Consider the following 57,671-nt stretch of genomic DNA (forward strand, 5'->3'; position numbering starts at 1 on the left):
GCCAATGTTCTACAGGCCACTACAGCACCGATTAGCGGTGTAGCGGCAGGGGAGTTTAAACAGCAGGAGGCGATGGATTTCCGTGCCCAAAGTGCTGGCTTTAGCAGTGCCAATATGACGCCAAACCAGTCCAGCTTTGCACCATCCTCTGCGCCTGCTTATGCGCCGGAACGTCCTGCCGAGCATCAATTGCGTGAGCAGATGGCAAACTACGCTCAAGTTGTTGCGCCAAGTTCACAGGGCGGCTCGCTAGAAAATATTGAAACACAAGACGAACAAATTCCGCCATTGGGCTATGCGATTGCGCAATTAAAAGGCATTTATATTCTGGCTGAAAATGCACAGGGAATGGTTGTTGTTGATATGCACGCCGCTCACGAAAGGGTGGTGTATGAGCGGATGAAGATTTCTTTTGCCGCCGAAGGCATTAAAGCTCAGCCCTTGTTGGTACCGCAAAGTTTAGCGGTAAGCCAAAAAGAAGCCGATTTTGCTGAGCAGTTTAGTGATAACTTTAGCTCATTGGGCTTTGTGATCGAAAGAGCGGGCCCAGAGACTTTGTTGGTTCGCCAGGTTCCGATGATGTTGCACAAGGCTGATGTGGAAACCCTGGTGCGAGATGTGCTGTCTGATTTAATTGAGTACGGCGATAGTCGTCGTATCACCGAGCACGCCAATGAAATTATGGCGACTATGGCCTGCCATGGATCTGTGCGAGCGAATCGCAAACTTAGCATTGCAGAAATGAATGCTTTGTTAAGGGATATGGAGGCCACCGAGCGCAGCGGCCAATGTAATCACGGGCGTCCAACCTGGTCGATGCTAAGCCTGGACGAAATGGATAAGCTCTTTATGCGGGGACAGTAAGGGAATCGTTTTCCCTTTGTTGTCTCTGGGCATTTAACAGTTCAATAAGTTCTTTCTGTGTAAGGGGTTTGGCGAATAGATAGCCTTGACCATAATCACAGCCATTTTGATTTAGGAACTGATGTTGCTCTGGGTTTTCGATGCCCTCTGCAACAACCTTCAGTTGCAATTTGTGAGCCATGGCGATTATCGCCGCCGTAATTTCCATATCGCTCTGGCTGCTAGGAATGTCCATAACAAAGGAACGGTCGACTTTTAGGATATCTACTGGCAGTGATTTCAAGTAGCTTAGGGAAGAGTAGCCGGTACCAAAATCATCTATCGATAGGGTAACCCCTAAATCACGTAGCTTTTGCAAAAGCTCAAAGCTCTCTTCCATATTGCCCATTACCATGGATTCGGTAATTTCCAGCTCAAGATGCTCGGTCGGGAGCCCAGTGGCTGCTAAGGTTTTTTCTACTGATCTTAAAAAGCCTGGGTCGGTAAATTGTCGAGCCGAAATATTTACCGCCACCTTAATGGGGGGTAAGCCAGCCTGTAGCCAGCCGGCAACTAAACGGCAGCTTTCTTTTAGAATCCATTCGCCCACGGGAACAATTAAGCCGGTCTCTTCTAGTGTGTCGATAAACTGATCAGGGTATTGCATGCCCTTGCTTGGGTGGTTCCAGCGGATAAGGGTTTCCATGCCGCATATCTCACTGTTGTGGATATGCACTTGGGGCTGGAAATACAATACAAATTCTCGATTGGCCAGAGCGCTACGCAATTCGTTTTCAAGTGACAGCTGGCGGGCCGCTCGCAGGGTAAGCTCTTTGCTAAACGGGCAGTATTTATTACGGCCCATGGCTTTCGCCTGATACATTGCTAGGTCAGCGTTTTGAAGAAGCTCTTCAGTGCTGATGCCATCATGAGGGGCAACAACGATTCCAATGCTGGCAGAGATGTTAATCTCGGTTCCAGAAATATGGATCGGCATAATTAAGGTGCTGAGGATATGAGACGCCAATGCGTGAGTCTCGCTGGGGTCTTTTACGGTATCAATTAGAATGCAGAACTCATCACCGCCCAGACGGCCAACAACATCTGCCGCACGCACACAAGATTTTAAACGGTTTGAAACAATACCCAGTAATTTGTCGCCGGCGCTATGGCCAAGCGAATCATTGATGCGTTTAAAATTGTCCAAGTCTAAAAACAATAAAGCGAAACCTGTTTGATTTCGTTTGTAACGTCGTTGGCGCAGTTTGATTTCTTTTAAAAAACAATACCGATTCGCCAGCCCAGTTAGATTATCAAACATGGCTAAGTTTTTAAGCTCGTCAGTGCTTTCTTGTAACTGCATTTGCAGCTGATCCAGCTGGGTGGATAACTCGCCCTCGGCTTCCAGGAGTTGGTCAACTTCATCAGCAAAGAAGCGGCGTGGTTTTTGCTTTTTTAGTAAGCTAGATGCCAGCTCATATTCCCCTTTGATTAAGGTACGCATAATTTTAGTTTGACGGATCATGCGATTAAGCGGGGAGAGCATCATAATGTACAGTGCAATACAACCTATCAATAGCGGGCCAATAATCTGGCTGAGCGACTGCTGCTCGATATCCTGGGTTGCCTGAACGGATTGACTAATGTCGGCTAGGATAACGAAGCTCAAGCGAGCATCCATAAACTGCGGCATCGAAAAGATACTGATGTCGTAAGTTCGATTATTTGAAGATACACTTTGGCTTGTGCCGATGCTGTCGGTGAAGCTGCTTTGATGCGAAAGTCTAATAATATGGGCTAGATTCTTCTGCCTTTGAGTTAAGTGCAAAATAGATTGCGCCCACTCGGGGATGTCAGGATTTTTAATATGCGGGCGTCGACTAATAATACCGATATCGGTTTTGGTAACTCGGCGAAAATCATCCAGCATTTGACTAAGCTGAACATCGATTTGGATCAAGAGCGGGCCGCGGGGGCCAATTAGTGGCACCAGTATGGATTGCAGGCAGTGGCTTTCACAGCTTATCTTTGAGCCCGATTGGGTTCCGTTTAAGGCTTGCTTGATCAAATTGTCTGGCATTCCGGGCGATTGCCCCCAGCTGTTTAATTTCTTGCCGCTGTCAGAATAAAGAGTGATGCCTTCAATTCCCCAGTCTGCTTGCAGATACAGCCAATAGCGAGCAATAACCTGCTCTAAGTTTTGGCCTGGGTTGGATTTCATGGCTTCCGGAATACCGCTGGCGACTTGCTTTAAATGTTGTTCAGACTGGGTGATAAGGCCGTTAAGTAAGCTGATATGTTGTTGATGAATTTCCGCGCGCTCATTGGCGTTAGCTTTGCTCGCTCTTTGATCAATAAAGTAAAAGAAGACGCCACATAAAAATGCCAGTAATAGACTAACGGCAAGAGTGGCTTTCCATCTTAGACTGATAAACATTGTGTACTCTTGCTGGCTTTAGGCATTGGGGCTGTCTTTTTGGCTGTTGCTCAGCCGTCCTAGAGGATTCCGCTAGGGGTGCCGGCGATGCGGCTCCCATTTATTTTCAATCCATTGTTACTGCGACACGTGCAGCGATCTTTGCGCCGCACTCCTAAGCATAGTCTAGTATTAGAATCATTTACTGCATTATTGGCTGCTACGCTTAATGGTAATACCTTTTTGCAGCGCATGACGTTGGAACAGGCGATTATCCCTAAATAACAGACTAAATTATGGGGCGCTGTTCAAAAATGGAAACCTTGTCATGCTTACTTAACGATTATCGGCAGATAAGCCCTAATTATTAAGTTCTATATAGCCAGTTTTTGCACTAAATAGCGCGAAGGTGAGAGAATAATTTAATTCGCAGTTATACTGAATATATGACGTTTACTATATCTTTTGGAGATAGCACCCTGCCACAAGTAGTGTTTTTAATGGGGCCGACGGCCTCTGGCAAAACGGCCCTTGCCTTGGAGATAGCAAAGCAGCTGCCGGTAGAGATTATTAGTGTCGATTCCGCCTTGGTCTATCGCGGAATGGATATTGGTTCGGCTAAACCGAGTGCTGCTGAACTTGCACAAGTTCCGCACCATTTAATTGATATTCGAGATCCTGCCAGCCCGTATAGCGCTGCCGATTTTCGTGTCGATGCCGAAGCTTTGGTTGAGCAGATTATCGCTCGCGGCAAAACCCCTGTTTTGGTGGGTGGCACCATGCTTTATTTTAAGGGCCTTCTTGAGGGCATGGCTGACATGCCAGCGGCAGATCCTACTATTCGTGCAGATATTGAACAGCTGGCACAGCAGCAGGGCTGGCCAGCTGTGCATGCTGAGCTTGAAAAAGTGGACCCTGTAGCCGCTGCGGCCATTCATCCGAATCATTCTCAGCGCCTCAGTCGTGCTTTAGAGGTGTATCGATCCTGCGGCCAGACCATCACCGAGTTGCGCAGGCAACAGCAGGCGGGTGCAGGGGATAGTTTTCAAGACCGTTACCAAGTATTGCAAATGGCCATAGCACCGCACGATCGAGGCTTATTGCATCGGAGAATTGAGCAGCGATATCGACAAATGATCGAGCTGGGCCTATTGGATGAAGTAAGGGCAATGTACCGACGGACTGATTTACATGTCGCCTTGCCATCTGTGCGAGCCGTGGGCTATCGTCAAATCTGGCAGTACCTAGATGGTGAGTTAACCCTGGATGAAGCTGTGGAAAAAGCCATTGTGGCAACCCGTCAGTTGGCGAAAAGGCAATTGACCTGGCTAAGGGGCTGGCCTGAACTAAACTGGGTTTACATAGACAAAGAAGATGGGCAATTGTTACCGGAAGGTGAAATTATCGCCCAAGCAATGGGATTTATTGCCCGAAAGGACATATAATGTTTATGTCAGTTGTAAAAGGCCTCATTTGAGACCTTTATTACGCTTGTTTCTGCCTCTTTTGAGCCGTCCCCAGCGATTTTTGGCTTTGAAGAGTGTTTTTGCAGGAAGTTTTTTGCTTATTTTTAAGGAGAATAACAATGTCAAAGGGGCATAGCCTACAAGACCCTTACCTGAATGTGCTTCGTAAAGAGCGTATTCCAGTGTCCATCTACTTGGTAAACGGTATTAAGTTGCAAGGCCAGGTCGAATCTTTCGATCAGTTTGTGGTTTTGCTAAAAAACACCGTTAGCCAAATGGTTTATAAACATGCAATTTCTACGGTTGTTCCTTCTCGCCCAGTTCGTGTGCCTATGCTGAATCCAGCAGCAGGTGAAGGCGAAGAAGGTTAATCAAAGAGGGTAACCTTGTTTTTTGATCGACCCGATTCAGGTGAGCTGGCGGTTCTGGTTCACCTGGATCTCTCTCGCAGTGATGATTCAGACGACCCGCGTGAATTTGAAGAGCTAGTGCTTTCAGCCGGCGGAGACCCAGTTGCTTTTGTAACTGGCCAGCGTCAAAGTCCCACCTCAAATTTTTTCATTGGTAGTGGCAAGCTTGATGAGCTCAAGCAGCTAGTGCAGCTGCATGGTGCCCAATTGGTTATTTTTAACCATGTGTTGAGCCCCAGCCAAGAGCGTAATCTTGAGCAAGAGCTCGAGTGCCGAGTGCTAGATCGCACCGGATTGATCCTAGATATCTTTGCCCAGCGCGCCCGCACCCACGAAGGTAAATTGCAAGTTGAGTTGGCGCAATTGCGTCATATGTCTACCCGCTTGATTCGAGGTTGGACTCACCTTGAGCGCCAAAAAGGTGGTATCGGCCTGCGTGGCCCGGGTGAAACGCAGCTTGAGTCAGACCGTCGGCTTTTACGTGGCCGTATTACGACCATCGAAAAGCGCTTGGAAAAAGTACGCAAGCAGCGTGACCAGGGGCGCCGCTCTCGCCAGCGCGCAGATTTACCCACCGTATCGTTGGTAGGCTACACCAATGCGGGTAAATCGACCTTATTTAACATCATTACCGAGGCCGGTGTTTATGTAAAGGACCAGCTGTTTGCAACACTTGACCCTACCATGCGCCGTGTTGAGTTGGACGGTGTTGGTGCGGCGGTACTTGCAGATACGGTAGGTTTTGTTTCGCATTTGCCTCACAAGCTGGTAGAAGCATTTAGAGCAACACTCGAAGAGGCGGCCAATGCGGATTTGTTGTTGCATGTTATCGACGCCGCAGCCGAAGAGCGTGATCGTAATATTGAGGCGGTGGCTGAGGTCTTGGATGAAATCGGCGCCGGAGAGATTCCGTCGCTGAAAATCATGAATAAAATTGATTTGATGGGCTTGCCAGCTCGTATAGATCGAGACGATACCGGTCAGCCGGTGGCCGTTTGGCTCTCGGCTCAGAGCGGTGAAGGTGTGGACTTGCTCTTGCAGGCTATTGCTGAGCGAGTCGGCCGCGATATGATCCATCAAACCTACAGCATGGCGGGCATAGATGTAGCGGCCAGTGGGCGTTTGCGCTCTCGCTTTTATGCCAACAACGCGGTGTTGGCAGAAGGCTATAATGACGAGGGCGTCATGCAGCTTGAATTGCGGATGCCGCGTAGTGATTTTTGTCGAATCTTAGCCGCAGAAAATTTAAAAGAAGCCGATGTTGAAATAGCGGCTAATGCTACAGGCTAAGTTTTACTTTGTGCTTTTTGCCGCAATTTAGCGTAGTACTGCGCTATTAAGTTGCGTAAGTTTGCTTGTAAAATGGCGTATCAGCCTTATATTGATGAATAACAATTCACAGGTGGTTTACCGCCTTTTGACTGGAGAAACTCTATGGCCTGGAATGAACCGGGTGGGAACAATAAAGACCCTTGGGGCGGTGGAAACCGCGGCGGTGGCAATAAAAACGATGGCCCGCCGGATTTAGACGAAGTGTTTAAAAAACTCCAGGATCGCCTCGATAGTGTCTTTGGCGGTAATGGCGGTGGTAGCTCTTCCAGTAAGGGAAGTGGCTTGCCATTTATGCTGATCTTTATTGTTCTGGGTGTGTTTTACATAGTTCAGAGCCTCTATCAGATTGATGAGCAGGAACGTGGTGTCGTTTTGTTTTTAGGCAAATATGACCGCACTATGGGGCCGGGATTGAAATTTGCTCCGGCTTTTATTGAGCAGGTTGTGATTGTAAATGTTACGAAACAACGTACTCATGCAGCTCAGTCTTCAATGCTGACGAAAGACGAAAATATCGTTCAGGTTGATTTGTCGGTGCAGTACAACATTGCCGACCCGGAGGCTTACACCCTGCGTGTAAGAAACCCGGACGGCACTTTAGTGCAGGCAACCGATTCCGCCTTGCGCCATGTTGTCGGTTCATCACGCATGGATGATGTGCTAACGGTGGGTCGAGAAAAGATTGCCCAGGACGTGCAGATTCGCCTGCAGGAGTATTTGGACAACTATCAAACCGGTATCTTGGTCAGCAAGGTAAACATGGAGGGCGTTGAGCCGCCACGTGAAGTGCAAGACGCCTTTGATGATGTGATTAAAGCTCGAGAGGACAAAACTCGTACCGAAAACGAAGCTCAGGCTTATGCCAATGGCATTATTCCTGAGGCGCGAGGTAAGGCCCAGCGTATGGTGGAAGAGGCTAATGCCTATCAAGCCGAGGTAGTTAGTCGTGCGAAAGGTGAGGCAGAGCGCTTTACCGATCTTTTAGTAGAGTACAAAAAAGCCCCAGAAGTAACCCGTGAGCGCATGTATCTAGATGCGGTTGAGCAGGTGATGGCGCGTTCATCCAAAGTGATGATCGATGTGGAAGGTGGCAATAACATGCTGTACTTACCTCTGGATAAGATTGCCAAACCAAGTGGTAGTAGCTACCCATCCAGTCAGGTGGTTTCACCAGATGTGGTGCGTGATATTAAGAACCGTGTGATCGACGAGTTGCGTCGTGATGCTGCGGCCAGTCGTCGTAGGGAGGCTCGCTAATGAGTACTAAAACGTTATTTGGCTTACTGCTCATGGGGCTGGCCTTACTGATCGGCTCTAGCAGTTTGTTTATAATTAATGAAACTGAGCGTGCGGTAATGCTGCGTTTCGGAGCTATCGAAAAAGCCGATATAGAGCCAGGCTTAGGTTTCAAAGTGCCTTTTATGAATAATGTTCGTCGCTTTGACGCACGGATACTGACTCTAGATTCACCTCCTGAGCGTATTTTTACCATTGAGAAAAAAGCTTTGATGGTAGACTCTTTTGCTAAGTGGCGCATTGCTGATGTTGGTACTTACTATCAAGCAACCTCAGGTGAGGAGCGTACAGCCGTACGTTTGCTTAGCCAACGCGTAAATGAAGGCCTGCGTAACCAGTTTGGTGGCCGCTCACTACAAGAGGTGGTTAGTGGTGAGCGTGATGAACTGATGGCCGACTTAACCCGCGATCTGAATGAGATTACTCAGAAGGAAATCGGCGTTGAGCTGGTCGATGTGCGAGTGAAGAAAATTGACTTGCCTGAAGATGTTAGTGGCTCGGTATATGACCGTATGACCTCAGAGCGTGAAAAGGAAGCCCGTGATTATCGTGCAAAAGGTCGTGAACAGGCTGAAGTTATCCGCGCTGATGCAGACCGCCAAAAAGCCGTACTTGAGGCCGAAGCTTATCGTGAGTCTGAATTGATTCGTGGTGATGGTGATGCGGAAGCGGCGTCTATTTATGCCGCTGCTTATAATCAAGACCCTGAGTTCTATTCATTTGTGCGCAGCTTGAATGCCTATAAGAACTCCTTTAAGGGTCGTGAAGATATGTTGTTGGTGGATCCAAAGAGCGATTTCTTCCGCTATTTGAACAATTCCCAAGGCAAATCTTCCAAGTAAGCCTTAAATAGACCATTGTCCATGAGGAAATAGCCCAAGGGGCTATTTTCCATGGCAAAGAAAATGGTAAAATCAGAAAAACCGGGCCTTGGTCCGGTTTTTTTGTGTGTGGGCCAAAAACGGCCCTGAGAAGAGTAGGTTCGCAAGTGGTGAGCTGGGCTTGTCCAGCTCCATTAGTGTTTGGAGGGTGATCCCTAACGACGCTGTCACCATCGGCACCACCCGGTCGTACAAGGGCCCGGTGAATGATTCACACATTCGTAAATTCCTAGCTTTTATAAGTTGGGGCGGGATCGTGATAAGCGTCCCGATAAATGTACCTGAATTAATTAAACGTGAAGGATTGTCACCATGAGCACTGGCCCGGCCAATGTCGACCGCTGGTTATTGCCCGATGGCGTGGAAGAGATGCTGCCCGCTGAGGCGGCAAAAATCGAAGCTTTACGCCGCCGTTTGATCGATACCTATCGCAGTTGGGGTTATGACCAAGTTATTCCCCCGCTGATTGAATACACAGATTCGCTACTGATTGGTCTTGGGCATGATCTTGATCTGCTGACCTTTAAAATGACCGATCAGTTAAGTGGCCGCACCTTGGGTATTCGCGCGGATATTACTCCGCAAACTGCCCGTATGGATGCCCACAGTTTTCGTCGTCAGGGGCCAAATCGCCTCTGCTACGCAGGCCATGTTCTGCACACCAAGCCAAAGGGGCCACTGGCCACTCGCTCGCCGATTCAAGCGGGTGTGGAGCTATTTGGTGAGGCAGGTTTAGACGCCGATATTGAAGTGGTTTCCTTAATGTTGGAAACACTCAAATTAGCTGGAATTGAAAAAGCCAATATCGACTTAGGTCATGTTGGTATTTATCGCGCTGTTGCCGAGGCTGCCGGCCTGGATGAGCAAGAGCAACAAACCTTTTTTGACCTGCTGCAACACAAAGCGATCTCAGAACTGGAACAATGGCTGGAAGGTTTATCGCTGTCCGCTGAGTATATTGATTTGCTACAGATGATGCCGCGCCTCGCTGGAGATCAGTCAGTGTTGGCCAAAGCTAGGCAGTGGTTCCAAGGTGTATCTGAAGATGCTTTAGCTGCGCTGGATGAGTTAGAGGCTATTGCGCAAGTTATCGAGCAGCGTTATCCGGATACCCAGATGTACTTCGATCTTTCTGAGGTACGTGGTTATAACTATCACACAGGTTTGGTGTTTGCGGCTTATGCCGATGGCGTTGGTCAGGCGATTGCCAATGGCGGCCGTTATGATCACATTGGTGAAGTGTTTGGCCGTGCGAGGCCCGCGACAGGTTTTGCTGTTGATGTGACTAAGTTGGCGCAGTTGTTGGAATCGAGTCCTGCTGAAGTGAAGGGCATTTACGCCCCAGCCAGTGAAGATCCCGCTCAGTGGCAGGCAATTCAAACATTGCGCAGCCAAGGTGAAAGAGTAGTTTGTGGTTTGGCCGATCAAGTGGCCATCCAAGAAGAGTTGGCCTGTGATCGCCAGCTAGAGTTAATTAATGGCGACTACCAAGTCGTTGAGTGGCGTTAAGCCAGCAAAGCTTTATACAGTTAAGAGCGTGAAAACATGGGCAAGAACGTAGTTATTTTAGGCACCCAGTGGGGCGATGAGGGTAAGGGTAAGATTGTTGATCTACTTACTGATCAAGTTTCCTTGGTGGCTCGCTTTCAGGGTGGTCACAATGCAGGCCACACTTTGGTTATTGAAGGTGAAAAAACCGTATTACACCTGATTCCATCGGGTATTTTGCGCGATGGCGTAACCTGCATGATTGGTAACGGTGTGGTGTTGGCTCCCGATGCTTTGTTAAAAGAAATGGCTGAGCTGGAAGCTAAAGGCGTGCCGGTACGCGAGCGTTTGCGCTTGTCACCATCTTGCCCTTTGATCTTGCCTTACCATGTTTCTTTGGATCAGGCTCGTGAAGCTGCACGCGGCAGCAAAAAAATCGGTACTACTGGTCGTGGTATTGGTCCTGCCTATGAAGACAAAGTAGCTCGTCGCGGTTTGCGTTTGGGTGACTTAATGAATGCTGATCGCTTCGCGACGAAGCTAAAAGAAGTGTTGGAATACCATAACTTCGCGATTGAGCATTACTACAAGGCTGAGCCTTTAGATTACGATAAAGTTTTGGCCGATGCTTTGGCTTGGGGCGAGGAGTTACGTCCATTAGTCGCTGATGTAACCGATATGCTGCACAATGCTCGTGAAGCTGACGAAAACATTTTGTTTGAAGGTGCTCAGGGCTCTTTATTGGATATCGATCATGGTACCTACCCATTTGTAACTTCTTCAAATACCACTGCAGGTGGTACAGCTACTGGTTCTGGCTTTGGTCCACTTTATTTGGATTATGTTTTGGGTATCACTAAGGCCTATACCACGCGTGTTGGCTCTGGTCCTTTCCCTACCGAGCTGTCTTGTGAAGTTGGTAAGCACTTGGGTGTTGTTGGTCATGAATTCGGTGCAACCACTGGTCGTGAGCGACGCACAGGTTGGTTCGATGCGGTAGCGGTTAAACATGCTATTCGTATTAACTCTATCTCTGGTTTGTGCCTAACTAAGCTTGATGTTTTAGATGGCTTAGAGAAGGTGTGCATCTGTACGGGCTACCAAGATAAAGCGGGCAATGCTATTTCTGTACCTTTTGATGCGGAAGGTTGGGAAGAAGTGCAGCCAATCTATGAAGAGATGCCAGGTTGGACTGAGTCTACTGTGGGTGCTCAATCGATTGATGTCTTGCCGCAAGCGGCGCGCGATTATATTGCGCGCTTGGAAGAGCTTGTTGGTGCGCCGGTTGATATCGTTTCAACAGGCCCTGATCGCGTAGAAACCATTATTTTGCGTCAGCCATTTGCGTAATAATTAGTTTGTTCGTGAAGTTCAAAACGCCTGGCTTATGCTGGGCGTTTTTGTTTCTGGGTTGTACAAAGGAGTAGATGTCTGGCCGCTTTTTGCCCCTGTAGAGCCTAATCTGGAACGAGCTCAATCCGTGGATTCGCACCATCCGGCGGTGAAGAGTTTTTGCAGTACTATCGGTTAATCTCCAATGTAGATTTTAGTCCCCGATCATAAGATGAAGAACCGTAGAGCAGCACGGACGCTGCGAAGTCGAGCGCCCTTGGACGGTTTAAGCGCGTTCTACATCTTATGATCGGGGGCTAAAAGCGGTCAGGAATCCGCTCTACCTACAGAGTTTTCGTTGTAAATTAACATTGCCAGCAACGGCGGGAAAAGCAACCAAAATCCTGAGGCGGGCATTAGAGTTACCCCAAGGCAATTAATCACCAATAAGACTATGGCTATCGTCTTGGGTACGGCTTGGCCATGCTTCTCAATGCTCAGCACCAATAGACCAATTACAAACAGCAAACATCCGAACAGTAAAAACCATGTGGCAAGGCTTTGTTCGATATTATTGATACCGTTTATAAAACCTTGCTGCCCAATTTCTTGCAGCTCCTTAGTAAAACTGCTGATGCCAAAGAGTGTGTGCAGTAGCGCAACCACAATAATCCATATGCCTTTCCAGTTTTTCATATTAGCCCTTTATTATTCTGTGTTGGTCTTAGCTTAAGGCCTTTGAGTTTATAATGGTATTTTAAATGCCTTAAGATAGCTCAAATTAGTGATATCACGATTGTGTTAATCTTTCTTGAAGCGAGGCATACTGTCTGCGTAGGTATAAAAAAGAAACTGAACTAAGAAGTAGCGAGCATTGCGATGTACAAAGCTGCCATTTTTCCTGTGTTACTAGCTGTCATAACTCTGGCGGTATTTCCTATACAATTAGCTGCGGCTAATTTACATGCCAGTACGAGCTCTGTTCCTCCATACGTCTACCAAGACGAAGGGGAACTATCCGGTTTGGCTGTTGAAATTATTCGTGAACTAGAACGCCGCCTAGATTTACCCCCTATAGATATTCACATTCAGCCTTGGAAGCGTGCGCTGCGTGATGCGGAAGATGGGCGAAGTAATTTTGTGTTTATGTCTGGGCCAGATAGCGAGCGCGAGCGATGGGGTGACTATATGAGCAGCCCTATCATTGTTGAGCGCTATAAGTTGTATCGTCTTAAAACGAAGGCTATCAGTTTGGCAAGCGATTATCAGCAAGCGAATGCCTATCGTATTGGCACCGAACGAGGCTGCCTTTATGGTCATGGGATTTTAAGAAGAGCAATTGACCAGAAATTTTTTAGCAATACTATCTCCAGTGATACTGAAGCCAATTTGAAAATGCTGCTGACGGGTCGGGTGGATGTGATAGCTGGAGATGAGAGAAGAGTTCTCTGGAATCTAAAGAGGATGGGTATTGAAGATAAAGTTGTTGCGAATAGCTTTATTGATAATGCGCAAGAGCTTGTCCTAGAATGGCCCACTTACATTGTTTTTTCAAAAAAGCGCAAACAAAAAGCTCTGAAAGCTCGTTTCGAAAAGGCTTTGCTAGAATTTAAGCAAAGCCAGTCCTATTTAGAGCTGTTAAAAAAATACCAGTCTAACTGATCGCTTTTATGCTAATCATGAAAGCGAACGGTTTCTCCATTGCTGGCGTGCACCAATACTTCTACGTCTTCAATTTTATCGGCAAGCTGTAGTTCACCAAAACCGGCATGATTGTACAGTGTACGGCTGTTTTTGTTGTTGGGGCGCCTGTGTTTGATGCGCATTTTTCGGCGTTGAGTAAACCAGTTTAAAGGTGACTTTGAGCCGTAGAATAGGCGGTTTAGTCTATCCAGCCAGCTCAATAACTTACCAGGGAAGGCATTCTTAAAGCCACTCGCGGTAGCCTGCAATATACGAGGGCTATTTTTTCTAAAGCGCAAGCTAATGTCATAGGCAAAGGAGTAATGCACATCACCAGAGAGGATAATAAAGTTTGGTGGTGTTTTGCCATGCAAAAATATATTTAGCATGACATTGGCTGCGCCAGGATGTGCCATCCAGTTTTCGGCATCCACTAAAAGTGGCTTGCCAAAGAAGGTAAATATTCGTTGAATGACTTCGATAAGTTTCACCCCAAATACTGGTGCAGGTGAAACCATGATGACCGAGTCTTCGCCAATCAGTTCTTGCTGTAGTTCGCTAAGGCTTTCCCAATCCATTAGTCCTGAAGGTTTTCCTGGGCTGCTTTCTGAGCGCCAGCGATGAGTACGAGTGTCCAGTACGATGACTTTGGGTTTGGTATCTATGCAGTAATGCCATTCTTGCCAGTCTAGAACGGTGTCGATAAGTGATTCATGTTGCTCGATACCATTTTGGGTAAAACAATGGCGAGTATCTTCTCTTAAGTCTTGCAACTTTTCTGGACGGTTTCCCCAGGCTTGGCAAAGCCAGTACGCGATTAGGGTGTTGCCGATAATACGCCGCGACAAGGGGTTGTTGTAAGCAGCTTCTTCCCAGCCTCGGGTTAGGTTCCAGTCGTCGGTGACATCATGGTCGTCAAATATCATATAGCAAGGCAAGCTAGCGAGTACTCGCTGAGCTTTGGGTAGCTCACGAATAAAACCGTCGAGTATTTGTTTTTCCTGGTCATAACGAGCTAAATATTCGGCAGGAATTTTTTCTCTGGCGCTTTGCCAGTTGATCAGAGGCCAAAGATTAGGAGACCAGCAAAGCAGGTACATTGCAATGCTCTCGGCCAATGTGATTAAGTGGTTATGCGCACCGGCCGAAGTGAAAATTGGTTTGCGAGCGCCGCGGAAAAAGCTGTCGGTAACTTCCTGATTACTTTTATCTTGTGGCAGTAATTTCTCTCGCTGGTAGTAACAGTACGGGTGGTCCAGCAGAGCCGATTGGCTATTGGCCATCGCACCTTCCCAGGATTCTGTAAACAGGCCGAGCTGATCGATAAGTTGGTGAATTGCCGCGAGCATTGGGCCGGCCACATCGTCGGCGTAGATTTGATCGCCGCTCATCATTAGTAATGCAGGTCTTTCGTCGCTGCTTTTCATTTCGGCTAAACGATCATCCATGCTGGCGATAGCATCGCGCTGTGGGTGATGGGGCTTGCGACAGGAGCCGTGCCAAATGCGGTCAATTTCGCTCTTCAGGCGAAAGCGGGTGGCTTCATCGCTACTGTATTTTAGCGATGAATTGAATGCTTCGCTCAGAACTGTCAGTTGATAAAAGTAATCCTGCTTAGTGCTCAATGCCACTTTTACACTAAGTAATTGGATAAAGCAGTGTTCACCAAGCTGAATGTGATCACAGTTGTGCTCATCAATGTTAATGCTTTGCTTATCGCCTTTTTCACTTTCAATAATGAGCTGGCCAGTAAGCGGCTGGCTTGTAGCAATCCATAAAGTGAAATTTTCTTGGTCAATATGGCGCAGTATTGGGCCTGCCAGTACATCAGGCAGTGTGGCTGTGTCTTGCATTATTCTTTAGCCCTTTTGGGATAGCATCTGGTTTAAAATCTGACAGTCGTTAACAACTTGTGCCGCGTAGCTTTTTGCCGCGTCGACAATACTTTCCTCATGCCCTTGCAGTTTAGCTTGTACAGCCTGCTCAAATAATTTTGATCTTCGATCACCTCGGCAATGGGCTAATGCCAAAGCTTTTCCGCAAGCTGATGCGTAATCGGTAAAACCACCTTTACAGGCCTTTTTACCTAGGGCGATATCTTCCGGATCAAATCCTAGGCGAGCATGATGGCGAGAGCGTATTAACCAATGGCCATCGCGCCACTCAGTTTCGTCGAGAACCATATCGGGCGAGCGCTGCATTCGGCGCTGGCACATTACCGTTAGGTGGGCAGGGTTCAAACGATTATTTGGGCTTAGATCTGGGAAGTAAAGTATTGGAGCGGCTTCACGCTGCTGTTTAACTTCTACCAGATGACAGAGTTCCAGTTGGTCGGCATTGGCATCTTTTGGACCAACCAAAAGATAGTAGCGATCCATATTGACCGATCCTGTGCCAGCATTAAGGCGTTTTACGATATCTAAGATAAAGTCGTCCACAAAAGGCGACAAATCATAATGAATGCTGTCGTATTCTTCAGGGCTTAATGCTTCAAGGCGATCTGGACGATTAGCAAAGCATAGTGGAGAGGCTTCGAGATCTACAGACTTTGCTATAGCACTTTTACGATAAAAATCCTCTCCCTTGGCAGAGCGTCGCTTGGCTTTGTTAAAGCTCTTAAATAAAAAATGTTGTTCGTCGACTCTATCCAGGCCGTCTTGATAAAGTTTACTATCGGAGCTGAGGCAGCTGTCCACATAGCTGCGTACAAAAGCCAGTGCAGCAAGCTCGGCGCCTTCTTGGCTAACAAAAGCTTTTCCCCTGCCTCCTTCGGCTTCGACTCGCCCTTCGCTAATAGCCTGGCAATGATCGGCACATAGAAACAAACTGCAACTGAATCGAATGAGATCCCAGCTCGCTTGCCCCATGCAGGCATCGTCAAAATCATTGGGGCTAAAAATAATATCGCTACTATGGGAGCCCTCTTCACTGAGAAAGCCAAAATTGGAGCTGTGGCAATCACCCATAATTGTGGTTAAAGGCATGTCCAAAAGGTTTTTTGGGGCCGCTAATCTACCCGAGACAATATCCTGATAAAACAAAGGTGCTGAGCCGCGAAAAAAGATAAAGGGACTGCGGCTCATCTTGTGATGCTTGGGAATGCCTAATTGTTGATCAACCCGCTCAAGACAATCTTGGATTTCTTGTGCTCTGGCTTTTGATTGGGGTCGGTCTTGGCTGTGGCTTGCTGACATGCTTTCTCCGTCTAGAATCACTAACGAATATTTAGACGAGTGTAGCAGGCTAAGGGTTGAAGGGATAAGGTAAGGAAATGCAAATGAGTTGTGTGGCGCAGCTGGGGCGAGAGGGCACAATCTATGGAGTTCGCTTGATCCTGTTATCCAGGCATTCCCCGCTCCTGCGCCGTCCAGGTGCCCACGGGATACCGCTTTTCCGTAAGCATATGCCCGCTCTTGCGCCGTCTATGGCGCCCGCTTGATACTGTCATCCAGACATACCCCGTTCCTGCGCCATCCGGGCGCCCACGGGATACCGCTTTTCCATAAGCATAAAAAAACCGCTAGGCCTTGTGGCTTAGCGGTTCAAAAAAATCTCTAAATATTAGAGAAGAAGCGATGATGAAACTGACTGATAAGTAAGCCTCGCAAGCTTACTTAGTTAAATCCTGTACGGCGATGAAGGCCAACAGGGCTAGATAAATACCGAACGCTGCTTGCAACATGTGTCTAATCTCCTGCTTAGTGGTTTGCGGCGAGTTATTCGCTGCTTTCTTTAAGATGTGTGTAGTCTAGTTATTGGCCTGTTATGTTTCCAATGGTTTAAATTACTGACTATAATGAATTCAATTCATAACAAGATAAAAACGATATAAATAGCGATGGATACACGTCAGCTGGCCAGAATGGACTTAAATCTTCTGGTGGCATTTCAGGTTTTGTTGGAAGAGCGCCATGTTTCAAGGGCGGCCGATCGCCTTTTTATTACTCAGTCGGCGATGAGTAAGACCCTAGGGCGTTTGCGGGACCTCTTCGATGACCCACTCTTTACCCGCAGTTCTCACGGTATGGTGCCAACCCCAAGGGCTCTAGAGTTGCAGTCACAGGTGCAGGGGGTCTTATCCCAGGTGCAGTCGATTACCGCTGGGCAGCAATTCGATCCCAAAACCTATGAGGGGGAGATTTCAATTGCGGTCTCAGAATATGTCGGTGTTGTGCTACTGCCGGCACTTATGCAGCTATTGCAACAAGAAGCACCTTTATTGCGGGTCACGACCTTATCTCGGGTAGAGTTGCAGTTGGATGAGCTTACTGATGGTGGTTTGGACTTCGCCATCCATGTGCGTCGCAGTCACTATCGCCCGGAGTTTAACCTCAAGAATTTAGGGTCCACCAAGCCCGTATTGCTGGTGCGTAAAGGGCACCCTCTATGGCGTCAGCGCAAACCTGACTGGAAGGATATCAGCCAGTACCCTCGTGTTGCTTTGTATATGCCCAATGTAGAGGAAATGGAGCTGATTGATCAGGTGGGTGAGGTGTTCTATCAAATGGAGCATGATATGCGCGAAGTGTTTGAAACCTCCCACCTGTATACAGCTATGGAAGTCGTACGCCGCACCGATTGTATTATGATGGGGCCGCCCTTTCTAACTGACTTCGCGCAATTTGGTGGTGGCTTGATGAGCCTGCCCATCCCTACTCACCAAGAAGTACAAATCAATTATGTCTTGGTGTCTCATAAGCGGACGGAGAATTCGCCATTGCATAGTTGGTTGGCTGAAAAGATTGTTGGTTTATCGCAATTATTCAATGTAGAGCCAGAAGAAGATGACAACCCCTATTCGGCCTTTGGGCGAGCAGGGCAGCGCGGTCGTTGGACAAGGTCTTAACATACAAGGTTTTAACAAAGATGGGCAATATTCTAGAGCAGCTTAAATCTGTTGATGCTACCCCCTTGTTTAGCTGTCTTAGCGAGGCTGGCCCGCTGTCCTTGCGTCAGACCGAGCAGTATCGCTTTCTGGAAGTAGATGGCTTTATGCAAAGCGTGATGGATTTGCAGCAGCCTACAAAGGCTTGTTTGCCTCATGCCCAAGTCATCAATCTAGCGCAGCTTGCTAGGCCAGAATCAATCTTGATGGCAGGTCTTGGTGGTGGCGATTTGCTGCGTCAATTTGCCTTGCCGATAGGGACCAAACAGTTCACTTGTTGTGAAATTTGCCCTGACATTATCGAGGTTTATCAAGTTTATTTTGCTAGCCACTCTCCTGTTGATGGTCTGCAGTTACTGCAAGAAGATATCAATGATTTTATTCCCCAATGTCAACGACAGTTTGATTTAATCATATTGGACGTTTTTGCTGGAGCACGGCAGCCCGAATGTTTGCAGCAGGAGAGCTTTTTTCAAGAGTGTCACAGCTGCTTAAGTGATGATGGACTTCTTGTTGTGAATGTCAAAGTAGAGCAACAGTCGCAGTTGTTGCAGCTAGCTTTGGGCTTAAGGCGAGTCTTCGATAAAAAGATATTAATGGTGCCAGTTCAGCATTGTGACAATGTCATCGTGTTTGCTTTTAAGGGGAGCCCCTTTGCCGAATCTAATGCCGATTTTGTTGTGCAACTGGATGAGCTTAATTCCACCTTGCCCAGCCCGGTGCCTCTCACACTGGGTGAGCTGCAGGCATGCAATGTTCAGCTAGAGGGTGGGGAGCTTGAACTGTGGCATATAAAAAATAATAAGTAGCGAGTGAAATATGTATCAGCGTATAAAAGAGATTGCCAATGATATGCACCATGGTAAGGGGCATTTCAATGAGCTCTTAAGCGAAAAAGAGGGTGCTGAAACAATCCATTTTTATCATGCAACGGGTTATCCCTTTGGCAGTTATGCCGATATGCTGTCGCGCTTGTCTGATGATTATAATATTTTTGGTTTGGCCCATCGTGGTTGCTGGGAGGATCAAGCCGAGCCACAAGCCAACATTGCCTGGCATAATTATGCCGATGATCTTATCGAGTTTTTAGACAAGCAAAAGCGTGGCCCAGTTATTGGTATGGGGCACTCGATTGGTGGCGTTACCACAATGTTTGCAGCAATCAAACGGCCTGATTTGTTTTCCAAAATAGTTTTGATAGATCCAGTATTTGTAGCGCCGCCGCTTTGGTATATGTCGCGCTTGGCGCGCCTGTTCAATAAGCCTGTGCCAATGGCAGCCGTGGCAAAAAAGCGTCCAAATCAATGGGCAAGCCGAGAAGAGGCTGTTGATTTTCATCGCTCTAAGAGAGCATTTAGCCGTTTTACCGAGAAGTCCATGGAGGCCTACGGCCATTTCGGCATAAAGGAAACAGATAAAGGATTTGGTTTGCGTTTTAGTCGTGACTGGGAAGCGCATATATACAGTTCAGTACCTTATATCTGGCGCCAGCTGTCCAAGTTGAAATTACCCGTGCTGGGCTTGCGGGGAGAGTTTTCTGACGTGCTGATGGATAAGTCTTGGGGGCGCTGGCAAAAACTGCGTCCGCAAGATCAGTTGTTTAGCTTGTCGGAAGCTGGCCATATGCTGCCCCACGAAAGGCCATTGGAATGCGCTGAGCATATCAAAGAGTTTCTAAGCAGATAGTTGATTATTAGCGCTTTCTATTGTCGCTACTGATTAAAAAGCTTGACGAAAAACGTTAGACTATCGCCATGATAGAAAGCAAAGCCTCACGACCAGAACTGCCGGGTATTCAGCTTATTCGCAGCAAGCGTAAAAGCTTGGCAATCACCATTGAGGCGGGGCGGGTTATCGTGCGTGCACCGCTTCGACTTCCCAAGTCTGAAATTCAGGCATTTATTTTAAAAAAGCAGGCGTGGATATTACGTACGGTAAAATCCCAGAGTGAGCAGCTTGCTGAAGTTCCTCAGCGCCAGTATATCGATGGTGAATATCTTCCTTGGCGGGGACGCTCCTTGTGTCTTCGATTAAAGCCAAGAAAACGAATTACCGAAAGAATCGGCGATGAGCTATATACCTCAATAGCGGAAAAGAGTCAGATTGAAGAGCGAGTACAGGCTTGGTATCGCAAAGAGTCTAAGCTTGTTTTAACTCAAAAAGTCGAACGCTTGACGGCCGCTCATGGGCTGAAATTTGCTGAAGTAAAAGTCAGAAAGAACAAGCGGCGCTGGGGACATTGCACCTCTAAAGGGGTATTGCAGTTCAATTGGCTGATTATGTTGGCGCCAGAGTCGGTGATTGACTATTTGGTAGCTCATGAAGTGGCTCATTTACGCCATTTTAATCATGGTCCAGAGTTTTGGCGCTTGGTGGCATGTTTTGAGCCAGATTACCAACAGGCTCAAGCTTGGCTGAAAGAAAACGGTCATCTATTGGTGTTGTAAGAGGTGTTGTGGCTTTTTGAGGGTGCGCGAAAGTGCAATAGAACTAAAATCAAAAACGGGGCTCGATAAGCCCCGCTTTTGTTTTGGCTATAAAATATTTTTTATAGCGCGTCGACATCAGCGCGGTTGATCGACTTGCTGTCAGTCATCCACTTGTCCAAAGAGTTAATATCTTCAGGAGATAAGGTACCCGCAGCCTGCTTAAGGCGTAGGTTGTTTAAGATATAAGCGTAGCGAGAGTTGTCGTAGTTACGTTGGGCGGCATACAAGCGCTGCTGTGCTTGCAAAACGTCAACGATATTACGAGTACCCACTTCATAACCTGCCTGCGTGGCTTCCTGTGCGCTCATATTGGAGGTTAATGCTTGCTTCTGCGCTTTAACCTGAGCCACATCAGTCACAACTTGAAGGTGGGCCGAACGAGCTTGTTGAATGGTGTCGCGCTGGGACTTGTTTAACAACTCTTGGGCTTGCATCCAGCTTTGATACGCTTGGCGGCGTTTAGCAGAGGTGCCGCCGCCAGAGTAAATTGGAATGTCCAAAGTTACCGCGAAAGTCGTTCCGTCCACTGTGCGGCTATCAGAAGCCGTGGTGGTGCCCTGGGCAATAATGTCAGTATTGCTGTCGTCATAATCGGTGTATGAGATACGGCCGTTAATGGTCGGGTAGTGACCGGCTTTGGCCGTTTTCGCACCTTGCTTAGCGGACTCAGCGCTCGCCTTGGCAACTTTTAGCGAGTAGTTATTCTTTAGAGCGAAATCAACCCAGTCGGCGCGCGCTGCTGGAGTAGGGTTTACAACCGGTAGCTCGTCAGATAGCGGTGCAATAGCGTCAGCTTTTTTGCCGGTAAGCACTTCTAGGGCTTCAAATTGAATGCCCACATTACCTTGACCTTGCAGGGTACGTGCATTGGCTGAGTCATAAGCGGCTTGAGCTTCATGGACATCAGTAATGGCAGCTAGGCCTACTTCAAAGCGTTGCTTGGTTTGTTCTAGCTGGTGCGAAAGCGCTTTTTGCTCGGCTTTGGCAGTGCTTAAGGTATCTAATGCTTGCAGGACATTTAAGTAGGATTCTACGACGCGAAGAATCAGGGATTGCTGTGCGGCTGCAAATTGATATTCAGCTTGTTTGGTTTGCGCTTTACCTTGTTGGTAGCCATACCAAGCCGCCATATTGAATAGGGGTTGGTTCAGCGTTGCAGTGTAAGCTTCATTTTCACGTTCGATAGCTGTAGTAACGGCAGGGCCGCCAGTGAATAGCGCACCTACGGAGTCCTGTTCGGTCTTAGAGTAACTTGCACGTGCGGTTACATTGGGTAGTAGGTTTGCTCGGCCAATATTTACGGCTTCCTTACCTGCTAAGAAAGCTGCTTCGTCCGCCTTAATTTGATGATCATTTTTCAAAGCTTGCAAATACACTTCCTGCAAGCTGTCAGCGTAACTTCCGCTAGCTGCTACTAGGCCGCTGATGGCGACGATTAGGGTTTTTCTTAACATAGGTTTTGTCCCTGGTATTAAAGCAAAGTGCCTAAAGCACCGATCTGCATATTAGACGATGCTGCGGCGAAAAAGAGCAGGCTGCTTTTGAAATTTAGCCGCTAATTTTAGCCAGTTCACCGCAACTGGTCGACTCGATAGCCTTTAAGGATAGCAAACAAGCCGTAAATAATTGTTAATCGAGCGATTGCAACAATGGATTTTTCTGTTGGCTGCGCCACTGTTGCGGGCTGATTCCCTGCCAGCGCTTAAAGCTGCGAGTGAAAGCGCTTAACTCCGAGTACCCCAATACCGCAGCTACATCGGTAAGGCGATAATGAGGTTCGGAGAGGTAATCTAAACTGAGTTGGTGCCTTACGCCGTCAATCATATCTTGGAAATTGGTATCTTCTTCGTGCAGGCGGCGTTGTAAGGTGCGTTTGCTGTAGCCGATAGCGCGTGCGACGCTTTCCAATTTGCATTGGCAACTTGGCAGCATGATACAGATAACATGCTGGACCTGCTCAATCAGGCTGTCTTTATGGCGGCGCTCTAAATACTGGCGTAATAACTGCGGCAGTGCCCGTGCGGACTCGGCGATTGGCTGCTCAAGTTGGCTGGGCTCAAACGATAGGCCAACAAAATCATGATTAAATGCCACTGGGCACTTGAAAAAGCGGCTGTAGATACTGGCGTGATCACAGCCGTCATGTTGCAAATAGGCCGCCCGCAGTCGCAGTGGTTCACCGTACAAGATTTGCAGCAAATTATAAATTAAGGCCAATGCATGATCTTGCAGAGCTTGGCTTTTGGCAATGGCCTCATACTCACAATGAATAATGAATTGGACGATTTCACCTTGCTGTCTGAGTTCAAGGCGAATCATCTGCACGTTAAACTGCAAATGATCGGCCAGCATCTGTAAGGCTTCGCCAATGGTTTGGCTTTCGGTGGACATGATACCGATTGGGCCGTACACCCCAACCGCTTGGCGGCTGGCCAGCTCTAAGCAAAAGCTTGGGCTCTTAAGGCGTTCGCGGGCCAAGTCCAGCAATCGCACATGGCGATCGAAAGGATTGAGTGTTCCGCTTTGCAGATGCAGGGTTTTGTTATTTTCTGGCAGCTCAAGGCCGGCTTCGCGATACAGTGCTGCAGGGTCGCCGCCCAGTTCGCTGACATATTCGCTGAAACCGTCTAAATACTCACTGTTGATCAAAGGAGCTGACATGGCAAAGTATCTGTGATGAAAAGCCCAATTGTGTTTTTCTGGCGCTAAAAGTCAATACGAATTACGAATCTTAGCAGCACGCGCTTATCATATTGATCTCTGCAAAGACCTAGAATAATCAATAAATAAGGATTCTTTATGAATATTGTCGCTATTTATATGTTGTTTAACCTGCTGCTCTTAGTTTTCAGTAAGGCGCCAGTCGCTATTGCGATGGCCAAGCAGGGCAGTGGTTATGACAATGCTAGCCCTCGTGAGCAGCAAGGAGAGCTGGCTGGCTGGGGTAAGCGAGCTTTGGCAGCCCATCAAAATGCGATAGAAACCATTCCTGTTTTTGGTTTAGCCCTGCTGACGGCTGCTCATTTGGATCTGGAGACTGCACAATTTCACCTATATGCCGGCGGCTTTGTGGCCTCTCGTCTTGTTTACCAAATTTGTTATCTGGCAAATTGGGCAACTCTACGCAGCGTGGCTTGGATAGCAGGCTATGCTTGTTGCATAGCCTTGGTGGTGTTGTCCTTGTAGTGTTGCGTTTGTGTGGCTCCACTGGAGGTACTACATAAGTGCGGTGGAGCGAAACAAGCGTTCCTCGCGGAAAAAGTGCGACATAATGTCGGCCATAACACCGCGCAACCATAAGTGGGGCTGGCTATTAATGCTACGGCGATGTTGAATGATGACCATCTCTAGCGTTGGGTAGCCAAGCTCTATCGGCATGGTCTTATAGGTATATGCTGGGTTGTGAAGTTCTTTGTGATTATCTGCTGTCACTAGCAGGCAGTCGCTTTTGGCGACCACATCCAAGGCCGAAGATAGCGATGAGGTCTCTAAAACGATGTCACGTTGCTGGCCACTCTGGTTTAGGATTTCATCTACTACACCAATATTGGCGTGGGTAATTTGAGCGATATACAAGCGCACATGGGGAAAGGACAGGTAATCTTCAAGGCTAATCTGCTCTTGTGCGGCCAGCGGGTGATCTGCGCGCATGGCGCAAATCACTTCGCCAAAGCCGACACTGGTTTTGACCAGCTCTTCAGGCATTGAGCGGTTGATGTGAATAACAAAGTCGAGCTGGCCTGATGCAAGCTGTTCGGTAAAGTCGGTACTAACCTCAGAAATGGTCAAACTTGCTCTGGGCGAGTGATCTTGTAAGGCTAGACTTAAATCCGGAATAAGCTGATCGAGGATGACTCCGGGGCCTGCAATATTGAAGCGCCCATTGTACGAGTCGGGAATAAACTCCTGGGGGTGCACTAGGTTGCTGATTTGATCGAGTAAATCCGGCAGCTGTTGTTCTAGCTGCTTGGCCCTCGGGGTTGGGATCAAACCATGAGAAGAGCGAGTGAACAGCGGATCGTTTAATTCCTCGCGCAGTTTTTGCAGGGTCTTACTCATAGCGGGCTGCGATACATGCAGTCGTTTGGCGGCATGGGTCACATTACGCTCTTCAAGTAAAACACGCAGAGCGCTTAAAAGGTTTAAATCGGGACGCATTGTTTGTCTTCCTAGATAAGAAATTCCTTGAGGTTATGCTAAATCAGGTGAAAAGCAATTTCAATTATATCTGCAATTTGTTTAAAGTAGATATAGGCTGTAGCCATATATAAAGTGTATTCGCATAAGTAATGACTCAGCTGCCATCATAGCCAGATGTACCCTTGGCGTGAACGATAACGACTACAGAGGCCTAAATATCATGCTTAAGCCCATTCTGAGAGGGGTAGCTTGTGTTCTGTCCCTGGGAGCCAGCTGGACCGCTCTCGCCCAAGATCGTCCCAATATATTGGTGTTTTGGGGTGATGATATTGGAATCACCAATATCAGTGCCTACAGCCATGGTTTGATGGGATATAAAACCCCAAATATCGACCGCATTGCTCGCGAAGGGGTGATGTTTACAGATTATTACGGTGAGCAAAGCTGTACGGCAGGTCGTTCAGCTTTTATCACTGGTCAGAGTCCAATGCGTACCGGCTTGTCTAAGGTGGGGTTGCCAGGTGCTGATAAAGGTATTCGCAAAGAAGATCCAACGCTGGCCTGGATGCTGAAATCCAAAGGTTATATGACCGCACAGTTTGGTAAAAACCATTTGGGTGATCGCGATGAGTTTTTGCCCTCCAACCATGGTTTTGATGAGTTCTTTGGCAATCTATACCACTTGAATGCAGAGGAAGAGCCTGAAGATCCAGATTATCCAAAAGCGCCGGGTTTTCGTAAGCGTTTTGGCCCGCGTGGCGTAGTGCATTCCTATGCAGATGGCCGAGTTGAAGATACTGGCCCGCTAACTCGCAAGCGTATGGAGACTGTCGATCAGGAATTTGTCGATAAGGCTATGGGTTTTGTCGACAAGGCTCATAAGGCCAAGAAGCCATTTTTTGTTTGGGTGAACACCACTGGCATGCATTTTCGTACGCACCCAGCGGCGGATACCAAGGGTAAATCTGGGCAAGGCTTTTACAATGATGTAATGGTGGCTCACGATGAAAAGGTGGGCGCAATGCTAGATCAGCTGGATAAGCTGGGTATTAGCGATAACACCATTGTGATGTATTCCACCGACAACGGTGTGCATTACAACACCTGGCCAGATGCAGGCATTACTCCATTTCGATCTGAGAAAAATACCAATTGGGAAGGTGCCTATCGTGTGCCGGCTATGATTCGCTGGCCGGGTAAAATCAAGCCGCAGGTTTCTAATGAAATTGCCTCGCACTTGGATTGGTTCCCTACCTTGATGGCTGCCGTTGGCGAAAGCGATGTAACCCAACAGTTGCTGAAAGGTAAAACTGTCAGCGGCCGTAAATATAATGTGCACCTGGATGGCTATAACTTGCTGCCCTATCTGCAGGGTAAAGAGAAGAAGTCACCGCGTAATCACTTTATCTATTTGTCGGATACCTCAGATATTGTTGGCTTACGCCGTGAAGATTGGAAGCTGGTTTATGCAGAGCAGCGCGCCAAGCGCTTCGATGTTTGGCGTGAGCAGTTTGAGTTTTTACGTATACCGAAGCTATTTAATCTGCGTCGCGATCCTTATGAGCGTGCCGATGAGCACTCAAATGCTTATAACGAATGGTGGGCGGATAAGGTATTGCCACAGTCTGCAATGGCCTCAACCGTCTTGATTCCGTTTTTACAGTCCTTCAAAAAGTATCCGCCAAGACAGAAGCCGGATACCTTCACCATCGATCAGATCGTAGAGAAGGCGCAAATTTGGGAAAATGTGCAGTATAAGTAAGGCTTATCCCGCATCAAGCCTGTAAATCGACAGATGTTACAGGCAACAAAAAGCCCAGCCCAGTGCTGGGTTTTTTGTTATGCTTTCTTTAGACCTTAAGCGGTCTTTTGACGCTAAGGACTACCAATAGCAATAACTAATAATAGGTTTCCTCATGGATGCTTTGCGTCAACAGTTTGCTGAGCTGCGCAGCAGTTTGCATCAACGTCTAATTGGCCAAGAGGCTCTACTAGATTCGCTTCTTCTCGCGCTATTGTGTAATGGACATATTCTCCTTGAAGGCTATCCGGGGACAGCAAAAACGCGTTTGGTAAAGCTGCTAGGGCAGAGCATTCAAGGTGATATGGGGCGAATACAGTTTACCCCTGATCTTTTACCGGCCGATGTTACCGGAGCCGAAGTGCTGCACCAGGACGCAGGGCAGCAAAGTCTTAGTTTTCAGGCCGGCCCAATTTTTAACAATCTAATTCTCGCTGATGAAATCAATCGAGCGCCGGCCAAAGTACAGTCTGCATTGTTAGAGGCAATGGAAGAGCGGCAGGTCACGGTTGCGGGTAAAAGTTATTCTTTGCCCGCGGTATTTATGGTTGTCGCTACCCAAAATCCCATTGAGCAAGAGGGCACCTATCCACTGCCTGAAGCGCAGTTGGACAGGTTTTTATTAAAAACTTGTGTGTCATATCCTGATGCCCAAGAAGAATTGAATATTATTCGTTTAGTTCGTAGTGAAGAGCAGCAGGCAGAGCCGTTGGCTTGCACGATCAGTGAAGATAATTTGCTGGCGGCTAGGCAAGCCTTTCAAAAAACACATGTGGCGCCGGCGATAGAGCAATATATTGTTAATCTTGTGATGGCAACACGCCAGCCCGAACTGTATCAAGACAGTCGCTTGCCTCAATATATCCAATTAGGTGCAAGTCCAAGGGCCAGTATTGCATTAGATAAATGTTCCCGAGCGAGAGCTTGGCTTGCAGGGCGTGATCATGTATTGCCTGAGGATGTTGCTGCCGTGCTACCGGAAGTTATGGCCCACAGAATTCAGCTTAATTATCGAGCCCAGGCCGAGTCCTATAGCGGTGCAGATGCTTGTGCTGAACTATTGGAGCAGGTTTTGGTGTAACGGTAAGTATTCCATGACAATACTTTTGGGCGGCATGTAATGGCAATCGGAGACGGCAAAAGTCCAGCTTTCAAAAAGCTGCTTGAAGCGGGTATCCAAGTGGATATGGAGGCCTTAATTCATCAATCCGAGCCCAGTAAAAGTTTAATGCCATTGTTTCTGGAGGGTTTGCTTGGGCCTTTACTTGGCCATCGTAGTGGTTCGCGCAAGGGTAGTGGTCTAGATTTCGCCGAGCTCAATCACTATCAGCAAGGTGATGATATACGTCACGTTGATTGGAAGTTGAGTAGTCGCAAGCAGAGTCCTTATGTACGCCATTTCCAAGAAGAAAAAGAGCAGCGTTTTGAACTGCTTGTCGATCAAGGCGCAAGTATGTTGTTTGGCTCTTTGGCTGATAGTAAGGCGGTCACAGCGGCTAAGCTGGCAGCTCAGATTGGCTGGCAGGCTATCCATCAAGGGGACCCTTGTTCTTGTTCTGTAGTTTCCGCCTCCGAAGTTCATTGGGGGCGCTCGAGTCGAAGCCTTCAGTCTTGGTTGCACGCTTTATCCGATCTACAAAAAAACAACCAAAATATTAATCCAAGGGCAGAGGCATCAGATCAATTGCTGTCGTCCAGCTTAGAGGAAATGCTCAATCGTCGTTATCGCGGACGTCATGTTTATATCATTAGCGATTTTATGAGTTTGCTGGTGGAAGAACAGAAAAATCGTTTGACGCAGCAGTTGGAAGCCTTATCTCAGCATAATTCACTTCGTTTAATTTATATTTTTGATGAATTGGAGCGGAGCTTTCCTGAAGCAGGTTTTTTACCGATATCAGATGGGTATCATCACGCTGAAATCAATAGTTCTGACTCGGGTTTGCAACTCGCTTTGCAGCGTACCTTTTCGCAGCGCTTGCAATTCTTATCGCTTATTGCCTCATCTCTACTCAACATTAAGCTGTTGCCTTTTGATTGTGCTTTGCAATATCGAGGAGAGCTCTCGTGAAACAGGACGTCTCTCTAAACGATCCTGAAAATAAACTTCTCGATGCTGAGATGCAGGAAGAACAGCTGGCTGCATCCATTGAGGGGGCAAGGCCGGATTTTTGGTTTCAGGGTTTTGGTAATGACTGGCTAGAACATTTTTACGAGCTGGAATCTGTGGCCGGTGAATTGCCTAGCGGCTTGCAGATGTACGTTCCTAAAACAGAAATCCTATTGCTTGGGCTTACCTTTTTATTAATCGTATTACTGAGGTTTTGGCTGCTAGGAAAATTGCAGGGGCAGTTGGATTATTACCGCTTGGAAGCACAAAGCGAGCTAGAAGATGTGTTTGCCGCTATCGAGAAGGATGAGTTGGATAATACCAATCGTCTGGCTGAAATCCTGCAGCGCTGTTTACTGGTATTCACAGATCGAAAAACATTGAACTCCCTTTCTGAGTCTCAGAGGCTTGAGCTTATTAATCAGCTTTTACCGAGTAATGCTCCTGTATCTTTTAGGCTAGAAGAACAAGAGTTCGCTGCTTTAGAGAGAGCTCGCTTTGAAAAAACGACAAAGCAGCTAGACCAAGAACAACTTAAGGTCTTGCATGGCAAGCTTTTGTATTGGGTGAACAATCATAAAGTAGGTGAGTTGCATGTTGTCCTTTGAGCAGCTCTGGGTTCTGCTGCTATTGCCCTTGCCTTGGTTAATAAGAAAGTTAGCTCCTGCTTACGGTAGCCAACGCCGCTCTCTTCAAGTGCCGTTCTTTAAGGCTTTGCTTAAAGAGCAGGGGCATGTTTTACAAACACAAACTGTTCAGCGGCGACGCAAAATCCAGGTATTTTTGTTGTTGTCGGTATGGCTACTGTTATTGCTGGCCGCGGCCAAGCCTGTGTGGTTGGGCGAACCTGTTGAGCTGCGAGAGCCGGCTCGTGATCTGTTAATCGCTGTTGATTTGTCCGGTTCAATGGCTGAGTTGGATTTTGCCCCAGTAGGAGAGCAGGCCATGTCGCGGCTGCGGGGAGCTAAGCAAGTATTAAGTGCGTTCTCTGAAGCGCGCGAAGGCGATCGGCTGGCCTTGATGGTCTATGGAGACGCTCCTTATTTGCAATTGCCTTTTAGTGAAGATAAGGCGCTTTTTAATACGCTGTTAGAAGAAAGCCGAGTGCGAATGGCAGGGCCTAAGACTATGCTGGGTGACGCTATTGGTTTCGCCTACAAGCATTTTGTGGCAGAGAAGCAAGCTAGCGATGCTAGAGCTGCAGATCGCAGTCGGGTATTGTTGCTGCTAAGTGATGGCAACGATTCTGGCAGTCGAGTGCCACCGAAAGAAGCTGCACGCTTAGCGGCCAGTGCTGGAATTAAAATTTACCCTATTCTATTGGGTAAACTGGATGCCGTCGCGGAACAAGCTGTCGATGAAGAGCAGTTGCAAGGTTTGGCGGATATCACTGGTGGACGCTATTTTCATGCTGAGGATGCTGATGCCTTGACTCGGGTATCTGAGCTGTTGGATCAGCTAGAGCCCAGTCGATTCGCCGTTCATTACTATCAACCGAGCCACAATTTATTTTATTGGCCAGTACTTCTGGCTGTATTGCTGGCCTATCTTGTACATTTTTATTTGGCTAGCCAGGCTTTTAATCAGCGCAGACAGAATGCCTCAGTTTCTAGCTTGGAGGCTGACAATGATTAGTGTCTGGGAATACTGGCAAAGCTTCCACTTCTTACGGCCTTGGGCTTTATGGTTGCTGCTGCCGGCAGTGTTTTTGTATGTGATGGCCTTATTGCAAGCCCGTTTAGCAAGCCGCTGGGGACAGATCATAAAGGCAGAGTACCTAGACATACTCGCTGTGGATAGCCGCCATCATTCTTGGCTAAGCCCGCTAATGTTGATGCTGATGACTTGCAGTTTGGCGGTTCTAGTTGTTGCTGGCCCCAGTTGGCAGCTCAAAGCTAACCCGCTAAAGCAAACTCAAGAAGCAATTTATCTTGTATTGCAACTCAATGAAGAGATGCAAGAAGATGAGCAGCGTTTGCTAACGGCGAAATTAAAAATACGGTCTCTATTGCAAGACAATAAAAATTTACCGGTTGCTCTTATGGTCTTTTCCGGCAGTGCTCATAATGTATTGCCTCTTAGTCGAGATCATCAAGCGATAAACTTGTATCTTGCCGATTTGTCAGCGGACTTAATGCCGGAAGATGGCTACAGACCTGACTTGGCACTGCAGCATGTACAGCAGCAGCTTGATCTGCGGCGATACCCACAAAGCACGGTTGTGGTGATTGGCAATAATGAGAGTCTCGTTGAAGTCAGCCAGTTTTCTGGTTTTAAATCGGAGCTATTAAAAATTTACTGGTCTTATGATGCCCAGGAAGTGCCCGCGTTCTTCTCAGAGTTAAACTTCGAGGCCTTGCAAATGAGCCCCGGTGATAGCGACCTTAGTCACTTTAAATGGTTGCTTAAAAAGCAGCAGCGGAGCTTGGCTTATGGCGAAGAAGATGATTGGCAAGATGCAGGCTATTTTCTATTATGGCCCTTATTAATCTTGGCTTTGCTATGGTTTCGGCGTGGTATGGTGCTCAGTTGGACTTAAGCTATGTATAAAACGAGGCAGCAACAAATCAAGCGAATAAAAATGCTTTTTGACGTAAATCTTATGGCATTTTTATTGTTGTTGCTTGTCTTGCATATAGTATTTGCGCTTAAGCCCGAGGTAAGTCCTAAACAGTGGTGGTGGACAAAGGAGCAGCGTGCGGCTCAGCACTGGCAGCGAGCTGAATATTTGCAGGCGGCTCAGTTATTAGCTGGGACGCGGCCGGCAGCCATTGCTTACTATGCGGCTGAAGACTTTAGCAAAGCTGAGGCGTTGTTCTTGAATGAACACGATGAGCAGGCTTATTTTGCTCTGGCCAATGGCTTGGCTCATCAAGAGCGCTATAGTGATGCAATTATTGCGTATCGTATGGCACTGGCTCTGCAGCCGCTTTGGCCAGAAGCGGAGCACAATTTAAAGCTTATGGAGGTTCTGCAAGAAAAGCCTCGCCAGCGCCGCGATAAAGACCAAGATAGCAAAAGTGATTTCGCCGCTGACGATATTTCTTTTGATCTGGACAAGGACAGCCGTGATCAGCAAGTAGATGATGCCTTAGCTAGTGGTGATCTCAGCGAGACGGCACTGCGGCAGCTTTGGTTGCGCCAACTAAATCGCAAGCCAGTAGACTTCTTGCAAAGAAAATTCGCTTATCAATGGCATCAGCAACAGCTGAAAGAAAATGCAGGGGAAGAACAATGAACCCCCTGATTTTCCCGTGGTCCGTATTCGCTTCGCTATTAATGACCTTAGTTAGTACATTTGTTTTTGCGACAGCTGAACAAGAGCCGCCTCTAGCTTTTGTGCGTATCGCTTTGCTTGATGAGCCTAAAGAAGCTTTGCTTGGGCAAGAGAGACTTTTAAGTGTCAAGTTATACAGTAAAACTTGGCTTCGAAAAGCACCGCGTTATCCGGAAATTGAAATTGATGGTGCTTTAACAGTACGACCATTGTCTTTTGCAAATCATAGCCAAGAGCAAATAAATGGTGTGGAATATATTGTCCAAGAACAGCAATATCGAATATACCCCCAGCGCTTAGGAGCCTTCTATATCCCCCCTGTGGTGCTGAAGTTAACTTTAAGTTTGGCAGGGGAAGAGCATCGCTTATCACTGCAGAGTGATGATCTAATATTTACTGTGAAGGAAACTGCGTCAGCGATCGTGGCTCGTGACTTACAGCTGGAAGAGAATTACCAGCTTTTGCGCCAGGGGGAGTCAATAGATTTGGCAGAAGAGCAGGAGTGGGAGCTACAGTCGGGTGATATCTTAGTTCGTAGCTTGTCGCTGAGGGCAGAAAAGATAAGCGCTGTGCTTTTGCCAAGCCTACATTTATTAAATCGCCACCCCGACAACTCATTGGGGAGTGGTGAGGGGCGCCAGTTTTCTCAGCAAAGCAATGAGCTTGGAGCGCTCTACACCGAGGTCAGCCGCTTAGAGGATTTAGAAAATCGTGGCGAAGTTAGCGCTATTCGTGAAGAGGTATGGCGTTATGAGTTTGGTTCTACAGGTCAGCTGGAGATACCGGCGATAACCTTATCCTACTGGGATAGTGATCTGGCAGAATATCAGTACAGAGAGTTGGCCGCTAAAACGATTCATGTTGGGCAGGTCGCCCCATGGTGGTTGCTCGTTACCCTATTATTTGTATTGTCTATTTCGGTGCTTTTATATTATTCAGCTGCTGTCCTGCCACTACTGAAGAGGTTAAAGCCTCAACATCCAGTAAGTTCGGAGAAAAGCCTATTTAACGAGCTGCTTGGCGCGCTAGATCATAACGCCGCCCAGGAGGTCTCTCGCATAATACCTCAATGGTTACAGCATTATGGTGTCGACTCAGAAGTTTTGGAGCCGTATATTCAGCTAAGAGTATACTTGTCTATGCCCTATGAGTTAAAAGGCGCTGTTTCTGAAAATGATGAACGTGCTGAGCGAACTAAGATAGAGCAAATAGAATTAGAGCAAATTAAAAACGAACTAAGATCTTTGCGTTTAGCTTTGCAAGGGCACAAGAAAAAACAAAAGCTTGATAAAAATATATGTTTACCCCCTTTAAATCCCTACAGCAAAAGCTAGCCGCTGCGCTGCTCATGCTTTTACTGTTGTTGCCAGCTACCCTCTATGGAGCTTGGGTTGGCAGTGAACAGTGTAAAAATTGTCACTCAGAAGCTTATCAAGCTTGGCAGGGCTCCCATCATGATTGGGCGATGAAGCCAGCTAAGCCAGATTATGTATTGGGTAATTTTAACAATAGCCGCTTTGATCACTTTTCTGTGCTGACTGAATTTTATACTCGGGCTGGCGATTATTTTGTAAAAACCCAAAATGCCAAGGGTAAAATGCAAGAGTTTAAGGTGGCCTACACCTTCGGCTTTTATCCTTTACAGCAGTATTTGCTAGAAATGCCCCACGGTAAATTGCAAGCTTTAACGGTTGCTTGGGACTCACGCCCAAGCTCCGAAGGTGGTCAGCGTTGGTTTCATCTTTATCCTAATGAAAAAATTCCTGCAGGCGATCCACTGCATTGGACGGGGGCATACTTTAACTGGAACAGTCGCTGCGCTGAGTGTCACTCGACAAACTTGCAGCGAAACTATGATCCAGTATCCCAAAGCTATAACACTCAATGGTCGGAAGTGAATGTCGCCTGTGAAGCATGCCATGGCCCCGGTCAAGATCACCTCGATTGGGCGAACTCGGGCGCTACAGAAGGCGACAAAAAGATTCGACGTCTGCATGCTAAGGGGCGATGGATTCTAAGTGCGGATGATGTCATCGCGAAGCGAGAACAAGGCCCCCGTGTAGCGGGCGAAATAAGCGAGCAGATTAATGTTTGTGGTAGCTGCCATTCTCGCCGCCGTTTACTACACGAAAAGCGTGAGCCAAAAGCCGCAGAGGATTTTCTTGAGCAGCATGCTTTGCAGACTCTGGTCGAGCCCATGTATCACCGTGACGGTCAAATTCACGATGAAGTCTTTGTACTGGGCTCGTTTATGCAAAGTAAAATGTATCAGCATGGCGTGGAATGTAGTAACTGTCACGGGCCGCACAGCCTAAAATTGCGTGCGCCGGGGAATGCTGTTTGTGCGCAGTGTCATTTGCCCACTGTTTATGATCAGCCAAAGCATCACCATCATAAAGCCCAAAGCGCTGGGGCGCAGTGCGTAAACTGTCATATGCCAGAAACTCATTATATGGTGGTGGATCCCCGTCGAGATCACAGTATTAGAATTCCTCGTCCAGATTTGAGTGAAGAGCTTGGCAGCCCCAATGCTTGCGTGCAATGTCATACGGATCGCGATAACAGCTGGGCCAGCAAACATTTTAAAGATTGGCTGCGATCAACGGGTAAGACCTTGCCAGAGAAACCCGCTTTGGCCGAATCGAATCCACGTAAGCTGTTGTCCCGTATTAGTAAAGAGCCTGCGATTATCGCGGCAAGTATTTTGGAGCGCTTAGCACAGCAACCAAGCAATCAATCGCTATTGGTTGCTCAATCACGATTGCACCATCCAGAACCGATGGTGAGAGAGGCCGCGGTGAACTTTATGGCTGCCTTGCCTCTGCCGCAGCGATTACAAGAATTGCTGGCCAGTTTGGATGAACCAGTAATGGCTGTGCGTTTAGCGATTGCTCGGCAGACTCTGGGTGCCGATACGGAGTCATTGGATGCCTCGCAACATCGAGCCATTAATGGTTTATGGAGTGATTACAAAAACAGCCTGATGTTCCATCAGGATACTGCAGCTGGGCAATTGAATTTGGGGCTTTATTTTTTAGCGCTTAATGATCTTGCTAGAGCTGAGCAAAGTTACCGAAAAGCCATCGAATTAGAGCCCTTGCATCTAGGTGCCCACTTAAATCTCGCTGATTTGTTGCGCCAACAGTCTAAAGCCGAGCAGTCCTTAGCCTTATTGCGCAAGATTAGTCGTGCTTTACCTGATGCCGCCGCCGCACAGCACGCTTTGGGTTTGGCGCTAGTACGAGCGAAACAATACCAGCCCGCCGTGGCGGCTTTGGCACAAGCTGCTGACTTAGAACCAGATAATAGTCGTTACTCGTATGTTTATGCGGTGGCATTGCATTCCACTGGGAAAAGCATCAAAGCTCGTAATGTTTTGCGTGAGATGGCTGCTAAGTCTTTGTTGGATAGCCAGGGGCGCCGATTTTTAGCACAGCTAGAGCAAATTACCCGATAGCAATTAACCGGATGTTGATTAAATCATGGACTCAATAAATGAGAAGTCGCTACTCACCGAAAGCCAGTTTGAGCAAAGCGATGTTGAATATGATCAAAAGGAAGTTGCCTACGGTGGCTTTTTTGAGATGCAAAAGTGGCAGCTGCGTCATCGTATGTTTTCAGGTGAATGGACTGAAAACTTTCAGCGCGAAATCTTTTGTCGAGGCAATGCTGTAGCCGGAATTATTTATGACCCATGGCGCGATGAGATAGCCTTGATTGAGCAATTTAGGGTTGGTGCTCACGCCCATCCTACTGGCCCTTGGTGTTTGGAGGTGGTAGCAGGGATGATGGATAAGGGCGGTGAGAGCCCCGAAGAAGTTATGGCTCGCGAACTGGAGGAAGAGGCTGGCTTGCAAGCTAAGGATATGGAGTTTATTTGCCGTTACTTATCTAGCCCTGGCGGCACCGATGAAGAAGTATTTCTATATGCTTTGTTATGCGATCTTAGCGAGGCTGGGGGTATTCATGGCCTTGATGAAGAGCATGAGGACATTCGTTTGCTGGTTTTTCCAGCGCAAGAGGTGTTTGCTGCTATGCTTAACGGAAGGATGAATAACGCGGCTACCTTGATTGGTTTACAATGGTTGCAGCTAAACCGGGAAAGACTCCGTGGCCAAGCCGCTGTAGTGGAGTGAAATTGCAACTTTAAGTCGAATGTATTTTTATGAAACCGCGTTATAAAGTAGACCTACCAGGACTGCAGGCACTATGTGGCATGAACTATGCTAAATTGCTGCGCTTAATGCCCGCTAGGGACTCGCGTGATTGCTGGGAATACAGCGCCAGTGCTGATGGTGCACATAAAATAAGCATTCGTATTCTAGAGCGAGCTCCATACACCACCACGGTAGTGGTGGAGCAGCAAGGCAATATCCATAGGTGGCTTAGGGAGTTATCGTTGGCGGTCCGAATCTATCATGATGCAGAGATGGCCGAGGTTGTAAATTGGGCGCAGTATCGTCAATTTTTAGGACGTTACCCATACCCCAATGAGCAAATGCATCAAATGGATGAAAAAACCCAGCTAAATCGATTTTTATCGGACTGGCTGGGCCTCTGTCTTGCACAGGGTCACAGTTTGGAATATTCCAACTTCACTAAACTAGGTGAAGGGATATAAAGTGAAATGAGGGTTATTGTGCCAACGGCGGCTATATTAAGTCGTTGTTCAGTCTTAGGTGCTAGATTTGCCCCAAAGAACGCGCCCCCTGGGCGGGTATAATTAAAAGGTGTAGCGGTGATTCTACCCATCAATGCAGAGCGCCCGGTAAGGGTGTTGCAGATTACAGATTGCCACTTAGGGGCTGAGTCTAGCGAGACTCTGCTGGGCTTAAACGTGGAAGCCAGCTTCGTCGATGTGCTGGAGCATGCCCTTGTCCGTGAAGAAACTCCCGATCTGATTTTGGTAACCGGCGATATTGCTGGGGACCCATGTGCCCAGGCCTATCAACGCTTTGTTTACCACCTAGAAAAAGCTTTTCCCGAAGTGCCTTATGTTTGCATACCGGGTAATCACGACGTACCGACGACTATGGCCGCAGTATTTCCTGAGCATTCCATACCTAAAGTGGTCGAGTTGGGTGATTGGCTTATTCTACTGCTGGACTCAACGATTCCAAACAAAGAGCATGGCGATCTCAGTGCGCAAGAATTGGATTTCGTGCAAAAAACTCTAATGCATAACCCTGATAAGCGCGCCATCATTTGTATGCACCATCAGCCGGTAGCGGTTGGCTGTGAGTGGATTGATCAGTATAAGGTTGCCTCTGCCGCGCAATTCAAAGCGCTATTATCCGAGTTCGATAATGTAGAATTGGTCTTGTGGGGCCATGTACATCAGGCCTTTGAGACGGAAGTAGAGGGGGTACGTTATATGGCTAGCCCTTCTACCTGTATACAATTTAAACCAAACTCCGCCGATTTTGCCCTGGATCGCTTAATGCCGGGCTACCGTTGGTTTGAACTAGACAATCGCGGCCAGCTTTCAACTCGTATTGAGCGCATCAATCAACGGGATTACCCCATAGACTACAGCAGCAATGGCTATTAATATCCTTGTTTTGGAACAGCGGCATAAGGCGGCTGTGTTTTAGGATACAAGAATGCCCGCTCTGCTCTACATCCACGGTTTTCTCAGCTCTCCGAATTCCTTTAAAGCCCTACAGGTAAAAGACTGGCTGCAGCAGTATCGTCCGGATATTGCATACCATTGCCCCTTTTTGACGGTCTACCCTGATCAAGTTCAGGCTGAGCTTGATCGTATTGTGGCCGAGGTGAGAGCGCAGGGTGAAGATCTGTACTTGATGGGAAGTTCTATGGGGGGCTTTTGGTGTAGCTATTTGGTAGAAGAATACGGCCTGCCGGCCCTACTTATCAATCCAGCTGTGCGTCCTTCTATGCTGATGCCAGAGTATGTTGGTAAGACATTAAAGAACTACCATACGGACGATAGCTATACCCTTGAAGCTAAGCATATAGAGCAACTGCGTGCTCTATTGCCTGAAGAAATTACTCGCCCAGATAATTACTGGGTGTTACTGCAAACAGAAGATGAAACCTTGGATTACCGCCAAGCGGCGGAACTGTATCGGCATTGCAAGCTCACCATTGAAGAAGGTGGAGATCATGCCTTCCAAGGTTTTGAACGTTTTATCGAGCCGGGCATAGATTTTTTAGCCCAGCATTATCAAAAGGCGTAAACGCTCAACGATAATACAGAAGCAATTAAGGACCCTGTATTTATGGCAAATTATAGTGCCGAGGATATTGAAGTACTCACGGGCTTAGACCCGGTTAAAAAACGCCCGGGCATGTACACCGAAACGACACGCCCCAACCACTTGGCCCAAGAGATTATTGATAACTCTGTGGACGAGGCGCTGGCAGGTCATGCTAGCCAAATCGAAGTGGTATTGCATAAAGATAATGCCATGACGGTAACCGATGATGGTCGTGGTATGCCGGTGGACATTCACCCAGAACAAGGCCGCCCTGGTGTAGAAGTTATCCTTTCTACCTTGCACGCCGGTGGTAAGTTCAGTAATGATAATTACCAGTTCTCAGGTGGTTTGCATGGTGTGGGGGTGAGTGTTGTTAATGCTCTCTCTAAGCAGCTATTGGTGACGATTCGTCGTGGTGGCGAAGTTCATCAAATGGAATTTCGTGATGGTGATAAACATAGCGATCTAGAGGTTATTGATAGCTGTGGTAAACGTAACACCGGTACTGCTGTAAGATTTTTACCCGACCCTCAATATTTTGATTCCAATAAGTTTTCAATCTCGCGTATGCGCCACGTATTGCGCGCAAAAGCGGTGCTATGCCCTGGCTTAAAAGTTGTTTTTAAAAATGAACAAACCGGCGAGAAAGATGAATGGCATTATGAAGACGGCCTACGCGATTATCTAAAGGCAGCAACTCAGGGTTGGGAAGTTTTGCCAGCAGATCCCTTTGTGGGCAGCTTTAGCGGTGACAGTGATGCGGTCGATTGGGCTGTGCAGTGGTTGCCCGAAGGTGGTGAAGTTACCCAAGAAAGCTATGTGAACTTAATTCCAACAGCGCAGGGCGGCACTCACGTGAACGGCCTGCGCTCGGGATTGCTGGATGCGGTGCGCGAGTACTGTGAGTTTCGCAATTTATTGCCGCGCGGCGTCAAACTTGCGCCCGATGATATCTGGAATAACTGCTGTTTTGTTTTAAGCACAAAAATGGGCGATCCACAGTTTTCCGGTCAAACCAAGGAGCGTTTATCGTCGCGTGAAGCGGCGGCCTTTGTTTCCGGTGTGGCAAAAGATGCATTTGGTTTATGGTTAAACCAGCACACTGAAGAGGGCGACAAGCTCGCCGAGTTTTGCATTAGCAATGCTCAAAAGCGTGTACGTTCCTCTAAAAAAGTTGCCCGTAAAAAAGTTACCCAAGGCCCAGCCTTGCCAGGTAAATTGGCGGACTGTTCCAGCGGCGAGCCAGAGCGCGGTGAGTTATTTTTGGTAGAGGGTGATTCGGCGGGTGGTTCAGCCAAGCAAGCCCGAGATCGTGAGTTTCAGGCGATCATGCCCTTACGCGGAAAAATTCTAAATACTTGGGAAGTGGATAGCTCGGAAATTTTAGCTTCCCAAGAAGTTCATGATATCTCAGTTGCCTTGGGTATTGATCCAGGCAGTGAGGATTTATCGAAGCTGCGTTATCACAAGGTTTGTATCCTAGCGGATGCGGACTCAGATGGTTTGCACATTGCCACCTTGCTATGTGCGCTATTCCTGCGCCACTTCCGTCCGATGGTTTCGGCGGGCCATGTCTATGTAGCGATGCCGCCCTTGTACCGTATTGATGTGGGCAAAGACGTTTACTATGCACTCGATGAAGCAGAAAAAGCCGGTATTCTAGAGCGCATTAAAGCAGAGAAAAAGAAAGGTAAGGTAGGCGTGCAGCGCTTTAAAGGCTTGGGTGAAATGAACCCGCTGCAGTTACGTGAAACCACCATGGCGGTTGATACTCGTCGCCTAGTCCAGCTGGTTTTAGAGCCAGGCGATGATACTAATCAGGTAATGGATATGTTACTGGCCAAAAAGCGTGCGGGTGATCGTAAGACTTGGTTGGAGCAGAAGGGTAATTTGGCTGAGGTGTAACGATAAGTTAACTCATTTTCTATTGCACACCGCTGCTAGTTGGTAATGTATATAAATTAAGCTTTGCGCTTGGCGTATGGTAATAATATAAGGTATTTAAATTGAAGTTCTATATTAAGTTTGTCTTCGTAACTGTGGCTATATTTTCAACGGTATCTACAGTTGCGGCAGGGATTAAGATTAGTTCCGTTCATACAACGGAGCAGGATTTGGCAGAATTCAATGATAAGCTTCTGGCTTTACTTGATCCTATATCTGAAAAAGACTTCAGTATCCAGAGCGTCAAAAAGCTGGAATTTAGCCGGCGATCTGGAGTATTGGTTTGTGTAGAATCCAAAAAACAACAATACCCCTATAAGCCGCCTTACGCTTTTTTTAAAAGCGGTTCGGTAATGTATCACTTGGGTGGAGGTGAATTTTGTCATCTGCCAATAGGAGAGCACGCATATACAGAATATCGTCTAAAAAAACCTGGAAACTTAGGCATTAAGGACGGTGATAAGGAAGCTATCGGTAATGGTCAAGTGGTCCTGGAGTTTACTGTGACCTATGAAGGAAAGGCTGAAAACTTGCGGATTATAAGTAATAGTACTAAATCAAAGCGTGCCGAAGAGATCGCTATTGACGCTATATCAAGGAGTGAATATCGAACGCGCGAGGTTGCGGGCCAAAAATCAAGTGTGCACGGTTTGCGCAGGACTTTTACTTTTTAGGTTTTTTGTTACGTACATTTCGATAGTTTAGCTCTGGGACGGCTGTAAATGTTCGGGCGGTCGTAAGACTTGGTTGGAGCAGAAGGGTAATTTGGCTGAGGTGTAAATTACCCTCCCTAGGCCCGACTAACAGTTTGGCCTAGGGAGCTAAGATCACAAACTTTCAGGGAACGATATGAAGCAAGAAATGGCATTAATGTGCATCGCAGGCGCGGGACTGTGCTTGATAACTGCTTGCGTACCAGTCCAGCCTTACAATTCGGAAGGCATGATTAAGGTTTCTTATATTAATTATTCTGGTAATAGTAACTTTGAGCCAATAAATACGCCGAAACCACGCTTTCCTATGAGCCTATACGGCAAAGAAGATGAGGGTGATTGTAAAATGCGCTTCGACGTAACACCCATGGGTAAGCCTGTTAACATAAAGGCAGTCAACTGTAGCCATGTGGGCTTTAAAATGGCATCAATACTTTCGATAAAGGAATTGCGCTATCCATTGCCACACCAGCAAGGTGATCCTGTATTTGTTGAAGGTGTTGAATACAACATTAAGTTTCTAGTACAGTAATAAGTAAGTGGCTAGCTACAGATCGCTATCTGACTTTGCTTTAAAGAAAATTTCTGAAATATAATTCTCCCCACATTCTTCAAACGTAACTGTCCAGCCATGATACTGACATATGCGGCTAATAATCTCCTGCCCATAACCATAGCCTTCGCGATTCTGCTGCTCGGCGATATTGTTGGATGAGCGAATAAATTCATTGTTGGCTTCAATGCTTAGCTGTTTGCAGCCGTGATTTGCGCTGTTTTTAATCAAATTGTGAATGGCAACGCTGAGCATTGCTTGGTGGGCTAATACTCTGCAGTTGGGGGCGATATCCATGTTTGCCGTCATATTCTTTTGCGTCATGATGTTTTCTTGTCTGAGCACGCTATGGCGGATCATGTCTTCTAAGTTGCAGTGTTGCCAATGTTGAGTTGAAGCGGGTTGGTCATGTTCTCGGCCTAATGCTAAGAAGGTATCAACTAAGGTCTCAATATCATTTCCGGCATTACTTATACGTTGTAGGTTACGTGTGTATTTATCTTCATCTAAATCTTTTAGCTGTAAAACCGAGATGGCATTTCGGATGATGGCGGCTGGGGTGCGCATTTCGTGGCTGGCATGGCGGGTGAACGACTTTTCCCTTTCGAGCTGATTGGCGTTTTGCTGTAATAGATGCGCTAGGGCTCGGCTCAAAATCCCCAGCTCATCTTTTCGGTCTTGGCCATGTAAGCTTCGCCCAGGTTGCCAGTGAACACTTGCGTCTTCCGCAAGCTCGACAATCGGTTTGGCTAGAGTGCGAGCAAGAATTGCTGCGATAAAAAAGCTGGCAAATAGAACAATGCTGCCAATGGCAAATAATGTACTTGGTATGGTGTTGTCCAGTTGATGAATGGAGCCGAGCTGGTTTTCATCTAGGACAATAAATATTCGGTCATCGTGCTGTGTTAGCTCGGCCACTGCGATATGATTGTTGTCATCGCTCAATTCATGAATGCCACTTTCTAAAGATAAATATTCTTTGGGAATGGCTCCTTCGCTTTGTCGATAACTTTTGAAATAACTGGTGCTTGGTAATTTACTTGGCCCTTCTAGCAATACTCGATCGAGTTCTCGCTTTAGATAGCTTTGAGCAATATGATCTTCTGTGCCATATATCGATAACTCAATCAGCACGCTGTAAAAAACAACAACGAAGAGTGAGAAGGGCAGCAAATTGGCAAGCACTCGCCAGAAATAGGAATTAATCGGGTATAGCAAGACGGTAGCCCTTTCCGTGAATGGTTTTGATTAGCTGGCTATCAAAAGGCTTGTCGATAGCCATTCGAAGTCGATAAATATGTGTGCGCAAAGTATCACAGTTTGGCGGCTCACCCTGCCAGAGCTCTTTCTCAAGCACCTCTCGGCTAACGGGTGCGGGGGCATATTGAGCTAGGGTTTCCAGTAAACGAAGCTGAATATGGTGCAGCTCTATGGTTTTATCTTGTCGTTTTACCTGCTGTGTTTGCTTGTTGATCTCAATATCACCAAGTTGAACAAGCCTAGCTTTAGTGTTGCTTTTACGCTGCGCGAGTACTTTGAGTCTTGCTGCCAGCTCGGCTGGAGCGAAGGGTTTTACTAGATAGTCATCACAACCCGCTTCGAAGCCAGCCAGTTTGTCTTCTAATGTATCGCGTGCAGTGAGGAAGATAATAGGCGTGCTTAAGCCATGCTGCTCTCTCAATATTTGGCATGCACTCAGGCCGTCCATCTGCGGCATGTTTACATCCATAATCAAGACGTCATAGCTATTGTCCTTACATAGCTCTAGGCATGCTTGACCATTAAAGGCGAAGTCGATCTCGAAACCCACTTCCATTAGATAGTCGGCTAACGACCCTGCCAGCTCAGGATCGTCCTCTACTAGGAGTACGGTAATGCTCATTCGAACACCTCTTGCTAGGAACGGCACATAGAAAATGATGAGCTATGACCATGAAAATTTCAAATGGTTGCGAAAAAGTGTGTTTAATTTCAGTTCACATTCGGATCACATTATCGTTGCTAGGCTTGCCCGCCAAGAGGTGAAGTATGGGCAAGTTTTTCTTATATTTTGGCGCGAGTTCTGCGGCTACATTGATGCATTACATTGTTTTCTATCTGTTACTTGGCCTTCTGTCGGCGGTCTCAGCTAGTGTTGTTGCGTCTATTGCTGGGGCACTTCAAGCATTTGTTTTAAATAGAAAATATGTCTTTAAGTCTCAGTTTAACAAAGGCTTGAGCCTACGGCGTTTTATGTTCGTTGCCAGTTTGTCCTGCCTTGTTAATTTGTTGTTGGTGTGGGTTTTAATAATGGGGCTGTCAGCAGGGCCATGGTTCTCGCAAGTTATCGCAAGTTTAGCGACGTTTGTGCTGGGCTATTTTTTAAATTCGCAATGGTCCTATGGTTAGTTGCCAAAAGAAGGTGTTTATGAATAAACGACATATCGAAGTCACTATCGTTGTGCCTTGTTATAACGAAGAGGCTGTGCTGCCGAGTTTCCATGGGAGAATCATGAACGTGTTGGCCTCTACTGATGGTTGCTGTGAAATTCTGTATATAGACGATGGCAGCCAGGATGAGACCTTTAAATGGATCTCTGAATTTTGCTTACATGAGCAGGTGCGTGGTATTCGATTCAGTCGTAACTTTGGCAAAGAATCGGCAATTCAAGCTGGTATCGATCATGCTAAAGGGCAAGCGATCATTCTTATTGATGCGGATCTTCAAGATCCACCAGAACTAATTCCCGACATGATCTCAGCATGGCGCTCAGGCTATGATGTGGTCAATATGCAGCGCGAGTGTCGCGGCAAAGAGGGTTTGGCAAAAAGGCTTAGTGCCAAGGCCTTTTATCGTCTTATCGCGAAGTTGAATAAGCGTTTGCATTATCCCAATGAGGTGAGCGATTTTCGTTTGATAGGCGCAGAGGTTATTCGCTCCCTGCGTGCTACCTCAGAGCATTCTCGAAGTTTCAAGTCTATGGTGAGTTGGTGTGGTTTTAATAGCATCGAGTTACAGTACAAGCGTGACGAAAGATATGCCGGGGATACCAAGTGGAATCTATGGTCCCTGAGTGATCTTGCGATAGAAAGCATAATGTCGGTATCAAGAAAACCCCTAAGGATTTTCAGCTTTGCCGCAGCGCTACTATTTATTTCTAGCTTGCTTATCAATCTTCTGAGTCTTTGGTTTACTAGTTTTAATGTGGGTATTTTCTCCTTATTGCTGCTCTCTTTCTTGGGCTTGGGCCTGGCTATGATCGGTGAATACCTCGGGGCTACTTATCAAGAGATAAAGGGTCGTCCGGGCTACCTAGTTGCTGATTTTATTGATAGTGAGTTTGTGGAAAATACCTCGGAACTAAATTTCGTTGATCAGCTTTACCCTGTTAAAGATTTACCAAAAGTGTTTGAATTATAATGCCATTCACAAATCTGGGAGCTGATCTATCAGTAAATAATAAAATACATTTATCAGGTTTCTTGAAAAGTGAGAGGTCCGCGCTCTATTTGTTGTTGTTTGTGGTATTGCTATTTCGACTTTGTCTAATGGCCATGTATCCCTTGTTGGACACCAGTGAGGCACGTTATGGTGAAATGGCTAGAAAAATGGTCGAGCTCGGTGATTGGGTGACCCCAATGTTTGACTACGGTGAGCCTTTTTGGGGTAAGCCGCCCTTATCTTTTTGGATGCAGGCATTGTCGATCTCGATGTTTGGTGAATCAGAATGGGCTTTACGCTTGCCTTCCTTTCTTTGTCTCTGCCTTAGCTGTTATTTGTTAATTCGCTGGGGGCTAGAGGAATACTGTGAAAAAAGTGCTGTGCTCGCTGCAATTATCTTAAGCAGTTGTAGTTTAGGTTTTGTTGCCTTTGGTGCAGTGTTAACCGATCCCATGTTATCTGTGTCTTTGTTGTTAGCCCTCTATGGTTTCTGGCGTGCCGTACAATATCAAGATAATATTTTGGCCTTGCTCGGTTTTATCGGTTTAGCCTTAGGCATGCTTGCTAAGGGGCCAATTGCTCTGGTTTTATTTTCTGTTCCTGTATTTCTATTTTTGCTTGTCAATAAGGCTTGGTCGAAGCTGCTTTTATTGCCATGGCTGAGAGGCCTGGCTTTATTTTTTCTAATCACCATGCCTTGGTATTTAATAGCAGAGTGGAAAACACCTGGGTTTTGGGAGTACTTTTTTCTGGGTGAGCATATTTATCGTTTTATGAAGCCGGGCTGGAGTGGAGATCTCTATGGTAATGCCCACCTTCATCCGCGTGGCTATATCTGGTTATACGCTTTAGTATCAAGTCTTCCTTGGTGCCTACTGCCTTTCTTTAAGCTTAGACCTTTTGGAAGATTAGCCGGGCTATTTAAATCTAGCACAACATTATTTCTTGTTTTCTGCACATTAACTCCGCTGATGTTTTTTACCTTGTCCAGAAATATACTGTGGACCTACGTGTTGCCAGCGCTGCCTCTATTGGCTCTATTGCTGGCCGTGATTTTGGTGCGCTTAGCTGTAAAGTTTCGATATTTAATGATTTCGGCCGCAGTCATACCGCTAGCTGTGTCTTTATTGCTGGCTGATGGCCGTAAGTTTGAATCTTGGAAGAATCAAAAGCCTATTATTCAATACTGGCAGGCAGTTAAAGAAGACGACGACTTGCTCTATACCTACCAGCGGCGCATCTACTCGGCGGAATTCTATAGTGGAGGCAAGGCTCGTCAGTTGCCTTCCGAGCTAAGCAGTGTTGTCGGCCAAAGCTTTTACTTAATCGTACGAGAGAGCTACTCCTTTCAAGAGCGTATGCTGCAGCATGCCTGCGAGCTTAAGAACACGCTTAATGGCAGTCGCATTTACTACTGTGAGATGTGAACCGAGGGGCTGATCAAATGAAAGTTAAAATGACGCTCACATTTCATCAGCACAGCATTCAGCCTGTAAAAATTCGATCAGCGCTTCAAAGTGCTCGTATTCGGCTTGGCAATACAGCGTTCTGCCGTCGCGGGTTTGGGAGAGTAGCTGGGCTGAGGCCAAGCTTGCTATATGGTGGGATAGGGTCGAGTTGGGTATCTTCAGCTCTTCCTGCAGCTTGCCTACGGCCATGCCGGGTTGGCCTGCTTTGACCAAGCGCTTATAAATCGATAAGCGAATAGGGTGTCCGAGTTCTTTTAGGGCCTTGGCGGCTATTTCGATATCCATTGTGTCTCTGTACTGCGGTATTTGATATTTCGATATTAGCAGAAATATCTTGACCTGGCCTTCCTTTAAAACTATATTTCGACAATTCCAGAAATATAGTTTTATTATTTTGTAGTTATTAGAGTTTTGTAGTTATTAGAGTTTTGCGGTTATTTCGGTTTAACAGTTATGCCTGCAGATCGTTGTTTCAGCTTGAGAGATATAGGAGGACAAGATGATGACTCAGTCAGCTATCGCGGCGAGTTTGGAAATGTTTGTGTTTTTGGTGGCTGAGCTAACCTTGCTGTTTTTAGTGGTGAGCTATGCTGTGGCTTATTTGCAAACTCGGCTGCCGCCACAGAAAATTCAAGACATTCTGGGCGCCAAGCAAGGCAAAGGCTACTTCTTTGCAGCCTTGCTGGGGTCAATTACCCCGTTTTGTTCCTGTTCGACCATCCCGTTTCTAAAAGGCTTGCTAAGAGCTAAAGCGGGTTTTGGAACCATGATGGTGTTTCTCTTTGCCAGCCCGTTACTCAATCCAATTATTATTGCGCTTTTCTTTGCCACCTTTGGTGCGTCGGTAACATTGTTCTACTTTGTGATGGCGATGGGGGTATCGCTAATTGCCGGTATTGCTCTAGAGGCCATGGGCTTTGAGCGTTACATTAAAGCACAGTCCTATGAAGCTCCTAGTTCAAATAGTTGTTCTCAAACTTGTGGCCAGGAAGTTCAAAAACAAAGCTTATGGCGTGAATTGTGGGAGTCGACTTGGCAAGACTTTAAAACGGTTTTGCCCTATTTGATGGCGGGCATTGCGATTGGCTCGGTGATTTATGGTTTTATGCCCACCGAGTGGGTGGCTAAATTTGCCAGTGCGGAAAATCCATTCGCCATTCCTGTGGCGGCGATTATTGGTATCCCACTGTATATCCGAGCCGAGGCTGTCATTCCATTGAGTGCGGTATTAGTCACTAAAGGGATGGGGTTTGGTGCGATAATGGCCTTGATTATCGGTAGTGCTGGGGCAAGTCTTACCGAGGTGATTTTATTAAAATCCATTTTTAAAAGTCCGCTAATTGTTGCCTTTTTATTGGTTATCGTGAGCATGGCGATTATTTCAGGTTTTCTATATGGAATGATCTTCTGAGGGCCGCTGGAGGCATGAGCAGATTGCCTTGCTAGTTGTTTATGCTGACTATGGAGTCGATTCGGCTTAAACTGCTTAAGGCAGCTCTGATTAATGGAGGTGCCTTAATAGTTAAGAATAATAATTTGCTGGCGACAATGCTCGCCCAGTAATCCTTACTAGGAGCCTCCAATGCATTTCTCCGTTGAATCTTTTCCTCATTTTGTCAGTGAGGATATTTGCTTACAGTTTAACCGTGTCTGGCAGCGATTGGCTGAGCCGGGTTACTGGTGGACAGCACAGCAGCGCAAATTAATTGTTGAGGCTATGCGAGCGGCGAAGCCTAGACCAGTTTACGACCGCCAGCGTGAAGCGGTGTCGAATTTATCTCACGAAGAATCATCTCAAGAATACTTGAGCCCACTGTTGCTCGATACCATCGAGCGCGTTAGCACTGAGTCGGGGCAGTTGGATGGCGAATGGTGTAAATCCGTCTGCGAAAGAGTTGGCGAGGGTGCTTATGTAGAGCTGGTAGCCTTGATTATCTTGGTGTTGCCTATTGATCGCTTTTGCATGGCACTGGGGCGAGATTTGCAGCCTTTGCCTGAGCCCCAAAATGGTGAGCCCTTAAGAGCTTACCCAGAGGATATTGTGGCTAACGGGGCTTGGGTGCGCCAAACAAAATCAGCGGTTGCAAACAAAGAGTTGGTGAATGTTTCACGCGCCTTAAGTATCTGCCCGATTGAAAATGGCCTGCGTCGTGATCTGGTGGATGCTATGTATATGGAGGGCCATAGTTTTTTCGATAAGTTGTGGCACAGAAAATCTTTATCGCGTACTCAGTTGGAAATTGCGGCCACCCGCACCTCTGTGATCAACAGGTGTTTTTATTGCGCCAATGGGCATACCATGATTTTGGATATGGCGGCCAAGGCTAGCGGTGATGCCGTTGATTTGAAATCCCCTCAGGGCCAAGAGGTGAATGACATTGGCGTCGAGCATGGTGAGCTAATTTTAGACTATACCGAGTTCGCAAATCGTGAGCCCGAAAAAGCCTATGAGCAGCACGCCAAACTCATTGAGGTGCTGGGCGAAAGAGCTGCCATGGAATTGGCCGCGGTAGTGGCTATATTTAATGGCTTAAATCGGACTAGCGATCCAACCGGAGTACCAATGGAAGAAACCCTGATGGCCTATGGGCGATTAGGCAATAAAACCGAGAGCCTAGGCTTAGCGGAAATGACAGGTATCAATAATACCGAGCGCCCTTCTTTGCTGCAGAGTATTTGGATTTTAGTGAAGTTTCAGATCCGGCGTATTATGGGTGAGGGGCAATAGGCACTGCTGCTATTGCTCAGCGAGGTATTCTTTCAGCTCTTCAAAAGGTAGGGCGGGGCTAAACAAAAAGCCCTGCAGCTCATGGCAGCCATTACCGCTGAGAAACTCTTTATGGCTGTTTTGCTCTACCCCTTCGGCAACTATTGAAAGTTCGAGGCGTTTAGCCATCTCTATAACACTTAGAATAATTTCCCTGGCGTTTGCGCTTTGATCAATTTCTTGGGTAAAGGACTGATCTATTTTAATACGCTTATAGGGTAGCTGTTTTAAATGGCTTAAGGATGAATAGCCGGTTCCAAAATCGTCAATGGTAAAGCCGATGCCAAAATCGTTGAGCTGACTCATAACTTTCATGGCCGTGTCGATGTCTCGCATCAATGTGCTTTCGGTAACTTCAAACTCTAGGCTCGATGGCGGAAGGCCGAGCTCCATAACAATAAGTTGCACACGGCTGACAAAGTTTTCGGATAAAAATTGTTGGGGTGAAATATTAAGGCCCATTTGAATATCTTCATGGCCCAGTTCGCGCAATTGTTTTAAATGGAAGCAGGCTTTCTTTAAGACCCAGTCGCCAATTACCGAGATCATGCCCGAGTGCTCAGCCACAGGAATAAAACTACTGGGGCTGATCCAGCCAAGTTTTGGGTTCTTCCAGCGCAGTAGGGCCTCAAGGCCATTGCAGCTACAGTCGCGTACGTCGATGCGAGGTTGAAAGTGCAATTCAAATTCCAATCGGTCGATAGCGTGGACCAGAGCTTGCTCCAGCTCATAGCGGGCCTGTACTTCTTGGCCGATGGTTTCCGAATAAAAGCAGTAGCTATCTTTTTCGTCCATGCGAGCTTTGAACAGTGCGGTGGAAGCGTTGCGCATTGCCTCCCCAGCGTCGTGACTGTCTTTCGGCCAGCAACTTATGCCCATATTTGGTGATAGGATTAAGCTCTGGCGGTCTCGGGTAATTGGGCGGCTGAAGCTGGCATCTAAGCGCTCTAGCAAGTCTAGGGTATTTTGCCCTTGTTGATCGTCGCTAACTAAAAAGGCGAAGTCATCACTATTAAGGTGCGCCATAAAATAGCCAGGGCGATTAATTTCACGCAGCTGCTCGGTAATTTGTAGTAGCCCTGCTTTACCCAAGCTCTGATCATAAATGCTGTGACTGGCATCGCTCCAATTAAAGTGGCAGATAATCAAAGCGATATGCTGGCTACTCTGAGCTTGGATAATACTGGCAAGCTCCCGCTCGAGAGCTCCTTGGTTGGGTAGCTCGGTAAGCGGGTTGCGGCTACTTAGTTCGTCCAGTTTATCTTGTAGCTCCTGCTGGGTTTTAGCTTGGTAGTGTAGGCGCCATAAGTTCCACAGTGGCCAGCAAATCATTAGGCAAGCAATGCTAGCGGCCGGGGCAAACCAATATCCGCTAGCTAAAAGCATTGCCGAAAGCGTTAAGCTTGCGCTGATAAAAACTAGGGTAAGTGAGAAACCATAACGCAGCGGCGCCAACATGATAGCGCTGGCACCCAGTAAAATAATCAGAACGCTGATTAACCACTGCTGCCAGGGGTTTAGCTCTTGAAGCACTTTGCCTTGTAATAAACCATTGAGTTGCTGGGCGAGCAGTTCTACGCCAGGCATTCTTTCGTGCTCTCGGTATGACGGGGTAGCAATTCGGTCCCCAATCCCGGTTGCTGTTACACCCACGAATAGATATTTGTTATTCAGTTGATCTAACTTGATTCGCTGACGTAAAACATCGGCATAGGAAAGTCGTGTTGCTTGATCTTGGCGTAAGGTGAATGGAATTAAACCTCGCTTGTTGCGTACCCAGCCAGCAACGATTCTGCCTTCGGTATTGTGGTTTTGCAGTTTGTCGAGTTGTGGTACTGGGTCTTTTGCAAACTGTGCCATGGCCAGGGGCATTGATGGCCAATGGGCATCGCCCATGCCGCCATAGGCATGAAACTTTCGATTTAAGCCGTCAAGATCAAGCTCTACATCCACATGGCCAATGCCGGCCGCGCCAGCGGCAAGGCTTGCCATTGGCAATAACTCGCTAACCCCGGATCCTTGGCTAAGCAAAACAGGAGCAGTGATCAAAAAGGTTTTGCCATTTTTTTCAATCGCCTTGGCTAGCGCTTGGTCAGCACTGGCTTCTTGGGGCTCTGAAAAAATAATATCTAGGCCAATGGCCTTGCTGTCGTATTGGCTGAGGACATTCAATAACTCGGCGTGAATATTTCTGGGCCAAGGCCAGCGGCCAAGCTCCATGATGCTGGCATCATCGATATCGATGATGACAATATCTGTGGACATCTGTGGTGCCTGAACCGGCAATAGTAGATCGTAGCTGAGGGTGTCGAAGCGATTGAGGAGGTTGCTATAGCGCAGCCCGCTGGCCAATATTAAGAGGCCAGCGAGAAGCAGGATTGCAACGCCCAGTGTCTGTCTGTCTCGCCCGGGCATATTACCGCCTGCTTAGATGATCAAAATGGCAATAATACCAAGAATTAGCGCCCAATGGCTGTTATCGGGTAAGCCTTCAATAACTTGTGTGCTACCCCAAGGGCTTTCGTAACCATCGGCTTCAATAGTTTTTACACGCATATAGCGCTGATTACCTGTGTGTGGCTCAAAGGCAAACTGTGGTACATCGGTGGTTTCATCCACAATAATGCGCTTAAAGTTTTTATCCTTGGCTATTTGCACTTTGTAGCGCTGGCCTTCGCCGGTTTTTTCCCAACTGGCCAGCAGCTTGCCATCATCGCCACTCGCAAGGGCGGTCTCGGGCTCTTTTGGTATCGGTTTTACGTTGTAGTGGCGAGTGACGCCAACCGGGCCATGCTCTCCGTCGGTAGTAATACTGGTTAGGCGCCAGTAGAAGTCGCCCAGTTCTGCTACTGCATTGCTATCGAATTGGCGGGCTTCGGTTTCTTCTTTGAGCAGTAAATTGTTGAATTCTGGATCGCTGGCTAGTTCAAGTAAATATCGCTGAGCGTCGCTGGATTCGGTCCATTGCAGAGTTGGCCATTCGGCGCGGTAGCTCTGTTTGTTGTGCGGTTTCAAAGGCAGTGGTGGCTGAGGTCTGGCATCCAGCACGAACTGAGTCATCTTTTCGAGGCCTTCTAAGCCCAGCTCATCGATGCCGCGCACACGCACAAAGTACTCGCCATCGGGCAAGTCTGGTAAAGCCGCTTTGTTGTACTTGCTGACACCTTGCCACAATAAGGTTTCAAAGGCGGCGTTTTCGCTGACTTCTGTTCGATAAGCTTTGGCACCATCGAGTGCATGCCACTCTAGGCGCCAATTGAGCTGTCTGATGGCGCTGGGGATGGCTTTAAATTTAGGTGCTGGTAGCAGCTCTTTCGGTTTGCTGGGGGCTTCGCCCGCTTTTACCTGAGTGCCGAAACCCGCCGGAACCAGCGTCTGGGACTTGCCGCCAGCAACAGCGACTCTGCCTTCCACTACCTCGATATTGGATACCTCGCCGTTGTCATTTGCGACAGCGCGGTAAGCGGTGCCTCTAACCGCACTAATGGCGGACGGGGTGTGGATTTCAAAACGCGAGCCAGGGCCGATAGCGGTGGTGACTTTTGAGCTTAAGCGGCCCTGCAGGAGCTTAATACGTGAATCCACCATACCTGTGCTGCCGTGTGCGCTAAGGTGATCAAATCGCACAATGCTTTGGTCAAAAATGGAAACTATAGAGTTGTCTGCAAAACGGATAGCAACACCGCTGTTTTCGCCAGTACGTATAACATCGCCTAGGTAGATTTCCATGGCTTTGCTGGCATCTAGGCGCTCTTTGCTTTGGGCTCGTTCGATTTCGGCTTGGCCGGTAATCGAGTGAATGCGAGCAGGTACTAAGTTTGATTTAATCCAAGCCATCGGTACGCGGATAACTGAACCTGGCTTCATTCGAGTTGGATCGCTGATATTGTTTATCTTGCGTAATTGCTCAAAGCGGGTGACCTTATCTAGGTGTTTTTTACTAAAGTTCCAAAGGTTGTCGCCATCTACTACGGTGTAAACCCACTCATCAGCGAGTGAAAGGTGTGTAAAGCACAGGCTTAAAAAGCAAAGTGCAAGCTTGTATCGCAGGTGTTTGCGCAACATAGTGTATTCCAGCTAAACCGCTTAAATTGAATTTCTTTTAGGGCGTGATTTATGCGCCAGACCAAGTATTGGCAGCTCTAATTTGATAGGGAATGTTAAATTCCTTAAAAAGACTGCTTCTCCTTGTATTTGGCTGCGTAGTCTACCAAAACTAGGTATAAATCCCATTGAAAGTGCCCTCAGTAAGCCGGCCAAAAGCTTAATTTGAGAAGGAGTACACGCCGGATGATCTCGCGGCCTAGACAATTACTCTGGCGCTTGAGCTGCACTTCCACTGGGCAAAGCCCTGCATTATGGGTTCTCTAAGATGAATATAGGCTGAAAGTGCTAATTTATGTTCCGAGCTGGATTCTTTCTTGCTTCTTTTGGTGCAATTTCGACTTCTCTACCCCTGCTAACTGGCCGCCCATCAAACTTTAGCTAAACTTTGAAAAAAACCAATAAAAAGTACCAAGACTTGATCCTCAATTTAAAGGACTATTAGCTTTCACTAGGCTTAGGTAAAAAGGTCTATTTGTTTGAGTTAGGGTGCGATTAAATTAATTAGAAAAACTTAGGGCGGTTAGCAATGGATGCAGCGACTACAGCAGTAATTCTTGTGGGTTATCAGAATGATTACTTTTCGGCTGAAGGTATTCTTCATTCAGCATTAGAAGATAATAGTCGAGTACAAGAAGTGCTCAACAATACCTTAACTTTACTGGAGGCTTTGAAGCCCAGTTCAGTTCCGTTTATTCATACGCCAATCGTTTTTACCGAAGACTATAGTGAATTGGTGGAGCCGGTTGGTATTTTAAAGATAATCAAAGATACCGGTGCTTTTAAGCGAGGCGCTCCTGGATCGCAAACGGTGCCTGAGTTAATGGCCTTGGGGTCGCGGATGTTAAGTTTGCCTGGAAAGCGGGGCCTGAACTGCTTTTCAAATACTTCTGTGCATGAACACCTTCAGCGAGCAGGCGTAAGCGATGTGTTAATCGCCGGTGCGGTAACCTCTTTATGTATTGATACAGCAGGAAGAGAGGCCGCCGATTTAGGTTATCGAGTACACATCCTAGAGGATTGCATGGTGGCTAGAACCAGTTTCGAGCAGGAATATTTTGCAAAAGAAATCATGCCTCTGTATGCCAATGTTATCGATAGCAAAGCAGTAATCGCGCAACTATGCGCCTAAGCGTTTAGGTGCGCCAAATGTCCAGCAGCAAAAGCACGCTACAAAATGAACTTCTAGCTCAGGCTCAAACTCGTTTGATAGAAGAGCTGCAAAGTTCTCAGCGTCATTACGCACATCTAGTCGATCACCTAAAGGATGTTGTTTTTCACTTAGATGAAAATCTTTCCTGGAGTTTTTTGAACCAGGCCTGGACAGAGCTCGCGGGGCAAAGCGTGGAGCAGAGTCGTGGGCAGTCTGCTCTTAATTATTTTCGAAGCTCAGACGCAGAACCTTTCGAGCAGGCTTTATTGCAATTGCTTAGTGGTGAGTTGGCTGATCTAGAGGCGCAATACTATCTATTGCGATGCGATGGAGACGGCCGTCATGTTGAGGTTTCTTGCCGCGCAATGCGAGATGATACTGGGCGCTTGAGTAGTGTGGTTGGTGTTATACGAGATGTTTCTGAACGCTTAGAGAGCGAGCAGAAGATATATCATATGGCCTATCATGACTCCTTGACAAACTTGGCCAATCGTCGACAACTTATGGAGCGTCTATCGAGTGTCTGTGTGCCTAGCAGCTCTCGCTCAATTGCCTTACTGTACTTAGATCTTGATGATTTTAAAGACGTCAATGATATGTATGGGCACTCTGTTGGAGATGCGGTCTTGCAAGAAATCGCACAGCAAATACCTATAGTTGGCTCTTCTGAAAATTATTTGGCAGCGCGTATTGGTGGTGATGAATTTATTATTTTGTTTGAACAGTTGGCAAGTCATTATCCAACTGCTCGTGCCCATCTATCAGAGGCTGCTAGAGGCTTACTTGAAAGAATCTCGCGTATTAATAAGCATGTGGGCACATTTAATGAAATCAAATGCAGTATTGGTATTACCTTAGTAAATAGTCAGTCCATTTCTGCCGAGGAGTGCTTAAAGCAAGCCGATTTTGCCATGTATCACGCAAAGCGTGCTGGCAAGAATAGAATACAGTTTTATGATGCCGAGCTTGCTAAGCAAGAAAGTCGTAGGCAGCAACTACAAAGAGAGTTATGCGAAGCTGAGCGTTATGGTCAGTTTACCGTGTTTTATCAGCCGCAAGTCGAGGCGGATAAAAATAAAGTACAAAAAGCTGAGGTGCTTCTGCGTTGGCAGCATCCACAGCGTGGTTTGCTAATCCCGAAAGATTTCATCCACGAGCTGGAAAACAGTGATCTTATTAAACCTCTCGGGCAATGGGTGCTGGATCAGTCTCTGGCACAGCTGAGTGCATGGAGAAAAATGGGCTACGAGAGCTTAAGCCTATCGGTTAATGCCAGTGCAGGCCAGTTTCAAAACCCTGAGTTTGCTGACGATGTTCGACGCTCCCTTCAGCGCTTTGATATACCCGGCGAGTGTTTGGAAATTGAAATCACCGAGACAACAGCGTTAAACAATGTCCATAGCGCGATAGCGAAGATGCGTGCCTTAAAAGATATTGGTGTAAAGATAGCCTTAGATGACTTTGGTACGGGCTATTCTTCCCTGTCTTATTTGAAACATTTACCCATCGATACCATTAAGCTGGATCGTAGCTTTGTGCAAGGCCTGCCCGACAACGGTTACGATAGTGCGATCGTGCAATCCACCTTGCTGATGTCTAAGCACCTTAAGCTGAGCTCTGTAGCTGAAGGTGTAGAATCCGAAGAGCAGTGCCAGTTTTTAAAGGCTCTAGGCTGCGAGCTCTACCAAGGCTATTTGTTTAGTCCGGCTATCTCTGCGGATCAATTTGCTGAGTACTTGCTGCAGCGTAGCTAGTCTTTCTTTTCTCTCGCTCTTTCTCCGATTGCTTATTCGCTGATCCGTGTTTGGACGCCTGCCGGGATGGTGGTATGGTGTGCCCAAATTCAGTTCTGTTTCATCTCAGGAGAAACTGCCTTGTTGTTACTAATCACCTTTATGGTGCTGGCTATCGCTATTTCATTCTTGTGTTCGGTCATGGAAGCGGTGCTTTTAAGTATTACCCCAAGCTATATAGGGGTGCTGCGTAAAGAAAATGAAGCATTGGCCAATCGAGTGCAGTCCTTAAAGGACAATATTGATCAGCCGTTGGCTGCGATTCTGACTCTAAATACGGTTGCCCATACGGCGGGTGCTGCAGGTGTGGGGGCACAAGCAGCCGCAGTATTTTCAGATGCGGCAGTCGGAATCGCCTCAGCCATTATGACCTTGCTGGTATTGGTGCTCTCTGAGATTATTCCTAAGACCTTGGGAGCCAGTTATTGGCGCGGACTAACACCCATCGTATCTTTGAGCTTGGTTTTCTTGGTAAAGGTATTTAAGCCATTTGTTTGGATGTCAGATCGCCTGACTCGCCTGATCGGCAAAAAGGAAGATGAAGCCCACTTTATTCGTCAAGAAATTGAAGTAATGGCTGAGCTGGGTTCAGAGGCTGGCGCCTTAAACCAAGATGAAAGCGATACCATTCGAAGCTTATTAAACTTTAGAACCGCTAGCCTAACCGATATTATGACGCCACAGACTGTGCTCTTTAAGGTGCATAAAGATATCACAGTGGATGACTACCTTTCAGAGCATGGCTCAGTACCCTTTTCGCGGGTCTTAGTCTTTGATGAAGATGGTGATGATGTGGTGGGCTATGTCCATAAAAATGACCTGATGTTAGCCTATCACCGCCTTGGGCATGACTATCGCGTGGGTAAACTTATCAAATCTCTTTATACCGTTCCTGAAACTCTAGCGGCCCCTAGCTTGTTTCAAAACTTGCTGCAACGCCGTGAGCATATAGCTTTGATTGTTGATGAGTATGGAGCTGTGCAAGGTATTGTCACCCTAGAAGATTTACTGGAATCTTTGATTGGCGTGGAGATAGTTGATGAGCATGACCGCGTCAGTGATATGCAAGTGAAGGCGCAGCAGTTATGGAAAGAGCGTAGCGAAGCCCACGATAAAATCATTGATGATAGTGGCCTCTCTGATGACTTGGCTAGTGATCAAGATGACGATGGCCAAAATAACAGTGCGCAAGATAACGGCGACCAAGGTAACAATAAAACAGATTAAAACGGGATAATCATGTTTATTCAAACAGAAGAAGAGTTGCGTGAGATATATGGCTTTCCAACTGGGAGGGCCAAGGACAAGCAGCTGCCTAGTTTGGAAAAACATGCAATTAACTTTATCGCTCACTCGCCTTTTATGTTGCTCTCTACGAGTAATGCTGCGGGGAAGTTAGATTGTTCCCCGCGCGGAGGCTCGCCTGGTTTTGTTCATGTTAAAGACGAGAACTGTATTCTGATTCCTGATGCTAAAGGGAATAATCGCATTGATAGTCTGGTGAACATCGTAGAGACGAAGAGGGCGGGTTGTTTATTCCTGATCCCGGGGGTTGATGAAACTCTTAGGGTTAACGGTCGTGCAAGCATCAGTGCCGATCAAAGTTATCTTTCCTATTTTGAAGATCAAGCTAAGCCTGCCATAAGTTGTGTTGTTTTGCAGATTGAAGAGGTCTTTTTGCATT

Annotated in this window: 52 protein-coding genes (2 of these 52 only partly in view); 40 read left to right on the forward strand and 12 right to left on the reverse strand. The window is 47.1% G+C overall.

The genetic code is table 11. The annotated features are described in order from the left end of the window. On the forward strand, positions 1-864 hold the end of the coding sequence (gene mutL, locus Q1A08_RS17790) for a DNA mismatch repair endonuclease MutL (RefSeq protein ID WP_299775399.1). 1,029 nt of this gene lie to the left of the window's left edge; only the last 864 of its 1,893 coding nucleotides appear in the window; its start codon lies off the left edge, out of view; the stop codon is at positions 862-864. On the opposite strand, the gene Q1A08_RS17795 is transcribed toward mutL, so the two are convergent. Beyond that, positions 848-3,280 (reverse strand): EAL domain-containing protein, encoded by a 2,433-nt coding sequence (locus Q1A08_RS17795; protein WP_299775401.1) that lies wholly within the window; start codon positions 3,278-3,280, stop codon positions 848-850. The genes mutL and Q1A08_RS17795 overlap by 17 nt on opposite strands. A gap of 87 nt (positions 3,281-3,367) precedes the next feature. On the opposite strand from Q1A08_RS17795, the gene Q1A08_RS17800 reads away from it, so the two are divergent. The 8 genes from Q1A08_RS17800 (at position 3,368) to Q1A08_RS17835 (ending at position 11,482) form a co-directional block, all read left to right on the forward strand. After that, complete coding sequence (locus tag Q1A08_RS17800) at positions 3,368-3,544, forward strand: hypothetical protein (RefSeq protein WP_299775403.1); 177 nt, start codon at positions 3,368-3,370, stop codon at positions 3,542-3,544. A gap of 161 nt (positions 3,545-3,705) precedes the next feature. Next, the gene (gene miaA / locus Q1A08_RS17805; RefSeq protein ID WP_299775405.1) at positions 3,706-4,704 is read left to right on the forward strand and encodes a tRNA (adenosine(37)-N6)-dimethylallyltransferase MiaA; all 999 of its coding nucleotides are present in this window, start codon (positions 3,706-3,708) and stop codon (positions 4,702-4,704) included. A gap of 140 nt (positions 4,705-4,844) precedes the next feature. Next, entirely contained in the window at positions 4,845-5,096 is a 252-nt protein-coding gene (hfq, locus tag Q1A08_RS17810; RefSeq protein ID WP_166850557.1) for an RNA chaperone Hfq, read from the forward strand. Between the two features lie 15 nt (positions 5,097-5,111). Next, positions 5,112-6,425 carry a ribosome rescue GTPase HflX gene (hflX, locus tag Q1A08_RS17815; protein WP_299775409.1) on the forward strand — a complete coding sequence of 438 codons (1,314 nt, stop codon included), beginning with the start codon at positions 5,112-5,114 and terminating at the stop codon, positions 6,423-6,425. Between the two features lie 144 nt (positions 6,426-6,569). Further along, a complete protein-coding gene (gene hflK, locus Q1A08_RS17820; protein WP_299775411.1) occupies positions 6,570-7,724 on the forward strand; it encodes an FtsH protease activity modulator HflK in 1,155 nt (384 codons plus the stop codon). Next, positions 7,724-8,605, forward strand: a complete 882-nt coding sequence (hflC, locus tag Q1A08_RS17825; RefSeq protein ID WP_299775413.1) for a protease modulator HflC — start codon at positions 7,724-7,726, stop codon at positions 8,603-8,605. Before hflK ends, hflC begins: the two co-directional genes overlap by 1 nt. 351 nt (positions 8,606-8,956) lie before the next feature. Continuing rightward, positions 8,957-10,153, forward strand: a complete 1,197-nt coding sequence (locus Q1A08_RS17830; RefSeq protein ID WP_299775415.1) for an ATP phosphoribosyltransferase regulatory subunit — start codon at positions 8,957-8,959, stop codon at positions 10,151-10,153. 36 nt (positions 10,154-10,189) lie between these two features. Then, positions 10,190-11,482: an adenylosuccinate synthase gene (locus Q1A08_RS17835; RefSeq protein ID WP_299775417.1), complete on the forward strand. Its 1,293-nt coding sequence runs from the start codon at positions 10,190-10,192 to the stop codon at positions 11,480-11,482. Positions 11,483-11,791: 309 nt separating this feature from the next. Here the strand turns inward: Q1A08_RS17835 and Q1A08_RS17840 are convergent, their stop codons facing one another. Next, positions 11,792-12,160, reverse strand: coding sequence for a DUF6463 family protein (locus tag Q1A08_RS17840; protein ID WP_299775419.1), 369 nt, complete (start codon positions 12,158-12,160; stop codon positions 11,792-11,794). A 183-nt stretch (positions 12,161-12,343) separates the two neighbouring features. Between Q1A08_RS17840 and Q1A08_RS17845 the strand changes: the two genes are divergently transcribed. Continuing rightward, entirely contained in the window at positions 12,344-13,126 is a 783-nt protein-coding gene (locus Q1A08_RS17845) for a transporter substrate-binding domain-containing protein (protein ID WP_299775421.1), read from the forward strand. Positions 13,127-13,137: 11 nt separating this feature from the next. On the opposite strand, the gene Q1A08_RS17850 is transcribed toward Q1A08_RS17845, so the two are convergent. Together Q1A08_RS17850 and Q1A08_RS17855 are read right to left on the reverse strand one after the other, a co-directional pair. Beyond that, positions 13,138-15,000 carry an alkaline phosphatase D family protein gene (locus Q1A08_RS17850; RefSeq protein ID WP_299775423.1) on the reverse strand — a complete coding sequence of 621 codons (1,863 nt, stop codon included), beginning with the start codon at positions 14,998-15,000 and terminating at the stop codon, positions 13,138-13,140. Positions 15,001-15,006: 6 nt separating this feature from the next. After that, positions 15,007-16,341 carry a DUF2252 family protein gene (locus tag Q1A08_RS17855; RefSeq protein ID WP_299775425.1) on the reverse strand — a complete coding sequence of 445 codons (1,335 nt, stop codon included), beginning with the start codon at positions 16,339-16,341 and terminating at the stop codon, positions 15,007-15,009. 644 nt (positions 16,342-16,985) lie between these two features. Here Q1A08_RS17855 and Q1A08_RS17860 point away from each other — a divergent pair. The 4 genes from Q1A08_RS17860 to Q1A08_RS17875 all read left to right on the forward strand — a co-directional run bounded on the left by Q1A08_RS17860 (position 16,986) and on the right by Q1A08_RS17875 (position 20,479). Beyond that, the gene (locus tag Q1A08_RS17860) at positions 16,986-17,993 is read left to right on the forward strand and encodes a LysR family transcriptional regulator (RefSeq protein ID WP_299775427.1); all 1,008 of its coding nucleotides are present in this window, start codon (positions 16,986-16,988) and stop codon (positions 17,991-17,993) included. Between the two features lie 20 nt (positions 17,994-18,013). Continuing rightward, positions 18,014-18,841, forward strand: coding sequence for a fused MFS/spermidine synthase (locus Q1A08_RS17865; protein ID WP_299775429.1), 828 nt, complete (start codon positions 18,014-18,016; stop codon positions 18,839-18,841). A gap of 10 nt (positions 18,842-18,851) precedes the next feature. Then, positions 18,852-19,718, forward strand: a complete 867-nt coding sequence (locus tag Q1A08_RS17870) for an alpha/beta hydrolase (RefSeq protein WP_299775431.1) — start codon at positions 18,852-18,854, stop codon at positions 19,716-19,718. 68 nt (positions 19,719-19,786) lie between these two features. Further along, a complete protein-coding gene (locus tag Q1A08_RS17875; protein ID WP_299775433.1) occupies positions 19,787-20,479 on the forward strand; it encodes a SprT family zinc-dependent metalloprotease in 693 nt (230 codons plus the stop codon). Between the two features lie 101 nt (positions 20,480-20,580). Here the strand turns inward: Q1A08_RS17875 and Q1A08_RS17880 are convergent, their stop codons facing one another. Then, positions 20,581-21,975 carry a TolC family outer membrane protein gene (locus tag Q1A08_RS17880; protein ID WP_299775435.1) on the reverse strand — a complete coding sequence of 465 codons (1,395 nt, stop codon included), beginning with the start codon at positions 21,973-21,975 and terminating at the stop codon, positions 20,581-20,583. 175 nt (positions 21,976-22,150) lie between these two features. After that, positions 22,151-23,182 carry an AraC family transcriptional regulator gene (locus Q1A08_RS17885; protein WP_299775437.1) on the reverse strand — a complete coding sequence of 344 codons (1,032 nt, stop codon included), beginning with the start codon at positions 23,180-23,182 and terminating at the stop codon, positions 22,151-22,153. A gap of 138 nt (positions 23,183-23,320) precedes the next feature. Here Q1A08_RS17885 and Q1A08_RS17890 point away from each other — a divergent pair, with 138 nt between their 5' ends. Further along, the gene (locus Q1A08_RS17890; protein WP_299775438.1) at positions 23,321-23,707 is read left to right on the forward strand and encodes an MAPEG family protein; all 387 of its coding nucleotides are present in this window, start codon (positions 23,321-23,323) and stop codon (positions 23,705-23,707) included. 30 nt (positions 23,708-23,737) lie between these two features. Here the strand turns inward: Q1A08_RS17890 and Q1A08_RS17895 are convergent, their stop codons facing one another. Beyond that, the gene (locus Q1A08_RS17895; RefSeq protein WP_299775440.1) at positions 23,738-24,679 is read right to left on the reverse strand and encodes a LysR family transcriptional regulator; all 942 of its coding nucleotides are present in this window, start codon (positions 24,677-24,679) and stop codon (positions 23,738-23,740) included. A 202-nt stretch (positions 24,680-24,881) separates the two neighbouring features. On the opposite strand from Q1A08_RS17895, the gene Q1A08_RS17900 reads away from it, so the two are divergent. The 16 genes from Q1A08_RS17900 to Q1A08_RS17975 all read left to right on the forward strand — a co-directional run bounded on the left by Q1A08_RS17900 (position 24,882) and on the right by Q1A08_RS17975 (position 41,259). Then, complete coding sequence (locus tag Q1A08_RS17900; protein ID WP_299775442.1) at positions 24,882-26,423, forward strand: arylsulfatase; 1,542 nt, start codon at positions 24,882-24,884, stop codon at positions 26,421-26,423. A 154-nt stretch (positions 26,424-26,577) separates the two neighbouring features. After that, complete coding sequence (locus tag Q1A08_RS17905) at positions 26,578-27,543, forward strand: MoxR family ATPase (protein ID WP_299775444.1); 966 nt, start codon at positions 26,578-26,580, stop codon at positions 27,541-27,543. Between the two features lie 39 nt (positions 27,544-27,582). After that, a complete protein-coding gene (locus Q1A08_RS17910) occupies positions 27,583-28,533 on the forward strand; it encodes a DUF58 domain-containing protein (RefSeq protein ID WP_299775446.1) in 951 nt (316 codons plus the stop codon). Further along, positions 28,530-29,180 carry a DUF4381 family protein gene (locus Q1A08_RS17915; RefSeq protein ID WP_299775447.1) on the forward strand — a complete coding sequence of 217 codons (651 nt, stop codon included), beginning with the start codon at positions 28,530-28,532 and terminating at the stop codon, positions 29,178-29,180. The genes Q1A08_RS17910 and Q1A08_RS17915 overlap by 4 nt, the downstream gene beginning before the upstream one ends. Further along, positions 29,167-30,207: a VWA domain-containing protein gene (locus Q1A08_RS17920; RefSeq protein ID WP_299775449.1), complete on the forward strand. Its 1,041-nt coding sequence runs from the start codon at positions 29,167-29,169 to the stop codon at positions 30,205-30,207. Before Q1A08_RS17915 ends, Q1A08_RS17920 begins: the two co-directional genes overlap by 14 nt. Then, complete coding sequence (locus Q1A08_RS17925) at positions 30,200-31,111, forward strand: VWA domain-containing protein (protein ID WP_299775451.1); 912 nt, start codon at positions 30,200-30,202, stop codon at positions 31,109-31,111. The genes Q1A08_RS17920 and Q1A08_RS17925 overlap by 8 nt, the downstream gene beginning before the upstream one ends. 3 nt (positions 31,112-31,114) lie before the next feature. Next, positions 31,115-31,810 (forward strand): hypothetical protein, encoded by a 696-nt coding sequence (locus Q1A08_RS17930; protein WP_299775454.1) that lies wholly within the window; start codon positions 31,115-31,117, stop codon positions 31,808-31,810. Further along, positions 31,807-33,183, forward strand: coding sequence for a hypothetical protein (locus Q1A08_RS17935; RefSeq protein ID WP_299775456.1), 1,377 nt, complete (start codon positions 31,807-31,809; stop codon positions 33,181-33,183). Before Q1A08_RS17930 ends, Q1A08_RS17935 begins: the two co-directional genes overlap by 4 nt. Next, complete coding sequence (locus Q1A08_RS17940; RefSeq protein ID WP_299775458.1) at positions 33,147-35,306, forward strand: multiheme c-type cytochrome; 2,160 nt, start codon at positions 33,147-33,149, stop codon at positions 35,304-35,306. Before Q1A08_RS17935 ends, Q1A08_RS17940 begins: the two co-directional genes overlap by 37 nt. A gap of 25 nt (positions 35,307-35,331) precedes the next feature. After that, complete coding sequence (locus Q1A08_RS17945; protein WP_299775460.1) at positions 35,332-35,985, forward strand: NUDIX domain-containing protein; 654 nt, start codon at positions 35,332-35,334, stop codon at positions 35,983-35,985. A 29-nt stretch (positions 35,986-36,014) separates the two neighbouring features. Next, positions 36,015-36,470, forward strand: coding sequence for a DUF1249 domain-containing protein (locus tag Q1A08_RS17950; RefSeq protein ID WP_299775462.1), 456 nt, complete (start codon positions 36,015-36,017; stop codon positions 36,468-36,470). A 117-nt stretch (positions 36,471-36,587) separates the two neighbouring features. Continuing rightward, entirely contained in the window at positions 36,588-37,400 is an 813-nt protein-coding gene (gene cpdA / locus Q1A08_RS17955; protein ID WP_299775464.1) for a 3',5'-cyclic-AMP phosphodiesterase, read from the forward strand. 52 nt (positions 37,401-37,452) lie between these two features. Next, complete coding sequence (locus tag Q1A08_RS17960) at positions 37,453-38,049, forward strand: YqiA/YcfP family alpha/beta fold hydrolase (RefSeq protein ID WP_299775466.1); 597 nt, start codon at positions 37,453-37,455, stop codon at positions 38,047-38,049. A 42-nt stretch (positions 38,050-38,091) separates the two neighbouring features. Further along, complete coding sequence (gene parE / locus Q1A08_RS17965) at positions 38,092-39,975, forward strand: DNA topoisomerase IV subunit B (RefSeq protein WP_299775468.1); 1,884 nt, start codon at positions 38,092-38,094, stop codon at positions 39,973-39,975. A gap of 101 nt (positions 39,976-40,076) precedes the next feature. Continuing rightward, positions 40,077-40,688, forward strand: a complete 612-nt coding sequence (locus Q1A08_RS17970; protein ID WP_299775470.1) for an energy transducer TonB — start codon at positions 40,077-40,079, stop codon at positions 40,686-40,688. A 175-nt stretch (positions 40,689-40,863) separates the two neighbouring features. Beyond that, positions 40,864-41,259 carry an energy transducer TonB gene (locus Q1A08_RS17975; RefSeq protein ID WP_299775472.1) on the forward strand — a complete coding sequence of 132 codons (396 nt, stop codon included), beginning with the start codon at positions 40,864-40,866 and terminating at the stop codon, positions 41,257-41,259. 15 nt (positions 41,260-41,274) lie between these two features. Here the strand turns inward: Q1A08_RS17975 and Q1A08_RS17980 are convergent, their stop codons facing one another. Both Q1A08_RS17980 and Q1A08_RS17985 read right to left on the reverse strand, forming a co-directional pair. Further along, entirely contained in the window at positions 41,275-42,498 is a 1,224-nt protein-coding gene (locus tag Q1A08_RS17980) for a HAMP domain-containing sensor histidine kinase (RefSeq protein WP_299775474.1), read from the reverse strand. After that, positions 42,482-43,162: a response regulator transcription factor gene (locus tag Q1A08_RS17985; RefSeq protein ID WP_299775476.1), complete on the reverse strand. Its 681-nt coding sequence runs from the start codon at positions 43,160-43,162 to the stop codon at positions 42,482-42,484. Before Q1A08_RS17985 ends, Q1A08_RS17980 begins: the two co-directional genes overlap by 17 nt. A 146-nt stretch (positions 43,163-43,308) precedes the next feature. Here Q1A08_RS17985 and Q1A08_RS17990 point away from each other — a divergent pair, with 146 nt between their 5' ends. The 3 genes from Q1A08_RS17990 to Q1A08_RS18000 are packed head-to-tail and all read left to right on the forward strand — an operon-like array spanning position 43,309 to position 46,128. Further along, complete coding sequence (locus Q1A08_RS17990; protein WP_299775478.1) at positions 43,309-43,668, forward strand: GtrA family protein; 360 nt, start codon at positions 43,309-43,311, stop codon at positions 43,666-43,668. Between the two features lie 19 nt (positions 43,669-43,687). Beyond that, positions 43,688-44,680, forward strand: a complete 993-nt coding sequence (locus Q1A08_RS17995; RefSeq protein ID WP_299775480.1) for a glycosyltransferase family 2 protein — start codon at positions 43,688-43,690, stop codon at positions 44,678-44,680. Beyond that, a complete protein-coding gene (locus Q1A08_RS18000) occupies positions 44,680-46,128 on the forward strand; it encodes a glycosyltransferase family 39 protein (RefSeq protein ID WP_299775482.1) in 1,449 nt (482 codons plus the stop codon). Before Q1A08_RS17995 ends, Q1A08_RS18000 begins: the two co-directional genes overlap by 1 nt. Before the next feature lie 36 nt (positions 46,129-46,164). Here Q1A08_RS18000 and Q1A08_RS18005 read toward each other — a convergent pair whose 3' ends face one another. Further along, positions 46,165-46,455 (reverse strand): metalloregulator ArsR/SmtB family transcription factor, encoded by a 291-nt coding sequence (locus tag Q1A08_RS18005; RefSeq protein ID WP_299775483.1) that lies wholly within the window; start codon positions 46,453-46,455, stop codon positions 46,165-46,167. A gap of 214 nt (positions 46,456-46,669) precedes the next feature. Between Q1A08_RS18005 and Q1A08_RS18010 the strand changes: the two genes are divergently transcribed. Further along, on the forward strand, positions 46,670-47,581 hold the full coding sequence (locus Q1A08_RS18010; RefSeq protein ID WP_299775485.1) for a permease: 912 nt from the start codon (positions 46,670-46,672) through the stop codon (positions 47,579-47,581). A 171-nt stretch (positions 47,582-47,752) separates the two neighbouring features. Further along, entirely contained in the window at positions 47,753-48,898 is a 1,146-nt protein-coding gene (locus Q1A08_RS18015; protein ID WP_299775487.1) for an alkylhydroperoxidase-related (seleno)protein, read from the forward strand. A 9-nt stretch (positions 48,899-48,907) separates the two neighbouring features. Here the strand turns inward: Q1A08_RS18015 and Q1A08_RS18020 are convergent, their stop codons facing one another. Both Q1A08_RS18020 and Q1A08_RS18025 read right to left on the reverse strand, forming a co-directional pair. Beyond that, positions 48,908-51,352 carry an EAL domain-containing protein gene (locus Q1A08_RS18020; RefSeq protein WP_299775489.1) on the reverse strand — a complete coding sequence of 815 codons (2,445 nt, stop codon included), beginning with the start codon at positions 51,350-51,352 and terminating at the stop codon, positions 48,908-48,910. A gap of 12 nt (positions 51,353-51,364) precedes the next feature. Then, a complete protein-coding gene (locus Q1A08_RS18025) occupies positions 51,365-53,002 on the reverse strand; it encodes a FecR domain-containing protein (RefSeq protein ID WP_299775491.1) in 1,638 nt (545 codons plus the stop codon). Between the two features lie 568 nt (positions 53,003-53,570). Here Q1A08_RS18025 and Q1A08_RS18030 point away from each other — a divergent pair. From Q1A08_RS18030 to Q1A08_RS18045, 4 genes are all read left to right on the forward strand, one after another. Next, positions 53,571-54,173: a cysteine hydrolase family protein gene (locus Q1A08_RS18030; RefSeq protein ID WP_299775493.1), complete on the forward strand. Its 603-nt coding sequence runs from the start codon at positions 53,571-53,573 to the stop codon at positions 54,171-54,173. Between the two features lie 17 nt (positions 54,174-54,190). Then, entirely contained in the window at positions 54,191-55,948 is a 1,758-nt protein-coding gene (locus tag Q1A08_RS18035; RefSeq protein ID WP_299775495.1) for a GGDEF and EAL domain-containing protein, read from the forward strand. 120 nt (positions 55,949-56,068) lie between these two features. Further along, positions 56,069-57,214 carry a hemolysin family protein gene (locus tag Q1A08_RS18040; RefSeq protein ID WP_299775497.1) on the forward strand — a complete coding sequence of 382 codons (1,146 nt, stop codon included), beginning with the start codon at positions 56,069-56,071 and terminating at the stop codon, positions 57,212-57,214. A 12-nt stretch (positions 57,215-57,226) separates the two neighbouring features. Continuing rightward, a protein-coding gene (locus tag Q1A08_RS18045; protein WP_299775499.1) for a pyridoxamine 5'-phosphate oxidase family protein crosses the window boundary here: on the forward strand, positions 57,227-57,671 show its 5' portion. The gene runs 161 nt beyond the window's last position; 445 of the gene's 606 nt are visible here — the first part of the coding sequence; its start codon is at positions 57,227-57,229; its stop codon lies off the right edge, out of view.

The sequence above is a fragment of the uncultured Pseudoteredinibacter sp. genome, from assembly GCF_947500695.1.
GTDB lineage: Bacteria > Pseudomonadota > Gammaproteobacteria > Pseudomonadales > Cellvibrionaceae > Pseudoteredinibacter.

Excerpts from the sequence above, each read along its gene's own strand:
- parE (WP_299775468.1), top strand. The coding sequence starts at position 38,092 with ATGGCAAATTATAGTGCCGAGGATATTGAAGTACTCACGGGCTTAGAC.
- Q1A08_RS17990 (WP_299775478.1), top strand. The coding sequence starts at position 43,309 with ATGGGCAAGTTTTTCTTATATTTTGGCGCGAGTTCTGCGGCTACATTG.
- Q1A08_RS17860 (WP_299775427.1), top strand. The coding sequence starts at position 16,986 with ATGGATACACGTCAGCTGGCCAGAATGGACTTAAATCTTCTGGTGGCA.
- Q1A08_RS18000 (WP_299775482.1), top strand. The coding sequence starts at position 44,680 with ATGCCATTCACAAATCTGGGAGCTGATCTATCAGTAAATAATAAAATA.
- Q1A08_RS18020 (WP_299775489.1), bottom strand. The coding sequence starts at position 51,352 with ATGCCCGGGCGAGACAGACAGACACTGGGCGTTGCAATCCTGCTTCTC.
- Q1A08_RS17900 (WP_299775442.1), top strand. The coding sequence starts at position 24,882 with ATGCTTAAGCCCATTCTGAGAGGGGTAGCTTGTGTTCTGTCCCTGGGA.
- Q1A08_RS17985 (WP_299775476.1), bottom strand. The coding sequence starts at position 43,162 with ATGAGCATTACCGTACTCCTAGTAGAGGACGATCCTGAGCTGGCAGGG.
- Q1A08_RS17950 (WP_299775462.1), top strand. The coding sequence starts at position 36,015 with ATGAAACCGCGTTATAAAGTAGACCTACCAGGACTGCAGGCACTATGT.
- Q1A08_RS17855 (WP_299775425.1), bottom strand. The coding sequence starts at position 16,341 with ATGTCAGCAAGCCACAGCCAAGACCGACCCCAATCAAAAGCCAGAGCA.
- hfq (WP_166850557.1), top strand. The coding sequence starts at position 4,845 with ATGTCAAAGGGGCATAGCCTACAAGACCCTTACCTGAATGTGCTTCGT.
- Q1A08_RS17925 (WP_299775451.1), top strand. The coding sequence starts at position 30,200 with ATGATTAGTGTCTGGGAATACTGGCAAAGCTTCCACTTCTTACGGCCT.
- Q1A08_RS17865 (WP_299775429.1), top strand. The coding sequence starts at position 18,014 with ATGGGCAATATTCTAGAGCAGCTTAAATCTGTTGATGCTACCCCCTTG.
- Q1A08_RS17930 (WP_299775454.1), top strand. The coding sequence starts at position 31,115 with ATGTATAAAACGAGGCAGCAACAAATCAAGCGAATAAAAATGCTTTTT.
- Q1A08_RS18010 (WP_299775485.1), top strand. The coding sequence starts at position 46,670 with ATGATGACTCAGTCAGCTATCGCGGCGAGTTTGGAAATGTTTGTGTTT.
- Q1A08_RS17885 (WP_299775437.1), bottom strand. The coding sequence starts at position 23,182 with ATGTCAGCTCCTTTGATCAACAGTGAGTATTTAGACGGTTTCAGCGAA.
- Q1A08_RS17800 (WP_299775403.1), top strand. The coding sequence starts at position 3,368 with ATGCGGCTCCCATTTATTTTCAATCCATTGTTACTGCGACACGTGCAG.
- Q1A08_RS17895 (WP_299775440.1), bottom strand. The coding sequence starts at position 24,679 with ATGCGTCCCGATTTAAACCTTTTAAGCGCTCTGCGTGTTTTACTTGAA.
- Q1A08_RS17945 (WP_299775460.1), top strand. The coding sequence starts at position 35,332 with ATGGACTCAATAAATGAGAAGTCGCTACTCACCGAAAGCCAGTTTGAG.
- Q1A08_RS17870 (WP_299775431.1), top strand. The coding sequence starts at position 18,852 with ATGTATCAGCGTATAAAAGAGATTGCCAATGATATGCACCATGGTAAG.
- Q1A08_RS17845 (WP_299775421.1), top strand. The coding sequence starts at position 12,344 with ATGTACAAAGCTGCCATTTTTCCTGTGTTACTAGCTGTCATAACTCTG.
- Q1A08_RS18025 (WP_299775491.1), bottom strand. The coding sequence starts at position 53,002 with ATGTTGCGCAAACACCTGCGATACAAGCTTGCACTTTGCTTTTTAAGC.
- Q1A08_RS18005 (WP_299775483.1), bottom strand. The coding sequence starts at position 46,455 with ATGGATATCGAAATAGCCGCCAAGGCCCTAAAAGAACTCGGACACCCT.
- miaA (WP_299775405.1), top strand. The coding sequence starts at position 3,706 with ATGACGTTTACTATATCTTTTGGAGATAGCACCCTGCCACAAGTAGTG.
- Q1A08_RS18035 (WP_299775495.1), top strand. The coding sequence starts at position 54,191 with ATGTCCAGCAGCAAAAGCACGCTACAAAATGAACTTCTAGCTCAGGCT.
- Q1A08_RS18030 (WP_299775493.1), top strand. The coding sequence starts at position 53,571 with ATGGATGCAGCGACTACAGCAGTAATTCTTGTGGGTTATCAGAATGAT.
- Q1A08_RS17875 (WP_299775433.1), top strand. The coding sequence starts at position 19,787 with ATGATAGAAAGCAAAGCCTCACGACCAGAACTGCCGGGTATTCAGCTT.
- Q1A08_RS17910 (WP_299775446.1), top strand. The coding sequence starts at position 27,583 with ATGGCAATCGGAGACGGCAAAAGTCCAGCTTTCAAAAAGCTGCTTGAA.
- Q1A08_RS17960 (WP_299775466.1), top strand. The coding sequence starts at position 37,453 with ATGCCCGCTCTGCTCTACATCCACGGTTTTCTCAGCTCTCCGAATTCC.
- Q1A08_RS17940 (WP_299775458.1), top strand. The coding sequence starts at position 33,147 with ATGTTTACCCCCTTTAAATCCCTACAGCAAAAGCTAGCCGCTGCGCTG.
- Q1A08_RS17995 (WP_299775480.1), top strand. The coding sequence starts at position 43,688 with ATGAATAAACGACATATCGAAGTCACTATCGTTGTGCCTTGTTATAAC.
- Q1A08_RS17890 (WP_299775438.1), top strand. The coding sequence starts at position 23,321 with ATGAATATTGTCGCTATTTATATGTTGTTTAACCTGCTGCTCTTAGTT.
- Q1A08_RS17880 (WP_299775435.1), bottom strand. The coding sequence starts at position 21,975 with ATGTTAAGAAAAACCCTAATCGTCGCCATCAGCGGCCTAGTAGCAGCT.
- Q1A08_RS17975 (WP_299775472.1), top strand. The coding sequence starts at position 40,864 with ATGAAGCAAGAAATGGCATTAATGTGCATCGCAGGCGCGGGACTGTGC.
- hflK (WP_299775411.1), top strand. The coding sequence starts at position 6,570 with ATGGCCTGGAATGAACCGGGTGGGAACAATAAAGACCCTTGGGGCGGT.
- Q1A08_RS17830 (WP_299775415.1), top strand. The coding sequence starts at position 8,957 with ATGAGCACTGGCCCGGCCAATGTCGACCGCTGGTTATTGCCCGATGGC.
- Q1A08_RS17935 (WP_299775456.1), top strand. The coding sequence starts at position 31,807 with ATGAACCCCCTGATTTTCCCGTGGTCCGTATTCGCTTCGCTATTAATG.
- Q1A08_RS17835 (WP_299775417.1), top strand. The coding sequence starts at position 10,190 with ATGGGCAAGAACGTAGTTATTTTAGGCACCCAGTGGGGCGATGAGGGT.
- hflC (WP_299775413.1), top strand. The coding sequence starts at position 7,724 with ATGAGTACTAAAACGTTATTTGGCTTACTGCTCATGGGGCTGGCCTTA.
- Q1A08_RS18015 (WP_299775487.1), top strand. The coding sequence starts at position 47,753 with ATGCATTTCTCCGTTGAATCTTTTCCTCATTTTGTCAGTGAGGATATT.
- Q1A08_RS17920 (WP_299775449.1), top strand. The coding sequence starts at position 29,167 with ATGTTGTCCTTTGAGCAGCTCTGGGTTCTGCTGCTATTGCCCTTGCCT.
- Q1A08_RS17850 (WP_299775423.1), bottom strand. The coding sequence starts at position 15,000 with ATGCAAGACACAGCCACACTGCCTGATGTACTGGCAGGCCCAATACTG.
- Q1A08_RS17795 (WP_299775401.1), bottom strand. The coding sequence starts at position 3,280 with ATGTTTATCAGTCTAAGATGGAAAGCCACTCTTGCCGTTAGTCTATTA.
- Q1A08_RS17840 (WP_299775419.1), bottom strand. The coding sequence starts at position 12,160 with ATGAAAAACTGGAAAGGCATATGGATTATTGTGGTTGCGCTACTGCAC.
- Q1A08_RS17905 (WP_299775444.1), top strand. The coding sequence starts at position 26,578 with ATGGATGCTTTGCGTCAACAGTTTGCTGAGCTGCGCAGCAGTTTGCAT.